The following is a 57,671-nucleotide window of genomic DNA, read 5'->3' as shown; positions in this document are numbered from 1 at the left end:
AGTATTATTTTCAGATTTTGCTGAAGTAATTTTCAGGCTATCAAGTTCTGTTCTTAAAGCATCTAATTCATTTTTATACTTTGAATCAGAACAACTTAATACAATTATTGCTAAGGCGAGTAAAGATATAATTCTGTTCATTTTCTAAGGTTTTATTTATAAGTTTTCTACAATTTGAATATTGTTTCCGCAAGTATCATTAAATACAGCAAATTTTACCGTTCCCATTTTAGTTGGGGTTATGCTAAATTTAACGTCGAGTTTTGTTAGTCTTTCATATTCGCTATCAACATTATCAACATCAAATTGTGTGTATGGAAATCCAGCTTCCATTAATGCGTCTTGAAAGACTTTACATGGCTCAAAATGATTAGGAGCTGGCTCTAATAATAATTCTGGACCATCTTGAGCCTCTTTTGAAACTAGGGTAAGCCATCTGTTACCACCTTCTAATGGAGCATCTTTTTTTATTATGAAACCTAATTTTTCGGTATAAAATTTTAAAGCTTTCTCTTGATCTCGAACCGGAATACTAATTAATGTTATTCTCATCTTTGAAATATTTATTCATCAGTTTCAAAGTTCAGAACTTTGAGTCTAATTTTCTTATCGAAAGTTGCTCTTTTTGAAATGCACTTGGAGATTTACCTGTTTTAGTTTTGAATAACGTACTGAAAGATCCTAATCTTTGAAAACCTATTGCAAAACAGGTTTCAGTTACCGACATTCCATTTATTAAATTTTCTTTAGATTTTTCAATTCTTTTATCCATTAAATATTGCCTTGGTGTGAGACCATAATATTTTTTGAATAGCCTTAATAAGTGATATTTAGAAACAAAATGGATTTGAGAAAGTAATTCTAAATTTAAATCTTTATAAAAATTATTATTTATAAAATTTCGTGTTGCAATTACAGTTTTTATCTGCATATCATTTTTAAAGCAGATATTTTTTATTCGGTTTATTTCAGTTTGGTAGAATGTCATTTCTTTCGATTTTACATTACTATCTGGTAATTAAGCAAATATAAAAATCTATTTCAATAAACTTTGTATGTTATTAAGCTAAGGTAGCCTAAAACTAAATTTATGCTAAGTTGTATTTTATTTTTTAGCCAATTTTCTCATAACCACCCACTGCTTCAGCATATCTCGAGCATCTTGTGCTGGATAACCTAAAACCGTTGCGCCTGCTTTAACATCACCAACAACACCAGAACCTGCACCAACAGTTGCGCCAGAATGTATGGTAGTGTGGTCTTTTATAGAGGCACTACCGCCAATAATAACACCATCTCCAAGAGTTACAGAACCTGCTAGTCCGCTATGACCAGCCATAATACATGAGCGCCCCATTATACTATTATGTGCAATTTGTACGAGGTTATCTATTTTGCAACCATCACCAACTATGGTGGCACTAAATTTCGCTCTATCTACACACGAATTAGCACCAATTTCAACATAATGTCCAATAATAACATTTCCAATTTGAGGTATTTTAACAAGACCTCTTCCATCATCACTTGGTCTGTATCCAAAACCATCTGCACCAATACTTACGTTAGTATGAAATATACAATTGCTACCAATAATACAACGCTCGCGAACAACAGTTCCAGACCAAATTACAGTATTGCTACCAATTGTAGTTTCATCAAACACACATACATTAGGGTATAGAATAACACCATCAGCTAAATCTACATCTTTACCAACATAACAATTGGCACCAATTTTACAATTGTTTCCAATTTTTGCAGTGTTATGAATTACCGCAGTTGGGTGAATATCAGTAGCAAGCTCGGGTGCTGGCGGATTAAAAAGCTCTAATATTTTTGCCATGGCTAAATCTGCATTTTTCACTTTAATTAATGCGCGATTATCTCCTGGTTCTATGGTTAAATTGTCATTTACAATGGCAGCACAAGCTTTAGAATCTGGCCAAAGTTTAACATATTTTAAAGCTCCTATAAAGGTTATATGGTGGCTTTTTGCATTTTGTAATTGTTCTGGGCCTTCTATTTTTTGAGTTGTATTCCCTATTAATTCGCCTTTTAAAATATCGTTAATTTCATTAATAGTGTAAGATTTCATTTAGTTTTTCTTGGTGGTTAGTAGTTTTGTAAAGCTAATGGAAAAAAATATAAAAATTTACTTTTCCTCTTCTATTCTGTTTTCATCAAAAGCAGAAGGAAGCAATTTAGGAATAAATTTTACAACAAGAGGCAATAGTAAAGCACCACCAGGTAACATAAAAATAGCTAAACTTGGAATAGATTTAAAAATATCTAATAGTTGTTCTTGTACTTTTTTTTGCTCGTCAGAACTTAAATCTCTAACGGTAGATTGACTTAACAATAGCATGAGTTCTTTACTATCTTTCAATTCTTGGTACAAACGTTTACTATTTCTAGATATTAATTTTGTAACCATTTTACTTGAGTTATTGTAAAAACTTTGAACTATATTTTTAGAGCTCAATAGGGCAATATTATCTTTATTTACGGTGTAAAATTTGTTAACAGATTCTATAGATTTGGTTACTATTTCTTTTTTAAGTTTTAAATCTGAACCTAATTTTAATAAGAATAATTTTTCATTGGTATCAATAACTCTGTCGCTCCAACTCGCCATACATGCCAAATCAACTATATAGTATTTTTTTAATGGTGTATTAATAAAATTAGTAGCCTCTTTGTAATCAACATGTATATTATCTTGAAATCGTAATGACGACTCAAAAAGCTTTATTAAACTATCATCATATTGATTTTTTATTTCTTTAGAATTTAAAACATCTAATGAAATAGAAGCTATAGATGCCTCCAAGTTTTTTATGTATTCTATTGAAATAGTTTTTCTTTTTAAATACTCTTTATAAGCCAACACATCTATATACAAAAGGGCGTTGATAATAAAATAATTAAAGTTTTTAGTTAAAAAGTTACTGTCTATTTGTATGCGTTTATGTATTATTTTTTCGAGTTGCTCGTTTGATTTTTTTCCTCCTAATAATTCTTGAAAAAAAGATATTTTTAGTTCGTTAATATCTGTGTAAAAACCAATAACGCTATCAACAAAAGAAATTTCAGTTTTAGAATTATGATAGGCATGTAAGAATGCGAGACATAAATTTGTTTTGCTAAGTTCTTCCTCAGTTAAATCTTTCTTGTCGATAATATTTGCAACAACTTGTAAGTTTGTTCCATAAATAAAACCACAACTTCTTAGCGAATTATAAAAAGACGCTTCATTATAACTGAATAGCTTATCGCTTTCGCTTACTTCTTTTAGTAATTTTTTTATCCAACCAGATGCTGACGGATTCATTATTATCAGTAATTATAATTCATTGTAAAGATAAATTTTATATCCAATAATGTCCGTGTTTTTTGTGTTAACAAAAGCTATAGTATTAAAATATAAGTTTTTATTTTTTAAAAAGTGTTTACTATTAAAAGCTCTGTGCTGACTAGTGTCAGATTTTTTAATAACAACAAAAAGCCTATAATATTTAGCATAACTGTTGTAATTGACCTTAGTTGTAACAAGTTCTGTTTTTGGTTTCTTGAAGCATTCTATTGGTGCTCTAACGTAGCTTGAAAACGATATTAAGGTAATTAGTAGAAGAAAACTACTTAAAGAAGTTTTTATGCTGTTTAAATTAAACATTTTACTAAGACACTAAATAATAACCACTATATTTTAATAGCTTTATGAATCTCTTTCTTACCATCAACTTCAATTTGGAAAATATAAAGACCAGTTGATAGATATTTTAAATTGATATCTAGTTGTCCTTCAGTTAAACTTTTAGTTTCTTCGGTAAGCATAACTCCTGAAGAATTAAATAATCTATAAGTAACCGTTTCGGCTCTAGAAGTAATAGATTTTAAATTAATAATGTCTTTAAAAGGATTTGGGTGAATTAACCATTTATTTGGTTCTTTATTTTGGTTACCCTCCGATAGACTAGTACAATTTGTTGCAATTGAATATTGATCTTTTATAATTTCTCCAACTTTTAAATTTGCAAAACTATCGTTTAAAGTATGGTTGAAAAATGTAGCATCAATTATAGTGTTATCGGCACCCAGAAAATCTTGCAGAAGTGTTGCAAAAGTCTGTCTGTAGTCATATTGTACGGTTTGTATTTGGTAATTATTGTTACTGGTAGCTTCAGCTAAATCTGGATTTGTTCCAGACAAACCACCAGCCACAGGTTTACCAAAAAGAAACATAGGTGCAATTTCACCATGGTCTGTTCCCAAATTACCATTTTCTTTAGCTTTTCTACCAAATTCAGAGAATGTTAAACCAACCACATTTTCATCCAAATTCTGACTTTTTAAATCACTCATAAAAGCCTCAATAGCGCCAGATAATTCGGTAAGTAAACTAAAGTGTTTTCCTTGTGCATTTCCAGTGGTTTGTATCTGCGCGTTATGCGTATCGAAACCAGAAATACGAACCATGTATACTTTTGAGCCTAAATCTCCACTAATTAGTTTTGCAACTGTTTTTAATTGATTTGACAAATCAGTATCTGGATAAGTAGCGTCATTTTGTCCAGCAATAAACGCTGTTGAAATTGCATTTGCATATGTGTTCGATAAAGCATCAGTATTATTTATAAATTCTAATTGGTTACCATAATCGGAATTCGGAATATTTGTTGGCGGTGCGCCCCCTAATCCATTTAAAACAGAATAGAAACCAGCAGGATCTTGCCCCGTTATGTTTAATGATAAACCATGCGCTTCTTCAGCATGAAAGCCTAATGATGTCTTATTTGATCCAATTTCTACGGCTAGCGGAAAAGTTTCTAATAACAAATCAGCATAATATAATTCCATAAAACGACCAATCCAACCAGTATCTGCACCGTTTAAAAGGCTGTTACCATCGTTTCCTGTTAAATATAAATCTGTGGATTTAAAATGACTTTTATTCTGTGAAGGATATCCAACAGATTGCATAATTCTTAAAATACCTTCATCATACAACGATTTAAAACCTGTAAGTGCAGGGTTTAAACCAACTTGCTGATTATCGGGTAAAGAACCATCGAGAGTAATATATTTACTTAATCCACTTTCTGGAACTTTTATAGTAGGCCTTAAATTGCTGTAAGCATCGTATTGGTTTAGCGGAATAATGGTGTTTAAGCCATCATTTGCTCCTGCTAAATTTATAAGTACTAATTTTCTATTTGAGATATCTGGACAATTAGCAAAAGGCATAAAAGACTTTAATGCTGCCTGTAACTCAAGAGGTGTTAAAGCTATTGCTGAAGCTGCAGATGATAGTTTTATAAAATGTCTTCTTTTCATTTTTACTAGCTTTACATTAATTGAAATTCTGCAGCGTTTACCATAGCAATTACTAATGCGTTTAAACGTGTTTTTACAGTTGTATCGTCACCGTTATTTATAAATTGATTCCAAGTACCAGTCCAGTAGTAATCTGGGAAACCTTCATCAACTAAAAAGCTTTTAAAATAATTTATTCTATCGGTATCAATACTTTCAGGGTATAATAAATCGGCAATTTCTGTAATTAATAAATTAGGATCGGAAGCATTGTTAATATTATTTTTAACAAAGTTGACAGCATCAAGTTGCGTATAAATATTTCCACTTGTTATGGTGTTTTTACCTTCAATTAGGCTCTCGATAAGTTTGTAACGCCCAATAAGTGTATTTGATGAAAACCAGTTTCTATCAAATCCTGGTTCCTGGTAGTAAGCTGGATAACCAGCTACAGAATCAGGATTGTATAGTTCCATTCCAGCAGCCTTGAAATATATATTGTGAATAAATCTTAGAAAGAAATTAACGTAATATCTGTAAGCATCAGTTGTTGGATCTGGATAATCTAATTCGAACATCGAGCAGACTTCTGAAAATAGTTGTAAAGGACTTTTTATAATACTACCAATAATATTATCTGTAGCATCACTATCATCAGCATCATAAAAATGCTCGCTTGAAAGTAAAGTGGTTACAACAGGTAGTATTTCGTAATTATTATCAATTAATATTTGAGCAAGGGGCGTAATAATATCGGTTTCTACTTCTTCATCCCATTCACTTTTTACAAAATAACGATACAATTTTCTGCAATATGCTTTGGCAGTTTCTGGTTGAGCAAAAACCATTTCAACAAAATCATCTAGCTCTTCAAATATTTCTGGAGCTGTATTTTTGCCTGTAATAATTAGGTCTCCAAAAGCACTACTAAAAGTTTTATTGTTAGGGTCATGCTGATTTACATTTATATAACCCATTGGTATATTTGTATCAGGGTCTATATCGCTTCTATCAGCACGTTTTTTAAAACCAGAAAATACTTTTGCTGCCTGTTGTATATCTATTTCTGTATAATTTGTATAATTGTCATTTCCTATTTGTTCACCTTTTAAAATGGTAAAAAGCTCCAAATATTCACGGGCATAATTTTCGTTTGGGTTGTTCTTGTTGTTTTGAGTATTATCGAGGTAATCGAGCATACCATTATCTAGCGTAATTTTTTTAGCTAAAGTTTTTAAATTACCTAAAGCGTAAAAATCTAGTAAGTTTATATGATCGAAAAAATAGGTAGCTCCGCCAACACCAGAATCTTTACCAACAGTAAAACTTGTGTGCAAAAAGAATGATAGTTTGTGCTTCAAAGTAACCTGTTGCATGGCATTATGCCACCACCAAGCTGTAACATGTACACGTTTTCTGCCTTGACCAGAAAAAGAATTTGGAAGCTCTGATGAGGAGGTCCAAAATCCATCTGGAGCAGAAGTTGGTAATGGATCGTATGGTTCTGTTAAACTATTAGCCGACGCAGCTGTTAAGCTATTAACAGCATCAGTTGCAGACATACCCACAAAAGTATTTAATTGACTTTTTGTAAAATTAAAAGTAGCTCGCCTTAACAGATGTTTTGCTAGTCGTAAGTCTAAATTTGAACCAAGCGGATTAAGTGATGCCATTTTTTAATTTTTAAGAAAAATATAAATTTTTTCTTTAGATTTTTATTAATACATTTTTTTTCGTTGAAAATCAGCTGATTATGTGTGTTAAGCAGTATTTCATCTAAAACTGTAATCTAAAGCTTACGTTTGGAGTTATGCCGAGTGATTCATTTGAAATTGGTGTTACTTCATTATTCTCATCCAATACGTAATAAGTATTTATTATATTTTTTTTATTCAAAACATTCCAAATTGAGGCTCCAACAGAGGCTTTAACACCTTCAGTAATATCGAAAGCATAGGTTGCAGAACAATCAGTGCGCAAGTAATCTTCTAAATTAGAGCTGTTTGGGTTGGCGTAAGTAATAATATTATCTTGATTACTTTCGTTTTCATCCGGTTCGGTATTTGGTATTCCAGAATGCCAATTTAAACCCAATGCCAATTTAATATTTTTGTAAGTATAAGTGCCTGCAAAACTTACAGCGTGCCTTATATCTGCATTGTTAGGGAATGGATTTCCGTTATTTAATTCATCAAAAGTATAGTCATTTTTACTGTAAGAATAGGATATCCAAGTGCTAACAATATCGCTAAATTGTTTGTTTAATATAACATCAATACCTTTTATTTTATAGCTTCCTATGGCGTTTGTAAATTGATATTGATTTTGAAAACCTTGACTTCTAGAGGAGATACCATCAGCTTTTTTAATATAACCTTCAGCACTTATTAAAAATCCATTTTTATTGAAATGAAGTCCAGCAGATACTTGCTTACTTTTAATAACAGGAACTGGATAAATGCTTTTGTTATTTATTATTTCAACTTCATTTTTATTGTTTGATAAAACCCATCTTCTATTTTCAATTCCTAAAAAATCGTTTTGTAAATCGATTATTTGAGATGTGGTCTGACTTTTAAATTCGCCTAAAACTTCAAACCTAAAGTTGTTTAAAAATCGCTGACTAAAGCTTAATCTAGGTTCAGCAAAAAGCATATTAAATTTTGGAATATGATTTAAGCGACCTCCAAAAACTAATTTTGTTTTTGCATCATTTGACAAAAATCCAGTTTCAGCATAAATAGCATGTGTTCTTAGAACTTCACGAATGAAACTTCTGAAATTTGGATTATTTACGTCTTCAAGGTTACTAATACCCACTTCAGTAAATTGATAACCACCGTTAATTTTGAATTGATGATTTGGTGTGTAAGTCATATCCAACTTTGCAGACCCATCATAAACTTCGTTTTCTTGAATTAATCGCTGATTATTTAGAATATCAAAATTCGTAGCATCTAAGTCATAATTTGTAACATAAACTTGAGCGGTTGTGGAAAAATATTGATCCCAATCTCTGGTGTAAGTTAAGCCAATAGCAGAATTTCGTTGAGTAAGTTGGCTGTTTAAAGCCTCGCTTCTATCATTATTTGTTAATCTTTCATCATAATTTAAGTCGTTAAATACATTAAAAAAATGTACACGTATCTTATCTTTTTTTGAAATATCGTATAGGAATTTTAAAGTTACATCGTAAAAATAAAATGATTCATTTTGAGAGATGGAGCTCTCGCTATTCTGTGATTTTTCAAAATCAGAATCTTGAAAGATTCGTTTAGAATATTGCTCAAAAGTTGTTGTGTTTATTAAATCTGTTATAGACCTTCTTGCAGAAAGTTGTAATTCTGCTTTATTTGATAATGGGATTTTGGCAAAACCATCAGCATTAATTAAGTTGAAGCCTATACCGGCATTAAATTCGTTATCGATGTCGTCTGGCAACTGCATATCGATAATACTGGAAATGCCATCACCATATTTAGCGCGGGTTCCATTTTTGTATATATTTACACGTTTTGTTGTGTATGGGTTAAAAGCAGAAATTAAACCGAAAAAATGTCCAGATTGATACATTTTAATACCATCCCAAAGTAATAAGTTTTGGTCGTGTGTTCCACCACGTACATTAATGTTAGAAACGGTTTCATCTGTACTTAAAACTCCGGGTAGCGCTTGTATAGTTTGTAATACATCTGGTTCTATTAAACCAGGTAAAATGCCAAAGGCTTCTGGCTTTATGTTTATGGAACCATCGTTTAATTTTGTAATACCAGAAGTTAAAAAATTACTAACTATAATTTCATCAAGGCGTTGGGTGTAGAATAAGCTTTTTCTTTTTTTAGCTTTTTTTATGGTAATAAATCTATTATTAATTATTTCAAAATCTAAGTTGGTTTCAAGTTTTAAAAACTCCAAAGCTTCCTCAAGAGATAAATCGTTTTTTAAGGGGTTTGCTTTTAAATCTTTTATTGTTTTGTCTGCATACGAAAAGCTAACATTGTATCTATCTTCTAAAGATTTTAAAATAGTGATAAGCGATTGTTTTTCTTCTTGAATAGTTTGTGCTCTTAACTTAGCAAAACTCAAAAAAAACAATAAAATAAAAATTGAAAAACAAACGTTTTTACTCACCTCTTAATATAATAGTATTGTTGGTTTTACTATAGGTTAAATTTAAGGGTAATGTAATGGATTTTAAAGCAACTTCTAAATTATCGTGGGTAAAACTACCTGTAAAAAGTTGAGTTGAATCTATATTAACTAGTGTAAAATCTACACCGTATTGTCTTTCAAACTCAGTAATAATTGCTTTGTATGGTAAGCTTTTAAAAGTACTTTCGTTATTTAACCACGAAGGTGTCGAGCGGTTTTCTTTTTCTTTAGCAATTGTTTTCCCATCTATAATTAAAAAGCTGTCTCCAGGTTTTAATTTTGTTTCAATAGAATTATGGGTAACCCCAACTAAACCTTCGTAGCAAATAACCTCAAAATAATTGTTCCGATGTTTTACATTAAATTGAGTACCATAAACCGTAACGGTTCCTGATTTTGTGATAACATTAAATGAAGAGCCTTTGGCAACTTTGAAGAATGCTTCTCCTTCTAGCTCAACATCGCGTTCTTTTTTCCAATGGTTTTTATTAAAAGCTAATAGCGATTGCGCATTAAGGGAAACACTCGACGCATCTGGTAGCTGTATATTTGTTTTTTGAGCAACATCTGTTGTAATTGTGGTATCTAATGTGGTTGTATAATAATATAAACTGAAACAAATAGCAAGTATAGCAGCAACACGCATTAGAGGTTTTATCCAATGTGTTTTTGATGGCGCTTTTTCACTTTTAATTTTAGATAATACCTTTTCTAATTCATTAGTGGTAGCGTATTCATCTGCTTTAAAAGCTTGTAAGTGAGTATCTAACTTTACTAAATCATCATGGTCTTCAAGCGCTTTAAAGGCTTGTAGTTCCTCGTTGTTTAGGTTGTTATCTAACCATTTCGATATGAGTTCTTCTCGTTTCATAATACTTATTCAACTATATAACAGTTATGTTTTATTTTTTCCTACCCTTGGGGTGATTTTTTTTTGATTTTGTAAATCAAAGCCCTTTTATATTATCCAATTCATTATTTTCGATTGAGTTTCGTAATTTTCAATAATTCTTTTTACGCCAGCTTTTTTTAGTTTGTTATTTTTTTTAAAATCCACACCAATAAATTCAATATCTAGCTCCTCAGTTGCTTTTAAATCCCAAATACCATCACCAAAATAAAAAATGGTTTCAAATTGATTAATATTATTTTTTGTTAGAGCTTCATCTATAACACGCTCAATGATTTTAGCACGGTTAAAATGATAGTTAGATGATTTAAAAATAAACTCATCCAAATCAAGACCAACATAATTACATTTTAGTTCAGCTGTTTCTTTCCATCCTCCAGTAGCAAAACCAATTTGAAAATCTGGTATTTTGGAAATGTAGTTTATAAATGATAAAGAATCTTTAATTTCAGTAAATTCCTCTTTTCTATTATTTAAAAGTTCAAAAAAATGGTTTTTTATAAGTTCTATTTCTTTTGTTGAAGGCAAACGATTATAATACTTCTGAAAAATTTCAATTGTTAAACCAATATCTGTAATATTTTTAAAATTCGTCCAATCAACGTTAGTTAAATCGATTTGATGAAGATTATAAAATGTTTCAATAAAACAATCATCATCCGTATTTACGGAATCTATTATTGTTCCATCTATGTCAAATATTATAAGTTTCATATAATATTGGTGCTATAACTCCTTAATATCTTCCCTCAACTTCTTCAACGCCCCATAAATACGCTTTTCAACTGCTTTGGTTGATATGTCTAAAATTTCAGCAATTTCTTTAAAACGTTTCCCCTCCACGCGGTTCATCATAAAAGCGATGCGTTGGGCTTCGGTTAAATTTGCTAGCGCTTTTTGTAGTTTATCATTATACTCACTTTCCTGCATTAAAAATTCAGGACTTTCGTTTGTGTAGTGTTTTGGTTTTGTTTGTTGGTGTTTCAAAACTACTTTTTGGTGTGCTACCTCATTAAGCATTAAATTATTGGCTGTGGTAAATAGAAAACTCTTGGCTTTTTCTGGTGATACTTTTGTGCAGTTTTGCCACAATTTAACAAAAGCCTCTTGTACTTTATCTTTAGGGTTTAGTAAATCTCCAAATTTATAATATAGAAAATCATGTAAATTTTTAGAGTGTTTATTAAATATGGAAGAAAATATACGCTCTTCGCAAATATTTTTATGGAGTTGTTTTGTCATGTTTTATTGGTAGTTGGAGCTACTAAAGTAAAAAAAAATGCAACATAGGGTAGGGATTTTTAAAGTTATCCTGTTTTATAACCAAAATGCTATGTTTAACCCAAAATCAAATATCATGAAATCAATTTTTAAAACACTATTACTAATTCCTTTTTTTGCCCTTTTAATGTTTACGTCTTGTCAGGACGAAGTAATTGAAATTACTGAACCAAACGAAACGGAAACACTTGTTGCCGAATCTACCTTAACTAACTTAATTAGCGCCACATCTATCATGGATGGATCTGCTGATAATATTATAGATAACGCTAGTTGTTTATCTGTACAATTACCAATTACCGTTATAGTTAAAGGTTTAGAAATTACTGTAGATTCTAGAGAAGATTTTAAAGTAATTGAAGCTATCTTTAAAGAGTTTGATGACGATGATGATAGACTAGATATTGTATTTCCTATTACAATTATTTTAGCAAACCATGATGAAGTTGTTATTGAAAACCGTGACGCTTTAGAAGAGTTAATTGAAGAATGTAGAGGCGAAAACGAAGAAGATGACGATATTGAATGTATCGATTTTCAGTACCCAATTTCATTCTCAGTTTATAACAGAGATTTTCAAGTTATTAATGTTGTGACTATTGAAAGTGATAGAGAGTTATACAAATTTATTAAGCGTGTAACAGGTGCTGAAAAATTATTAGCTAGTCTTAACTTTCCTGTAACTATGGAGTTAGCAGATGGAACAGAAATAGTTGTAAATAACAACATAGAGTTACAACGTGTTATTGAAGAAGCAAAAGATGTATGTGATGAAGATGATGATAACGATTATGGAGATGACGATTTTACAAAAGAACGATTAGACGAATACTTAAAAAATTGCCCTTGGGTGGTTTACGAATTCAAAAGATTTAATCAAGATAATACAGAACAGTACAAAGAATATGCATTAAACTTTAAAGAAGATAATGTTGTTGTAATGCGAGCTAGAGGTGGCGATTTACTAACAGGAACTTGGAGTACTCGTGTAACCGATAGAGGTGCACTGCTAAAACTAGAGTTTGATAATATAGTAGACTTTACTTTAGAGTGGGTAGTTTACGATATTGAAGACGGTAAAATTAAACTTTTTGAAGTTGATGGTAACAGAATCATCATGAAGAGAAACTGTGATGTAGTAATCGATATTACAAAAGAGCGTATTGCAAACTACTTACAAGAATGTTTATGGAGAATAACACGCTTAAATATAGAAGGTGTTGATAATGAAAAAGAATATATAGGAACACCATTTAAATTCTTATCAGATAATGTTGTAAAGCTTAGAGTTAATGGTGAAGATCTTCAAGGAACTTATGAAATAGGAGTTAGAAATGCTGGTTTCATTTTACAAATCACTTTAGATGGAAGACCTGATTTAAAACTAGAATGGTTAATAAATTTCTTAGAGCCAGGTTTAATTAAGTTAGTTAATGCTAACAATCAGATGATTTTGACAAGATTTTGTCCAGATGGAGATGAAGATATAGACTACATAGGAGACGTTCTAACAAATGGCGAGTGGGAAGTAGCTTTATACGAAGACCAAGATGCCAATGAAACTGAAAATTATGATGGATATGTAGTAGGTTTTAACGAAAACGGAATGTTGTTTGCCGAAGGTAATGGTAATGATTTTAGAGGATCTTGGTTAGCTTACAGAAACGAAGGACTATTCTTAGGTCTTAATTTTAGAACACAAGACGAGCCATTTAGCGAATTAAAACACAGATGGAAAATCGTTGAAATTACCCCAAATAGAATTGAGTTAAAAGACTTAAATTCTAATGGAGAGATAGAAAGAATATTAGTCCTTGAAAAAAGAGTTTAATATGTTTTTGGTCAAAAAAAGAGAAGCTTATTTATTCGGTTGGTTAGGTTAATTATTAAGTAAGTTTCTTTTATAAAAGCTGTCAATTTAAATTGACAGCTTTTTTTTATTCACTTTGTGTAAACACACTTCTATAATACACATCAAATGTTTAACTTTGCATTTCTTAAAATTCAAAGAAAATTATGTTTAATAATTTAAGCGATAAATTAGATAAAGCCTTACATGTTCTTAAAGGACACGGTAGTATTACTGAGGTAAATGTAGCAGAAACCTTAAAGGAGGTAAGACGTGCTTTATTAGATGCCGATGTTAATTTTAAAATAGCAAAAAGTTTTACAACCAAAGTTAAAGAAAAAGCACTTGGGCAAAATGTATTAACTACATTACAACCAGGGCAATTAATGGTTAAAATCGTAAAAGATGAGTTAACCGAACTTATGGGTGGTGATGCTGAAGGATTAAACCTTTCTGGTGCGCCAAGTATTATTTTGATGTCTGGTTTGCAAGGTTCTGGTAAAACCACGTTTTCTGGAAAACTTGCTAATTACTTAAAAAACAAAAAAACAAAAAAACCTCTATTAGTAGCTTGTGATGTTTATCGTCCGGCGGCAATAGACCAATTACATGTTGTTGGTGAGCAAATAAATGTTGAGGTTTTTAGTGATAAAGGGAATAATGACCCCGTTGCTATCGCCCAAGCAGGTATAGCGCATGCAAAGCAAAATGGGCATAATGTAGTTATTATTGATACGGCAGGTCGTTTGGCTGTTGATGAGGTTATGATGACCGAGATATCTAACATTTACAAAGCCATTCAACCACAAGAAACTTTGTTTGTTGTAGATTCTATGACAGGGCAAGATGCTGTTAATACAGCAAAAGCGTTTAATGACGTTTTAAATTTTGACGGTGTTATTCTTACCAAATTAGATGGTGATACAAGAGGTGGAGCTGCAATTTCAATTAAATCTGTTGTCAACAAACCTATAAAGTTTATAGGTACTGGCGAGAAAATGGAAGCTATAGATGTTTTCTATCCTTCTCGTATGGCAGATCGTATTTTGGGAATGGGAGATGTTGTTTCTCTTGTGGAGCGAGCTCAAGAGCAGTTTGATGAAGTTGAAGCCAGAAAACTTCAAAAGAAAATAGCCAAAAATCAATTTGGATTCGACGATTTCTTGAAGCAGATTCAACAAATCAAGAAAATGGGTAACATGAAAGACCTTGTTGGTATGATACCAGGAGCTGGAAAAATGATGAAAGATGTTGATATTGATGATGATGCTTTTAAAGGTATTGAAGCTATTATTCATTCCATGACGCCTAAAGAACGAACTAACCCAGGAATAATTAATGCAAGCAGAAAAAAGCGAGTAGCTAAAGGGTCTGGTACTTCAGTTCAGCAAGTTAATCAGCTTTTAAAACAATTCAACCAAATGAGCAAAATGATGAAGATGATGCAAGGTGGAGGCGGTAAAAAGATGATGCAAATGATGAAGAACATGCGATAGATTTCATATTAAGTTTAAAAATTATACTAAACAAAATGATCATTTTAGACGGAAAAAAAGTAAGTAACGATATAAAAAATGAAATCGCTGCTGAGGTTCAAAAAATGAAAGCCAAAGGAGAAAAAGTACCTCATCTTGCTGCTATTATAGTAGGGAATGATGGTGCAAGTTTAACCTATGTAGGCAGTAAAGTAAAAGCTTGCGAACGTGTAGGTTTTAAATCTACTTTAGTTAAAATGTCAAACACGACTAGTGATGTTGAGTTACTAGATAAAATTCAAGAATTGAATGAAAATCCGGAGATTGATGGGTTTATCGTTCAGTTACCATTACCTCCACAAATTAATGAACAAAAGGTTTTATTAGCTGTAGATCCAAATAAAGATGTAGATGGGTTTCATCCTACAAACTTTGGTAAAATGGCTTTAGACATGAGCACATTTATTCCTGCAACACCTTTTGGTATTTTAGAATTATTAGATCGTTATGGAGTAGAAACCAAAGGAAAACATACTGTTGTAATTGGTCGTTCGCATATCGTTGGTCGCCCAATGAGTATTTTAATGGGGCGTAAAGGTTTTCCAGGAAATTCAACAGTAACGTTAACGCATAGTCATACCAAAAATATTACTCAAATTACTTCGCAAGCAGATATTATTATTTCAGCATTGGGTGTTCCAGATTTTCTTAAAGCTGAGATGGTTAAGGATGATGCTGTTATAATAGATGTAGGTATTACTAGAGTTCCAGACGAAACTAAACCTAGAGGCTATAAAATTGTTGGTGATGTAGATTTTGCAAACGTATGTAAAAAGGCAAGTTATATTACCCCAGTACCTGGTGGCGTTGGACCTATGACTATTGCAATGCTACTAAAAAACACACTGCTGGCTAGAGAAAGGCATATGCTTTAATAGGGTATTTAAGAATTAATTAAATTGCATTATGAATTTTATAATTTATAATGCAATTTTTGTTTTAGAAAATGTTGTAATAGGTAGTTTTGAACATGTGTTACCAATTCTTTTATCAGCTTTATTCGGTTTTATTGTTATCAAATATTCTTCAGAAAAATTAAATAAGGCAAAACAAGATATTGTTTTTAAAGCCTTAGGTCTTTTAGTTAGCTTAACCATCATAATTTTCCATTGTTATAAAATTAGCTTAGGCCATTATAGCGTAAAAACAGATTTACCTTTGTATTTGTGCAGTTTAATTGCCTTATTAATTCCAATATTTACACACTACCGTAAATATTGGATATATGAAATTCTAGTATTCTGGGTTATTGCAGGAACTTCACAAGGGGTCATTACTCCTGATATTCCAGAAGGCTTTCCAAGTTTCGATTATTTTAGATATTGGGTTGTGCATTTGGGGTTGCTAATAATTATTTTTTATGCCACTTTTGTTTTTAAAATGAAACCCAAATTAAAAAGTGTTTTTAAGTCTTTTTTCGCTCTACAGGGCTATGTTGTTATTATGGTTTTTATAAATTATATTTTAAATTCAAATTATTTTTATTTAAATAAAAAACCTGAGGTAACAACTCTACTAGACTATTTTGGAGATTGGCCAATATATATTATTGTTACACAAATAATAGTAATTCCCTTTTTTCTCTTAATTTATTTTCCTTTCTATCTAACAGATAAATGGAGTTTAGAGTAAATTTTAATATTTTAAAAATAAGAGAAGCAGTGTTTCTATAAAATTTAATATCTTCTTAAAAATATTTTATTATGAAATTATTAAAGCTACTAACAATGTTACTCTCAGTATTTGTGTTGAGTTGTAATTCTGAATCTAAGAATAATAATATAGCAATTAACGTGTCGTTTCCAGATTCAATCTCAAATGAAAATATAGATGGAAGATTACTATTAATTTTAGCCGACAATAATAAAACAGAACCTCGATTTCAAGTTTCTGAGGGGCTTAATGCGCAATCAATTTTCGGAATAAATGTTGAGGGCTTAAATGCTAATACTAACGCTACTTTTACAGAAGATGTATTTGGGTTTCCATATAGTAGTCTATCAGAATTAAAACCCGGGGACTATTACGTTCAAGCCGTTTTACATGTTTATGAAACGTTCAATTTGGCAACAGGGCATAAGGTGAAACTTCCAATGGATAATGGAGAAGGACAACATTGGAATACATCTCCAGGTAATTTATACAGTACACCTTTTAAAGTTACTATTGGTAATGAAGGAGTTGAAAATTTTGATATTGTATTAGATAACATAATTCCAGAAATCCAACCTGTGGCAGATACAAAATGGATAAAACATATTAAGATGAAATCAAAATTACTCTCAGATTTTTGGGGAAGAGATATGTATTTAGGAGCGCATATATTATTACCTAAAGGATTTGATGAGCATCCTGAAGCTAAATACCCGTTAATGGTTTTTCAAGGGCATTTTCCGTCAGATTTTGGTGGTTTTAGAACAACACCACCAGACCCAAATTTAAAGTCTGAATACTCAGATAGATTTGGTATTGATGGTTATAACATTATTCAACAACAAGAAGCTTATGATTTTTATAAGCGTTGGAACGAACCAGATTTCCCTCGTTTTTTAATTATAGAAATACAGCACCCAACACCATATTATGATGATTCTTATGCCGTAAACTCATCTAGTCAAGGACCTTATGGCGATGCAATTACTTATGAATTAATTCCTCACATAGAAAAACTTTTTAGAGGGCAAGGAGAAGGTTGGTCTCGATTTTTATATGGTGGTTCAACAGGAGGTTGGGAAGCTCTAGCTGTTCAAGTAAAATATCCTGATGAATATAATGGTTGCTTTTCTGCCTGCCCTGATCCTATCGATTTTAGAGCATATTGCTTGAATAATATCTATGAAGATGAGAATGCTTATTATGCAAAAAGTAATCATAAAAATATTGAAATACCCATGCACAGAGATTATTTAGGTAATGTAAGTTCAACAGTAAGAGAGTCTAATCATTTAGAGTTAGTTTTAGGTGATAAATCTAGATCTGGTGGGCAATTTGATATTTGGGAAGCTACTTATTCGCCTCAGGGTAAAGAGGGATATCCAGAAAGGTTATGGGATAAGCGTTCTGGAGATATTAACCATGAAGTAGCTGAATTTTGGAAAGAGAATTATGATTTAAGATATATAATGGAACGCGATTGGGATAAACTTGGTGATAAACTTAAAGGTAAAATTCATATTTATTGCGGAGATATGGATAATTACTATTTGAATAATGCAGTTTACTTAATGGAAGATTTTTTAGAAAGTACGACAGACCCCTATTATGATGGAGAAGTAGATTATGGAGATCGAGCAGAGCATTGTTGGAATGGCGATCAAGAAAACCCTAATTATATTTCGAGATTACGTTATAATAGTATGTATGTGCCTAAAATAATGAAACGTATTTTAGAATCTGCCCCAAAAAATGCTGATTTAACAAGTTGGAGATATAAATAATTATTTGGCAAATAATTGATTTATGTCTTTAAATGCCTTGAATTCTAGAGCGTTACCTGATGGGTCATAAAAAAACATAGTGGCTTGCTCGCCAACTAAACCTTCAAAGCGAATATATGGTTCAATTACAAATTGTATATTTTTTGTTTTTAGTTTTTCTGATAAAGACTGAAAAGTATCCCATTCTAGAACAACACCAAAATGTGGAACAGGCACATCTTTTCCATCAACAGGATTGGTATGCGAGTTACTCGAGGCTTCTTTAGCTTTGTAATGAATAACTAATTGATGTCCAAAGAAGTTAAAATCTACCCAATGGTTACTACTTCGTCCTTCTTCACAGCCTAAAGTGTCTCTGTAAAAAACTCTACATTCATCTAAATTATGAACAGGAACGGCTAGATGGAAAGGTTGAATGCTAGACATATTGTTTAATTTTATTGGTTTCTTTTGTTAATAGAAGGTTTATACTCTTTAGTAGATTTACTAATTAATTCGTTTAAATCGATAAATTCTTCTTTTGTAAGTTCTCTATATTGCCCAACAGGCATATCTAAATTAATATTCATAATTCTAACTCGTTTTAAGGTTTGTACCTCGTAATTTAAATATTCAGACATTCGTCTAATTTGTCTGTTTAAACCTTGAGTTAAAATTATTTTGAAAGTATATGTGCCAAGTTTTTCAACTTTACACTTTTTGGTTCGCTTACCTAAATCTTCTAAATAAATACCGCCTGCCATACGCTCAATAAACGTTTGGGAGATAGGTTTATCAACCGTTACAATGTATTCTTTTTCATGGTTGTTACTGGCTCGAAGTATTTTGTTTACGATATCTCCATCATCAGTTAAAAGAATTAAGCCCTCACTTGGTTTATCTAACCGGCCTATTGGAAAAATACGTTTCGGGTAATTAATAAAGTCAATAATATTGTCTTTTTCTACTGTAGTGTCTGTGGTGCAAACTATGCCTACCGGTTTATTAAAGGCAAGATAAACAAATGACTCTTTGGTGTTTTTAATTATTTCTCCGTCAACCGCAACCACATCAGTAGGCGTAATTTTTGTTCCCATTTCTGGTACAACACCGTTAATGGTTACTCTTCCAGCATCAATGAGTTTGTCGGCTTCTCTTCTGGAGCAATGCCCCACTTCACTTAAATACTTGTTTATACGTTTTAGAACAACTTCTGCCATACTTCAAAAATACAATAAACTTACTCATTTAAAAATTGTAAAATGTGATTATAAACCTTTTCAGATTTCATTCCGTGTCCAAAACCAACTGTTTTAACAAGTTTTGAGTTTTTGTAATGTTTTACAATATCTAAAGCATCTCGGTAAGGAATAATTCTATCTTTTTTATCATGAATAATTAAACCTTTTGCTTCAATATTTTGCGAGAAGTTTGCAACGGTAAAATAATCGGGTAAATGCCCAAAGTTTTTTAGGTAGTATTGGTCCATAGCCTCAACAACTTTATTATTAAAACCCATCATTTTTTTATAATTATTAACCAGAGCTATAAAGTTTGATGGTGCACCAACAGATATAAGATTTTTTACCTTCGGAAGGTTGTAATTGTTAAGAGCGACTGCTAATGATGTTCCTCCAACAGAGTGCCCAATTACGGTTTCGGGGTTGAAGTTTTTAATTACTTGATGCAAGCATTTAGAATATAAAATTGCATTAAATATTTTACTAGCAGAGTTGCCGTGTGCTGGAGCATCTATAGCTATAATGGAATAGTCTTGTTGTTTTAAAATTTCTATTAAATCCTTCCATCTGTAAGAGTTGCTTTCCCAGCCATGAGCAAGTAATATACTGGGTTTGTTTCCTTTCCAATGATAGGTTTGAATAGCAATATCTTCATAAAAAATAGTTTTGCTAATTGCCGTTTCTAAATATTCTTTTTCTTCAGAGTTTATTTTTCCTTTTCTAGGTGTCGAAAAGATTTTAATTGCAATATTTGAGGCAGCAGAAATTGAAAATAGACTTATAAAATTGACAACGGAGCCAATAATTGTAGGAATGTATTTGCTCATTTAATCTTCGCGGTTTACTAAATCCAAAGAAAAGGCTGGCTTACAAATGGCAATATATTCACAAACTTCTGTAAACGGATTTGAGTATTGAACTCTTGTATTTCTTTCAATTTTAATAGATTGACCAGCTTCTAAAACAATCTGTTCGCCCTCTATAATAAATTGTTTTTTTCCTTTTATTATAAATGTAAATTCATCAAATTCAGGAGTTTGAAAAGGTTCGCTCCAACCAGCAGGTGCTTTCATATGAGCAATACTAATCTCTGAGTTTCCATCTGTAGCATTACCAAAATGCTCTTTGATTATTTTTCCGTCAGTGGTGGGAACAATAAATGGATTATTTTGGATAGTATATTTTTTTTGAGACATATTTTATTTTTAGAGTAGGGTTTAGTGCTGGTCTTTGAGTGGTTTTTTCTTAATCATACCACCTTTTAAATCTTTTACAACACCCATAATAACAAAAGCATTTCTGTCAATTTTATCAATCTCTGTTTGTAGTTTGGCAAGTTCTAAACGGGTAACTACAGTATAAATGATGTCCTTATCATAACTTTCTCCAGTTGATCCATAACCACCTCGGCCAGCGTAAATAGTACACCCTCTTCTGAGTTTTTTAGTAAGTGTAAATCTTAATTCTTCATGTTTGTTTGAGATGATCGTTACCCCAACATATTCTTCAACGCCATCTACAACAAAATCTACTGTTTTGGCTGCCGATAAATAAGTTAACATTGCATATAGTGCAGTTTCAATGGATAAAACATAAGCTCCTGCTACAAAAATTATTATGTTTATTAAAAATAAAACGTCTCCAATGGTAAGCGAGAACTTTCTACTTAAAAAAATAGCAAGAACTTCTGTACCATCAATAACACTGCCGCCTCGCATAGATAAACCAATTCCAGATCCTAAGAAAAAGCCTCCAAAAACAGCTATTAAAAGTTTGTCTTCAGTTATTATGGGGTAATTAATAAAATGAACAACAAGGGCTAAAAAGATTATAGCAATAGCGCTTTTAATAGCGAATTTTTTACCTATGGTTTTGGACGCTAGATAAATAAATGGAAGGTTAACAATAATTAATAATGTTCCTATTTTTAGAGAAGTAATATTTTCTAGCAGTAGCGAAATACCTGTAGCGCCACCATCAATAAAGTTATTGGGGAGTAAAAATCCTTTTAAACCAAAACCTGCTGAGAATACGCCAAAAATGATAAAAATATATTCTTTTACAGCATGAGATACTTCTACCTCAAGCTTTCTTACTAGAGGGATTATCTGTTTTTTAGTTGGTTTTTCGACTTGCTTTTTTTCAAGCTTTTTACGAGCAACATCAACTAATATTTTAGATAAGAATGGATTCATTTAATTATTCCAGTTTATAAAAAAGTATTTCACTTTGGCGGTATTTGGTATATGAGTAGACTCAAATTTTAAATCCATATCAAATCTTAAATTTGCAGGTAGCTCTTTCTTGTCAATCGTGAAGCTTGCATTTATCTCGTCAACAGCGACAACGACAGAATTAATTAGATTACTAATTCTTGTTATTTTGTAGTTGTCTTGAATGTCTTTAAACGTACTAACAGCATTAATGTTTTTAGATGTTTTATACCGTTCATCAAAAATATGTATACTGCTTATTGTTGATGTAGAATCTAAAGCTTGTTTAGGAGAAAGTGTTAGAAGTTTTTTTCCTCCTTTTTCAAAAATATCAATATTATTAATATTACCAGTGAACTCATCTCCACTAATAAATTTAACTATAGAATCGTTTATGTAAATTTTTTTTAAGTCTTTAACTTGAGTGGAGTCTGTTAGTAAACCAATATGTTGTTTCCCAATTTCAAAGGGGTTTTGTTCTTCGTTGCAACTTAAGAATAGTAATGTTAAGGCAATTAAGCCTAATATTGAATAGCGCATAAATTGATTTGTTGTTATTTAAATGTGTGTTATTTGGCTTCTTACTTTTTCATCACTTTTGTTAAAATACCAAATACACTTCTTATAAAAGTGGCACTGGTTAACACTTTAACAATAGGATTCATTCTAGTGCTTTTTCTTCGCGTACTAGTTGTTCTTTTTTTAGATTCAGCTTTTTTAAGTGCTTCTTTTTCTTTTCTAGCCTTCTCTTTTGCTTCTTCAGCTTCAGCTTGTTTTATTTTTTTGTTAAGCATTTCATAAGCACTTTCTCTGTCAATGGTTTCATTATATTTTTTTACCATTTTAGATTTTGAAAGCAAGGTGCTTAGTTCAACTTCAGTTAAAATATCCATTCTACTCATTGGTGCGCGCATCATGGTAGCCGCAAGTGGAGTAGGGCGACCTTTTTCATCTAGAGCAGAGACTAAGGCCTCACCAATTCCTAAAGAGGTTAAAACTTCAGTTGTATCATAATATTCTGAATCAGGATAATTTTGAGCAGTTAACTTTATTGCTTTTCTGTCTTTTGCTGTAAAAGCTCTTAATGCGTGTTGAATTTTCAAACCAAGTTGTCCCAAAACTGCTTCGGGAACATCTGTAGGATTTTGGGTTACAAAATATAGGCCAACACCTTTACTTCGTATTAATTTTACAATACTTTCAATTTGATTTAAAAGTGCTTTTGAAGCTTCATTAAAAATTAAATGAGCTTCATCTATAAACATTATAAGTTCTGGTCTATCGCTGTCGCCTTGTTCAGGAAATGTAGAGTAAATTTCAGCTAATAAACTAAGCATAAATGTTGAAAATAACTTTGGTCTATCTTGAATATCTGTTAGTCTCAAAATATTTATGTAACCTCGCCCGTCATCATCAACACGTAATAAATCATCAACGTCAAAAGAGGTTTCACCAAAAAATAATTCAGCGCCTTGTTGTTCAAGCTCTATAACTTTTCGTAAAATAGCACCAGTTGAAGCTGTTGAAATTCTACCATATGCTTCTGTGAATTCTGCCTTACCTTCTTGAGTTGCGTATTGTAATATTTTTTTAAAATCTTTTAAATCTAAAACAGGCATTTTATTATCATCGCAGTATTGAAAAATAACGGCAACAACACCCGATTGTGTTTCAGATAAATCTAGAATTCTTGAAAGTAAAACTGGCCCAAATTCACTAACTGTGGCTCTTAATCTTACTCCATCTTGTTCAGATAGTGTTAGTATTTCAACAGGAAATGGCTTTGCTTCAAATGGCAAGCCTATTTTTTCATGGCGTTCATCAATTTTAGGATGACCGGGACTTGGTTGTGCTAAACCACTTAAGTCGCCTTTAATATCCATAAGTAAAACAGGAATGCCTTTATCACTTAAGTTTTCTGCAAGAACTTGTAAAGATTTAGTTTTTCCTGTTCCCGTGGCACCTGCAATTAAACCATGTCGATTCATAGTTTTTAAAGGAATTTTTACGTGTGCTCCTGTAACGGTTTCTCCATTTAACATGGCAGCGCCAAGTGTTACAGAATCTCCTTTAAATGTATTACTTTCTGTTATAATCTTAGAAAAGTCGTCAGTTCTACTCATTACCAAAGTTTTGATAAAAATAGTGTAATTTTAATCAACTAGAAAATTGATTATTATGATGAAAAAAGCTTTAACTTTAATATTAACAATACCACTATTTTTTATGTCTTGTACAGAGCAAAAAGGTAATATTGTTTTTCATAAATCTCATGAACCAAATAGACAAAACATTCCATTTAGTGATGCCGTTGAAACCAATGATTTATTATTTTTAGCAGGACAAATAGGGAAAAATCATAAATTAGGAGTCTTAGTTGAAGGCGGTATTAAAGCTGAAACTAAGCAAGCTATTGAAAATATTCAAGCTGTTTTACAGCATCATCAATTAGAACTGGATAATGTTGTAAAGTGCACAGTTATACTAAGTGATATAAATGATTTTAAGGCTTTTAATGAAGTTTACACAAAATATTTTACCAAAAAACCAGTTAGAACTACTTTTGCTGCTGCAAATTTAGCAGCAAACGCTAGAATTGAAATTGATGTTATAGCTTGTAAATAAGATTCTAAAACGTCTTGTTTAGAAAAAATACTAGTTACTTAATCTTTTCAATATAGATATTAGAAGTACCAACACTTCTAAATACAGCAGGTGCAGAATTACCTCCTCTAATAGTTTGTACACTAATGGATTGTCCTGCAGTAATATTAAAAACTTCGGTGAGGTGAAGAGATGCTTCTAAATGACCACTATTGTGTCTAACATAGCCCGTATTACCAATAGCCCCAGTAGGTGTACCATCTATAGCTATTTGGGCTTCAACAGAAACTCTTTGGTCAGTATTTCCTCCAATGGTTGGAACTCTATATGCTATGTTTAATGTAATTCTATATCGACCTGCTGTATTAATGGTTAATGTATTACCGGTTAAATTATATAAAGTGGTGTCGTCATTCCAGTTTAAGTTTCCAAAAATAGGAACATTTGCATAAGTCCCATTGTTGTTAATATTTGTGGTAGTATCAGTATTGCTGTATTTTACTGATGAAGTATGCGTAATTTTACTCCAATCAGGAGTAGCCATTGTTCCATTATTAAATTGAAATTTACCAATATCAGTGTTATAAACCATTAATCCATTTGCAGGATCAACTATGGCATTTATTTGGGCTGTGGTTAATCTTGGTATTAGCAAGCCTTTGTCATCAGATTCTATATGCAGAATAGAGGAAGCATCAGGGTTTGTAGTGCCTACACCAACTTGTGCAAATCCATTGTAAAAACACATGCACACTAGTAAAAGAGTGTAGATTTTCTTTTTCATTTAGAGATATTGAGAGACTATAGCGCTATTAATTTTAGCAAATTTAACAAAAATACGATGAAATGCAAATAAATAACGATGAAATACGTATTTGAGTTAATTTTAATTAGGTTGTAAACAAGTTTAAAAAAATAAAAAGTGAATGCATATCTTTGCAGGCTTATGAAACAAGAAACACAATTATTAGTTGAAAAAGGTGAAATGTTACCTCTAATGGAAGAGTTTTACACTATTCAAGGTGAAGGCTATCATAAAGGGACTGCAGCATATTTTATTCGTATTGGTGGATGTGATGTTGGTTGCCACTGGTGTGATGTAAAAGAAAGTTGGAATGCTTATTTGCACCCGCCAACTGAAACTAAAAAAATTGTTGAAAACGCAAAAAAGTATAGTGATACTATAGTCGTTACCGGAGGTGAGCCACTCACATGGGATATGACGGTTTTAACAACGCAACTTAAGGCAGAAGGAATGCAAGTTCATATTGAAACTTCTGGAGCTTACAAATTAACTGGAGTTTGGGATTGGATTTGCTTGTCACCAAAAAAAATGAAGCTACCAACTAAAGAGGTTTATGAAAAAGCTGATGAATTAAAAGTAATTGTTTACAATAAAGATGATTTCCGTTTTGCAGAAGAGCAGGCTGAAAAAGTAAATAAAGATTGTATTTTGTATTTACAACCTGAGTGGAGCAAACGTGAAAAAGTGGTTCCTGAAATTGTTGACTATGTTATGAAACATCCTAAATGGAAGGTTTCGTTGCAAACTCATAAGTATTTAAATATACCATAAAAAAAGAGCCTTAATTTAAGGCTCTTTTTTTATGGTAAAATATCTAGTTTATTTTGTGAAAGGCACAGCTATTCTGGTTGTTCCCCATCCAAGATGCATATGAACGCCATTATCTACACCTTCAAAAGCAATTGAAAACGCTTCTAAAGAATCTCCTGATGTTACAGGTACAGACAATCTAGCTACATCATTTTCTTTTTTATAAAAGTATGAACCCCATACATTTAAATCTGTGCTAATAATAGCAGTCCACTCGGTTTCACCAGGAATTAAATAAAAGGTATAAGTTCCTGCTTTAACAGTAGTTTTTCCTAATTTCATATCTGTATAAAGGGTTAACTCAGCAGCCTCATTTGCGCCAGTTCTCCAAACTTTTCCGTTAGGTGCTAAATCACTTAACTTTCTGTCTTTTAACTGAGGTCTGCTATAAACAACTTTAATAAGTTTATTTGATTCTTTATAGCTTGTTGGAAAAGCAGCAGCATCCATAGGGCTTTTGTCCATTTTTGCAAATTTCTGAGCATCTACATTAGTAGATAATAGCATAATAAATGCAAAAGCGATTGTTGAAATTAATGTTGAATTCTTCATAATGTGTTTTAGTTTTTAATTGTTTAAAGTTACACCTAAACTTTCTTAAAGTTTTTATAAAAGTCGTCACTTAATGTTAAAGTTTACATTTAGTCTACGAATTCTTAATTGCTAACTTCTGCTGTTAAGTAGTTGTGTAAATTTGTATTTAATTTATTCAGCACTTTAGGAACGTCTATAACATAAGATTTTGTCTTTTTAATTACTTTCCCTTTTTTAAAGAAAATAGCTCCATTTTTAAGATCAAAGTCTTTCCAACCCATATCATATTTACTATTAGCTTTAAATTGAATTTTTATGGGTTCAAACTTGAACTGCTCGTTGTTAAAACTAATTTTGATAGTGTATCTCATGTGAAAAACACGTTTATCAGCATTTATAACATTCTCTTCTAAACTTGTTAAGAAAATAAAATGATTTTCAGATTTGGAACTAATAACGACGTTAGGATTTTTATACGTTTTGTAAACCCATCCAAGGGTTTTATTGTATAGTTTGTTTTGAGAAAGCCCGTCAATCTTAGATATTGCATACTCTGGATATAACCCGTCTTCAGTAAAAACAAATATATCTTGACTATATGACAGAGTTGTGTGTACTAAGGCTATTAAAAAAAATAGTTGTCTCATTGTGATAGCATTATAATTTTATCCCAAATATTACTATTAACAGAAATGCCATTTTTTAAGTTTTCGGCTTTTTTAATTTGACTTCTTTCACCAGGGTAATATGTCCTGTCTTCTGCATATATAGGCTCAACATTATGGGTGTAATCAATAATTTCATTTAACAGTTTTTCTTGTAATGCTTTATCATTAAAAATTTCAGGATAAATACATAAATATACTTGAGATATGCCAGTTTCAATTTTATTCTTACTTATTCTATATGTGGAATTTCCTGCAGATAATAAAGTGGCTAACATGTCTAAAATTATAGAAAGTGCTGAGCCTTTCCAAAAACCTATGGGCAGACCGCGCTCTTTTAAAGAAATTTGTTCAGGATCTTTTGATAGCTCATCATTATCATCCCAACCACCAAAAAACGGTAACTTTTCTCCTTTTAATTTATAGTCGTTTATTTTTCCAAATGAAAACTGCGATATTGCCATATCTAAAACAATATGCCCTTTTTTTCGAGGTATAGATACAACAAAAGGGTTATTGCCTATACGACTATCTTTTCCTCCCCAAGGTGGCATATTTGGTTGCGTATTGGTAAATAGTATCGAAATACAACCAGCATCGGCTGCTTGGTGTCCATAGGAACCTCCTCTCATCCAGTGATTGGTATTACGTAAGGCTACCAAGCCCATACCATTTTTTTTTGCAAGCTCAACGGCTCTATTTGTACATGTTACTGCGTTAATAACTCCTGATCCAAAATTACCATCCCAACGTTCAATACTTCCAAAAGTTTCTATTTTTTTTGCTTTAGCATTTATGTTTATTATCCCTTTTTCAAGGTATTCTATAAAAAGAGGTATACGGTTAACACCATGAGAATTTACTCCAAATAAGGTGCTTTCTGTATGTGTTTTAGCAATTAATTTTGCGTTATCTTCGGTAAATCTATATTTCAAAAGCAGTTTTTCTAACTGGTTTTGCATTTCCTTTTCTGAAACCTGTATCGTTTTTTCTCTCACTTCAGTTCTAATTTATAGGATATTAAAAATTTCTAAAAAATAGCTTCAATAATTATCTGATATGTTTTAGCTACAATATATAACCAAAAAATAAAAGCTCCAGATTTCTCTAAAGCTTTTATTTATGTTTAAATAGAATGATGAATTTATTTCCGAATGACTTTAACATTCATCTCCTCAACTTTTTTATTAGAAAGAGGTGAAGGTGCTCCAAATAATAAATCTTCGCTAGTTCCTGTTTTTGGAAATGCCATAACTTCTCTAATAGAGGCTTTTTTCTCTAAAATCATCATCAATCTATCTACACCCCAAGCAATGCCACCGTGCGGTGGGGCTCCATAATGAAAGGCTTTATACATTGTACCCACGCTTTTCATCATCTCCTCTTTATTGTAGCCCATGTTTTTGTATGTGGCTTCTAAAATTTCAGGTTTATGAGCACGCACAGAACCACCACCAATTTCATAACCATTCAAGATTAAATCGTACTGTTGCGCGATAATACTACCAATGTCATCTTCACTACCATTAATATGCTTATCTAAATCATAAATAGCTGGCATAGAGAAGGGGTTATGTGTAAAAGTCCAACGGCCTTCGTCTGTTTTTTCAAACATTGGAAAATCAATAACCCAAGCAGGCCTTAATTCCTTCGGATTTATTAAACGGAGCATTTTACCCAATTCTTGACGAACCGCGTCTAATGCTTTATTAGCTGTTTCGTAATTTGCAGCAGAGAAAAATACAATATCGCCAACTTGGGCTTTTGTTGCTTCAATAATTCCAGCTGCAATATCTTTACCTAAAAACTTAATAATTGGCGATTGCAAATCGTTTTCATTAACAATAATATAGGCTAAACCGCCAAGACCATGACTTTGCGCTAGTGCTGTTAGTTTTTCAATCTGTCCTTTTGATAAACGTTTGCTACCTTGCTCTTCAGCAGATACTTTAATACATTTTACAATCCCACCTTCATCAATAGGTTTACTAAATACTTGGAAGGTGGTATCTTTTACAATAGTGGTAATGTCTTGCAGTTTTAAACCGAAACGTAAATCGGGTCTGTCACAACCATAATCGTCCATAGCTTGTTTATAAGTTAGGACTTCAAACGGACGTAATATCCATTTTTTGCCGTAGATTTTTTCAACAATACTATTAAACATGTTTGTATTCAAATCAATGATTTGTTGCATGCTTGCATAGGCCATTTCAATATCTAACTGTGTAAATTCTGGTTGACGATCGCCTCGAGAATCTTCATCTCTAAAACAACGAGCCAGTTGGAAATACTTTTCATAACCACTTACCATCAACATCTGTTTAAATTGTTGTGGTGCTTGTGGTAAAGTATAGAACGACCCGGCTTGCTTACGAGTTGGGACAATAAACTCACGAGCGCCTTCATCAGTTCCTGCGCTTAAAATTGGTGTTTCAATTTCAAGGAAATCTTGTTCGTCTAAAATGTCGCGCATTAGTTTAATAACCTTATGTCGGTTAACAATCACACGGCGAACATCATCATTCCTATGGTCTAAATATTTATATTGAAAACGCACATTTTCATTAGTTTTTGTAGCGCGCTTAATTTCAAAAGGTAATGTTTTAGAAAGGTTTAAAATCTCTAACTCATTGGCCTCTAATTCAATCTTACCAGTTCTTAAAGCTGCGTTGTAATCATCTTCTTTACGCTCGGTGATAGTTCCAGAAACGCTAATAACAGTTTCAGGCTTAAGTTTTACTAACTCATCTAAATTCGCAAACGATTCTCTGCTTAAGCGCACTTGAAATATTTGTGTGCTAGAATCGCGTAAATCGATAAAAATTAATTCACCATGGTCACGCACACTAGATACCCAGCCAGAAAGCGTTACTTTTTCTTTTATACTTTCATCAGAAATATCAGAAATAACATGCGTTCTGTAATCATCTTTTATGATGATTGGAATTTTTGGTAAAACTTCCTCATCCTTAGCTTCTTGTTTTTGGTTTTTGGTTTTTGGCGCATCAGTTTCTACTTCAAGCCTCGTGCTTCCAATCTCTCCAGCAAACGCATTAAGAATGCCTTGACGAATCACTTTTCCAGAAGCCCCTTTTCCAATAATGCCAATAACTTTACCAACAAGAATTCCTGCTTTTCCTTGGTTTCCAGAACGAATGTCATTAGCAATAGCTTCATTGTCTGAAATCACTTTTGCAATAGCTTCATCAATTTGAGATTTTGTAATCGTATTCTCTTCAAAATATCGGTTATAGTTAAAATTTCTATCTTTTAAATAAGCGGTTATTGCATTTTGAACCAAAACCGATGTAATTTTTTCATCTTTAAATAATTGAAAAATTTCAATTAAATGGTCTATGCTATGAATATCTGAATAATCATCAGCTGCTATATTATTTACTAATGTTTTAGCAACAAATGATGGGTCTTTAATTACGTTGTTAATAGCAATAAACGTTTCTGAGCGTAATGAATCTGCTGTGAAAAATTTAGCGTCTTGAGGTAAAACACCACCTTTAATAAGGATGGATTCTACTGCAAAAGGAAGCGTACTTAAATCAACATCAATAGATTCAACCACATCTTTAATGCTTACAAAAGGTAAATCTGGCTCAGAAATAAAGCGGTAATCTGCTTCAAATTCCTTTTTACGCATGGTTTTGGTTTGCTTCAATTCTGCATCCCATAATACCGTAGTTTGGTCTGGTCTAAATTCTTTGTGTTCTATAAAATAATTCAGTTGTTTTTCAACTTCTTCTTTTAAAGCTTCAACCATAAACTTAAAAGAATTCAAGTTTTTTATCTCGGTACGTGGGTTTAAATTGTAATCACGTTTTTTACGAAGCGATACAGAAACATCCGATTTAAATTCACCTTTTTCAAGATTAGCTTCAGATATTCCTAAATTCTGTACAATGCGCTGAATATATTGCGCGTAAGTTGATGCGTCTTCAATATGACGAATGCAAGGTTCGGTAACAATTTCTATTAAAGGAACACCAGCTTTATTAAAATCTACCAATGAGATTTTTTTCTCATGCATTAACTTGGCGGCATCTTCTTCTATGTGAACTTGTGTTAAGTTTACAGTAAACTGCGATCCATCATTACGAAAACAAGATACTTGTCCGTCAGGAATCACAGGGTTATGAAACTGTGTAATCTGAATATTTTTTGGGTTATCTGGATATTCATAATGTTTTCTATCCCAAGAGATTACCTCGTTTTCAAAAGTAGATTTTACTGCTTTACCAAAATAGATAGCCTTATTAATTGCTTCTTTATTTATAGCAGGTAAAACACCCATTTGCCCGGTACAAACTGAACAAATATTTTGGTTTGGAGTTTCTATTTCTTGATTCGCACATGAACAAAATAATTTTGTTTTAGTGTTTAATCGAACATGAGTTTCAAGACCGATTACTAACTCTAATTCGTGCTTTTTTAATTGCTCGTTTAATTGTTCAAGTTCCATTATATCGTATCTTTTAAGAAGTTTGCAAACTTCAAAACAAGTTCGTCGTTATTTTTAGCAGCCGTAATTTGTAAACCAGTTACTGTACCTTGAGGTACTGTTAATGTTGGTAATTGCCCTAAACTAAACCCGACAGTGTAAGCATCAGATAAATACATGGTATGAGGGTCTTTTAAACTATCACCAATTTTAGGTGGTGCACTAGGCGTAACTGGAGAAATAATGATATCGACTTCGTTAAAATCTTTCTCAAAATTCTCAGAGATGCTGTCTCTTAAGGCTAGCCCTTTTAAATAAATTTCATCCGAAAACCCTTGCGACAAAACTTGGTTTCCACCAACAATTCTGCGTTTTGTTTCTTCTGAAAAATTCTCTGAACGTGTTATAGCATATGTTTCTTTTAAATTTTCAGATTCAATACGATTACCATAGTTTGTGCCATCTAATCTTGATAAGTTAGAAGCTGTTTCTGCCATAGCTAAGGTATAGTATGTAGATACTAAGGTTTCAGATTCAAAGAAATCTAAAGCCTTTACTTCAATGCCTTTGGCTTTTATTTTATCAATAACCGCCAGGAAATCCGATTTTATATTTGCGTCAATAGCATCACTTTCAATAAAGTTTTTAAAGTAGCCTATTGTTTTTATATTTTCAGAATTTGAAATAGCTTCTTGAGATATTTCTGCTGAAGAGTAAGTGGTTTGGTCTTTTATGTCTTTTCCACTCATAACGTTTAAAACAATGCGAATATCTTCAATTGATTTTGCAATAGGACCAACGCAATCTGTTGATGATGCATAAGCCATTAATCCGTAACGAGAAATACGTCCGTAAGTCGGTTTTAAACCATATACATTGTTGTAGCCAGCCGGCTGACGAACAGAGCCTCCGGTATCGCCACCAATTGAAAAGACTGTATAATCTTTTGCAACATTAACCGCAGAACCGCCGCTAGAACCACCTCCAACTAAATCGGGGTTTATAGCATTTTTAACAGCGCCAAAAATGGTGTTTTCTGAGGATGACCCATGGCCAAAACTATCGCAATTTTCTTTTACTAATGGAATAGCGCCAGCATCCAATAACTTTTGAATAGCGGTTGCTGTGTAGGCAGATTTGTAATTTTTAAGTAAATCTGAGCTGGCTGTTGTGTACGTGCCTTGAACCATATACACATCCTTAATTCCAAATGGAATACCTTCTAGTAAACCAATAGTATCTCCGTTGGCAATTTTTGAATCTATTTTAGCAGCTAAATCTAGCGCCAAAGTATCAAGCAAACTATTTACAGTGTTGTTTGTATTTTGCTTTAAAGCTTCTAATTTTTCTTGAACTAAGGCAGTACAAGTTATATCTTTATTCATCAATTGCTGATGAATTTTCTGTATCTGAGAGCTCATATTTATTCTTCTATAACTTTAGAAACCACCAAATAGCCATTTTTTTCTTTTGGAAAGTTTTCAATAATAATTTGCTTTTCTATTGCAGAACTACCGATTACCACATCAGCTCTCAAATCATTTAACGAGACTGCATTATTATGATTATTATTAAAAGAATTATTTGTTGTATTTGCATTTTTAATTACCTCAAATAATTTGTTTACAGCCTCTGAAGGCTGTGCGCCTTTAATACTCGACAATACGTCTACTGTCATAATTTTACTCATGTCTCAATTTTTAGATTAAAAAAAGCCTTCCGAATCCGGAAGGCTTTATATATATTTAAACAATAACCTTCCGAACCCTAGAAATTAGGATTATTGAAATTATTATTGTTGTTATTGTTTCGCATTATTATTTTCTAAGTTCAAATATATATAGAATAAATTGACTAGACACTATTTTTACTGATATCCTAAATTATATTATCATATTATTAAAAAAAATAAAACTATTTTAAAATATGTTTAGTCTAATTAATAGAAATTTGATATTGCAATACTGCCATACCTTTATAATCTTTTTGATTTAGGGTTATAGCATCAAAAATAGGACGATGTTGATAGCCTAAACTTATTTTGTTACTATGAGATCCATTGATTAGAAAGTTTACTGTAAAATCATAAACTATCATTTGATCTTCAAGCGCATCCCAATTGGAGTATTGAACAGAGATGTTAGGTTGAATTACAGTATTGTAACTTAAAACATTGGTAGATTTAAAAGCGTAACCAAATTGCCCATACCAAGTAGCACCAGTACCAATCATTGGAAACGCAACACCTGTACCGTTTAAGTCTGTACCTCCACCAGATGTAGGGTTGTTCGCTCCCACATTTCTAATATAATTTTCACCAAAATCATAATCATAAAAGCCTAGGTAAGCAGTAATGGCATCTCCATTAATAAGAGGAAGGTTTAAAAACGAATCTGCTGCAAAATGCGACATATCGTAAAATGTGGTAGATGGTAACCGTGCATCACCATTACTCATGGCATTATTTTGATGTTGGAATCCAACTCCTATATTAAACACTTTTTTATTCTGCTCGTAAGTACCAACTTGGTACGCAGATTTATTAGATTCGTGCTCAAAAAACTGATATTTTACATATCCTGAAGTTTTTACTCTTGGTTTATTATTGGCGAAATTAACTTCACCATCAGGTATATTGGTAACAAAAAATGGTCTGTTAAAAGCCAATCTGTAGTCAAACTTACCAGTTTGTCCTTTAATCCATGCACCAAATAGTCGTCCTATATCGTCATTTTTTTCAACCGAGTTTAATGTAAATAAAGGGGAGTCAAGACCCATTAAGGTTTTATTAGAACGTATATTCCAACGGCTTAATCCTTGCCAACCAGATTTACCTATACCAATTTCAAAATGTTTGTTAAAAGTATATTCGGCGTACAAATCTAATACTTGAAGCGATATTTCTTTAGTCTTAAAATTATAATTATTTCCACCAAAAATAGAGTATAAAAATATTTTTGGAGTAACTTGAGAGTAGACAGGAATGCGCAATCTTCGAATAGATATGTCAAAAAACTCCGATGTAAGTTCTTGTTGTATTAAGGAGCCTTCATTCAAATCAGAATAACGCATCCAAATTTGGGCTCGTATATCCCATTTTATTATTGGTTTTTTTTCTTCAGTCTGACTTACTAAAAATATAGGTAATAATAGCACCGTGATAAGCAATCCTGTTTTTAATACTCTTTTTTTTAATAACATTGATGATTAATTATAAGTTACTTACAAAAGTATAATGAACTTCATTGTTAAAAAGTGACATACATCATGTTTAGACATATTTTTTTTACTTGTATGCGCTATATCGTTTGAGTTTTACAGGCTATTTATAAGAGTAATTAAATTTAAAAATAACGGCTTAAATGCGTTTAGTGTTTTTTAAGTTTTTAAAATGAATAAAAAATAACGAAAATCAAATTTAAGATACTTTTTAGACGATTTAAGACACTTTTAAGTAATTAACAAATGTTGATAATTATATTGTTCAATCGTTAAAATGCTTTCAAAAGGTGTGAGGATTTCGTATATTTGTTTGTATTCAGAAGGATGCTTTAAGCATCTTTTTTTGTGATAGAAAACTAAATTCAATTTAAGATAAAATATAGAACATGAGCGAAGCAAAAGAAGAATTTAATAAGCATAATTATTCAGCAGATAGTATTCAGGCACTAGAAGGTATGGAGCACGTGCGTATGCGTCCATCGATGTATATTGGTGATGTTGGTGTGCGTGGATTGCACCATTTGGTGTATGAAGTTGTAGATAACTCTATTGATGAGGCTTTAGCTGGGCATTGTAATAATATTACGGTGATTATTAATGAGGATAACTCGATTACTACAGAAGATGATGGACGTGGTATTCCTGTTGATATTCATAAAAAAGAAGGCGTTTCTGCACTTGAGGTTGTTATGACCAAAATTGGAGCTGGTGGTAAGTTTGATAAGGATTCCTATAAAGTTTCTGGTGGTTTGCACGGTGTTGGTGTAAGTTGTGTAAATGCATTGTCCGCCCATCTAAAAGCTACAGTTTACAGAAATGGTAGTATTTACGAGCAAGAATACGAGCGAGGTAAAACATTATATCCTGTAAAGACTGTAGGAGAAACCGATAAACGAGGAACTACAGTAACCTTTAGACCAGACCCAACTATTTTCACACAAACCTTAGAGTATAGTTATGATACTTTAGCTAGTAGGTTACGTGAATTGGCCTATTTGAATAAAGGTATTACCGTTCATCTTGTTGATAGAAGAAATAAAAAGGAAGATGGTGAATTTGAAGGAGAAACATTTCATTCTGATGAAGGTTTAAAGGAGTTTATTAAGTATTTAGATGCTACACGTGAACCTTTAATGAAAGATGTTATCGCTTTTGAAGGCGAGAAGAATGGCGTGCCTGTTGAGGTTGCTATGATTTATAACACATCTTATGCAGAGAATTTACATTCTTATGTGAATAATATTAACACGCATGAAGGAGGAACTCATTTATCTGGTTTCCGCCGTGGATTAACGCATACATTAAAGAAGTTTGCTGATAATTCTGGAATGTTAGATAAATTAAAATTTGACATTGCTGGTGATGATTTCCGTGAAGGATTAACGGCAATTATTTCCGTAAAAGTTCAAGAACCACAATTTGAGGGGCAAACCAAAACTAAGTTAGGTAACCGTGAAGTTTCTGCTTCAGTAAGTCAAGCTGTTTCTGAGATGCTTACTGATTATTTAGAGGAACACCCTGATGATGCTAAAACTATTGTACAAAAAGTAATTCTTGCAGCTCAAGCGCGTCATGCAGCTCAAAAGGCTCGTGAAATGGTTCAACGTAAAACGGTAATGAGTATTGGTGGTTTGCCAGGAAAATTATCTGATTGTTCTGAGCAAGACCCTGCAAAATGTGAAGTATTCCTTGTAGAGGGAGATTCGGCAGGTGGAACAGCAAAACAAGGTAGAGATAGAGCGTTTCAAGCTATTTTACCATTGCGCGGAAAAATTTTAAATGTTGAAAAAGCCATGACTCACAAGGTTTTTGAAAATGAAGAGATTAAAAATATTTTTACAGCACTTGGTGTAACTATTGGTACGGAAGAAGATAGTAAGGCTTTAAATCTTTCAAAATTGAGATATCATAAAGTAGTAATTATGTGTGATGCCGATATAGATGGTAGTCACATTGCCACTTTAATTTTAACGTTCTTCTTTAGATATATGAAGGAGTTGATTGAAAACGGACATATATATATTGCAACACCACCATTATACTTGGTAAAACGTGGTGCTAAAAAGCAGTATGCGTGGTCTGATGCAGAACGAGATGCGATTGTATCTGAGTTTGGTGATGGATCTAAAATTCAACGTTACAAAGGTTTAGGTGAAATGAATGCAGAACAACTTTGGGATACAACTATGAATCCAGAGTTTAGAACTATGCGTTTAGTTCAAATAGATAACGGAACAGAAGCTGATAGAATATTTTCTATGTTAATGGGTGATGAAGTTCCACCACGTAGAGATTTTATTGAAAGGAATGCTATTTATGCTAATATTGATGCTTAAATAGAATAATAACTTAATATAAAATAACCTTGGCATTATTATGTCAGGGTTATTTTTTTTGCATAATATATCGTTTAAAAGCACATTTTATCGATAAAAAGTTCTTTCGTATGATTTTTTTTATATTTTTGTAAAACCAAATCTATAAAAATGAAAAAGTTTATATTACCAATCTTGTTATGTGTAGCAACAATTTCTTCAAAAGCTCAAAATGATTTAGATGCTTTACTTGCTGCAGGTGTAGAAGACGCTCAACGTTTTGCTAACGATTATTTAATGCCAGGAACAAATGGTTTAATGCACAGTATGAATGCCAATTGGTTTAATACAGCAGATGCTAAGCCACTTGGAGGTTTTGAAATTTCAATAATAGCAAATGCGTCACTTATAAGCGATGAAAACAAAACGTTTTCGTTAAACACAAATGACTATAATAATATTCAGTTTGCACAAGGCGCTAGCACGCAAATGGTTGCCACAGCTTTAGGCGAGAATGATCCAGAAGTAATTGTAGAGTTAACTTACGATGATCCAATTTTTGGAAATCAAACACAACAAATTTCATTACCGACAGGAATTGGCTCAGAAAGTGCAAACATGTTGCCAACAGCATTTATACAAGGTGCTTTAGGTTTAAGTAAAGGTATTGAAGTTAAAGCACGTTTTGTTCCTAAAATTGATACGGATGATGTAGATTTTAGTATGTATGGTGCAGGTTTACAAATGGAATTTACTAAATGGTTACCAGCAGATAAATTGTTGCCAGTTGCAATTTCTGGTTTAGTAGCTTACACACATTTAAGCGGAGAATATGATTTAACAGATTCCTCTGGAATACAAGGTGAAAATCAAAGATTAGAAAATGATACCAATACCTGGTTATTTCAACTTATAGCATCAACCAAAATGCCTGTTATTAATTTTTATGGTGGTTTAGGCTATATCAAAGGTAAATCAGAATCAGACATGTTAGGTACTTACAGAATATCTAATGGAATCATAACTACAGAGGACATTGTAGACCCTTTTTTTGTATCTAGTGATGTTTCTGCAGTAAGAGGTACAATAGGCACAAAACTTAAACTTGGATTTTTTAGACTAAATGCAGAATATCATTTATCAGATTTCAATGCATTTTCAGTTGGTATAAATTTTGGTTTTAGGTAATAGCAAAGTAAAAATTACAGAAAAATATTTTTATAATAAATAGTTTAGTTTTAGTTAGTTTTTTTTGAATAATTAGTTGTTTTAAAAGTGCAAGATTTAATCTTGCACTTTTTTCATTTACAGCATATAAATTTGTAGTTTTGCATGACTTTAATCATATTCTTTTAGTAATTAAACTAAGAGATTTGTATCGTTAAATTTAAAGATTATTTCATTTCTAAAACTATAAAAAATTAACTTATGAAAGTAACAGTTGTAGGAGCAGGAGCGGTAGGCGCAAGTTGTGCAGAATATATTGCTATTAAAGATTTTGCTTCGGAAGTCGTTTTATTAGATATTAAAGAGGGATATGCTGAAGGAAAAGCCATGGATTTGATGCAATGTGCATCTTTAAATGGTTTCGACACTAAAATTACAGGTATCACAAACGATTATAGCAAAACAGCAAATAGCGATATTTGTGTTATTACATCTGGTATTCCTCGTAAACCTGGAATGACCCGTGAAGAATTAATTGGGATTAACGCAGGTATAGTAAAAGCAGTGTCATCAAGCTTATTAGAGCATTCTCCAAACATGATTCTTATAGTTGTAAGTAACCCAATGGATACCATGACATACTTAGCTCATAAATCTCTTGATATTCCAAGAAATCGAATCATAGGAATGGGTGGTGCTTTAGATTCTGCACGTTTCAAGTACAGATTAGCAGAAGCTTTAGGTGCGCCAATTAGCGATGTAGATGGTATGGTAATAGGTGGACATAGCGATACTGGAATGGTTCCGTTAACAAGTCATGCAACAAGAAATAGTGTAAAAGTATCTGAATTTATTTCAGAAGAACGTTTAGAGCAAGTTGCTGCTGATACTAAGGTTGGAGGAGCAACACTTACTAAATTATTAGGTACTTCTGCATGGTATGCTCCAGGAGCTGCGGTAAGTGGTTTAGTTCAGGCTATTGCTTGCGATCAAAAGAAAATGTTCCCATGTTCTACTTTGTTAGAAGGCGAGTACGGTTTAAATGATATTTGTATTGGCGTGCCAGTAATATTAGGAAAAAATGGTATTGAAAACATAGTAGATATTGAACTTAGTGATGCTGAAAAAGCTCATATGCAAGCTAGCGCAGAAGGTGTTAGAAAAACAAACGGATTATTAGACGTTTAATACTCTAAAACATATATTTATATAAAGACTGTAGAAATACAGTCTTTATTTTTTTATATTTGGCGCATGAAAATTAAATGGTACATAAGTGCTTTAATTATAATAGTAACCTTTTTTGGGCTATCTCAACAACCTATTTCTAATCCAAATCAAGAAATTGTTTTAAAGTTTGAAAATGTTGAGTTAACAAAAGAAGATACCCAAGTTACGATTGCAATTTTAAAAGAAGAATTGCAAAATGTTGGTGTAAATAATTTTAAGGTTACCGAGAATGATAAAGGTACACTTAAAATAAAGTATTACAGTGATGCCAATGTTGCCGTGATAAAACGTATTCTATCAAAGAGAATAAGATCTAAATTAGGTGCTTCTGATGAAGACAAGGAGGAAGAATCTGAATACCCTTTTAATCAAGATTCAGAAAGTTATAATCTTGATATTTATGAATTACAAAATGGAAACGAATCTGAATCAGGTTTAAACGGCACCTTTGTTTTAGAATTTAAAGTTAAATCAGATCGATTTTCAAAACCTACAAATAATACTTCTCAAAAAAGTACCGATTATTTGTTAATCGATGCTAATGTAAAAACAAGTCTAAAAACTTTTAACACTATTGCTTTGGTAATACATGATGGCTTGTATCATGTTCCTGAAGTTAGAGCAGGCCCTGTTTGCTAAGGATAATTATAAGTTAGTTATCTTACTTTCCAGAATATAAATAAGATTAAATTATCTGTCTTATTGTAGCTTTAGTTTAACAAGTTAAAGCTTATAAAATTTCAATTAAAAATAAAAATTGTCAAACTTAACGACAAACTCTATATTTGCTCGTTTTAAAAATTTGACATAAAATAAATTATAAAATGCAAAACAAAGGATTAGTAAAATTATTTGCGATTTTGTTTGGTTTGGTAAGTATTTACCAATTATCGTTCACATTCAAAGCGAATCAAATAGAAAGAAATGCAGAAGAAATAGCGATAAATAAAATTCCAGAAACAGAGGAAGGTTATCGTGCTTTAAGGAGTATTGAAGAATCAAATTACCTGGAGTCTATTGCCACAGATACTGTATTTAATATCGGTATTGCAAAATTCACTTATAATGATGTGAAGGCTAAAGCCATGAATCTTGGTTTAGACCTTAAAGGTGGTATTAATGTTATTCTTCAGGTATCAGTAAAAGATATCTTAAAAGGATTAGCCAACAATACCAAAGATCCGGTATTTAATAAAGCTTTAGATGACGCTACTGAGCTTCAGAAAAATAGCCAGAATACTTATTTAGAAGATTTCTTTATAGCCTTCGATGCTATTAAAGGCGATACGAAATTAGCTTCACCAGATATATTTTACACCAAAGAATTAGATGGTGAAATTAATGGTACAATGAGTGATGATGAGGTAAAAAGTATCATAGAAACTAAAATAGATGAGTCTATTGTTTCAGCATTTGAGGTATTACGTAAACGTATTGATGAGTTTGGGGTAACATCTCCAAATATTCAACGTTTGGGAACTTCTGGACGTATTTTGGTTGAATTACCTGGTGTAAAAGATGTAGAAAGAGCTACAGGTTTATTACAGAGTACAGCACAGTTAGAATTTTGGGACGCTTATAAAGGTGAGCAATTCTTTCCATTTTTAGCTCAAGCTAATGAAACTTTAAAAGATATAGTTTCACCTAAAACAGAAACTGAGGAACAAGAACCACAAGATTCTGAAGATGCAGATGCAACAGATTCAACTATTGATGACCTTTTGGGTGATGCTACCACAGATTCTACAGCAGTAGAAACTGTTAATCCAATTTTCGATTTAATTAGAGGACAAGGTTTTCAAGGTGGTCCAGTAATTGCGAGATTTGAAAGTAAAGACAAAGAAACTATTCTTGATTATCTAAACAAACCACAAGTAAGAGCATTACTTCCTGCAGAACAACGCTATGTTAAGTTTGTTTTTGGTAAGCCAGAGAAAGATAGCGAGATAGTTGATTTATATGCACTTATTGGAAATAGAGATAATGTACCACAACTAAGTGGTGCTGTAGTTACAGATGCTAGAAACCAATTTGGACCTACTGGAAAATCAGAAGTATCAATGCAAATGAATGCAAAAGGTGCCAAGATATGGGAGGAAATGACCGGTAAAGCTTATAACCAACAAAGTCAAATAGCAATTGTTTTAGATGATGTTGTGTATTCTGCGCCAGGTGTAACAACAGGGCCAATTGCTGGAGGTAGTTCTTCAATTTCTGGAGATTTTACTTTAAACGAAGCAATCGATTTAGCAAACGTGCTAAGAGCAGGTAAATTACCTGCGTCTGCAGATATTATTCAAAGTGAAGTTGTTGGTCCGTCTTTAGGACAAGAAGCAATTGATAGTGGTACAACATCATTCTTAATTGCATTAGCATTGGTATTAGTATGGATGATTTTTTACTACGGAAAAGCTGGTGGTTTTGCTGATATTGCAATGATATTAAACATACTTTTAATCTTTGGTATCTTATCAGGATTAGGAGCTGTATTAACACTTCCAGGTATTGCAGGTATTGTATTAACAATTGGTATGTCGGTTGATGCGAACGTTCTTATTTTTGAGCGTATTCGTGAGGAGCTTACTAAGGGTAAAGGCCAAAAAGAAGCTATTCAGGATGGGTTTAGCAATGCCTTATCATCAATTTTAGATGCAAATATTACAACAGGTTTAACCGCCTTAATTTTATTTATTTTCGGAACAGGCCCAATTAAAGGATTTGCAACTACCTTATTAATTGGTATTGGTACATCTTTATTTACTGCAATTTTCATCACTAGATTACTAGTTGACTGGTATGCAAATAAAGGTGGTAAATTAGATTTCTCAACTGCAATTACTAAAAACCTTTTCAGAAATATTAGTATCGAATTCTTAAAGAAAAGAAAGGTAGCTTATATTATTTCTGGAGCTTTTATACTATTAAGCTTAGGGTCGTTATTTACAAATAAATTAGATCAAGGAGTAGATTTTGTTGGTGGTAGAACTTACCAAGTGCGTTTTGCTCAGGATATTAGTGCTTCCGAAATTACCGATTTATTATCTCAGCCTGAAGTATTTGGTAGTGCTGATGCTAAAACTTTTGGTGATGCAAATCAGTTAAAGATTACCACTAAATATAAAGTAAATGAAACTGGAGCAGAGGTAGATGAAGAAATAAGAACATCGCTTTATACGGCTTTACAACCTCATTTAGAGGGGATGTCTTATGATGAATTCATAAGTGATAGTGATACTAAAACTATCGGTTTAATGAAATACTATAAAGTGAGTCCAACCATTGCAGATGATATTAAACAAGCGTCTTTCTGGGCTATTTTAGGGTCTTTAATTGTAGTATTCTTATATATCTTAATACGTTTTAAAAGATGGCAATTTTCATTGGGTGCTGTTGCAGCAGTATTTCATGATGTGTTAATTGTATTAGGAATCTTCTCATTAACATACAAGTTTATGCCATTTAATATGGAGATAGACCAAGCGTTTATTGCAGCGATTCTTACTGTAATTGGTTACTCTTTAAATGATACCGTGGTTGTATTTGATAGAATTCGTGAATTCTTTAACGAACACGCAAGTTGGGACTTTAATAAAGTTGTTGATGTATCATTAAGTAGTACATTAAGTAGAACATTAAATACCTCTTTAACAACATTAGTAGTGTTACTAGCAATCTTTATTTTTGGTGGAGATTCTATTAGAGGCTTTATGTTTGCCTTAATTGTTGGTGTTATTGTAGGTACGTATTCATCATTATTTATTGCAACACCTATTATGTACGATTCTGTGAAGAAATTAGAAGATAAGAAAAAAGACTAACTCAAATTTTTCTTTATTTAAAGCCTATTAGCTAATGTTAATAGGCTTTTTTATATTTATAAATCTTCAAACTATGAAAATGGATTATTATTTAGGTCATAGAAGCCAAATTCGTTAGTTCCCCAATTGGTTTTCAATTTTAGTTTGTCTTTTTTTACAGTGTCTCTCTCAACAAATTCATTAAAAATTGGCTCTATATTTTTAACAAAAAGTTTAATTACTGAACCTCCGAGTAAAGGGTCTTCATCTATATCAGCATGCTATTGTAAATGGATACAAAATTCATCACGCTTAATAACTGCATACATAGTATCTTTTTGAATAAGTTTAAACCCCATTTGCTTTTCATACCATTCAACATCTCTATTAATATCTTGACTTGGCATTACGGGAGATATTTCTAGAAACTTAGTTTTCATTACGATATAATTTTTTAGAGAGAAATGATGTAACTTATGCTGTCCTTAACAGAAATGTCCCAAGAATCAACCAAACCTGTATTAATCTCTAAAACATATTTAGCTGGTGCATTTGAAGGAAGTGAAGATTCATCAAACGGTTTAGCATTCTTTTGAAAACTCACTATTTTTTTATTAGAATTTATAAAGATTAAATCTAAAGGAATTCGTGTATTTTTCATGTAAAAAGAGCGTGGTTGATCATCATCAAAAACAAATAGCATACCTTGTTTGGTTTGCATAGTGTTTCTGTACATTAAACCAGTTTGTATATCAAAATCTGTGTCAGCTATTTCAATATCTATAACAACTTGTGTAGAATCCGATTTAAAAATGGTGAGTTCACCTTCTTTTTTAAAAGAAACTTCAGTTTGCTTTATTACTTTTTTATCTTCTTTACATGAAGCAAGAATCACAATTGTGAAAAGTAAAATCAGAATTCGATTAATACTTTTAAAACCCATTTATTTTCTTGCAGATTTAGGTTTGTAAACAAACATAAAATATAGGCCTATTATAATGAATGGGATACTTAACCATTGCCCAGTATTTAATCCATACCAGTTTATATATTCATCACCTTGAGGTTCTTTAACACGTTCTACAAAGAAACGAATCGTCCAAAGCAACACTAAAAATAACCCGAAAAGAAAACCTGTTTGGTCTTTTTTAGAAGTTTTCGAATAGAAATACCACAAAATTAAAAAGACAAATATATATGAGAATGATTCGTATAACTGTGCAGGATGACGATAAGGAACTGCCTCTAATAATTCAGCAAACTGTGGGTTTTCTGTTACGGCAGCATAAGCTTTTTTGGCGTCCTTTATTCCTGTAAGCTGAGTTATTTGACTTTTATAATATTCGTCTTGGATGAAGCGAACACCTAAGTTAGAGTTGGTCACTTTTCCTATAATTTCTGAATTGATAAAATTTCCAATTCTAATAAAAACAGCTCCTGAAGCTACTGAAATTACAACGCGATCTAGAATCCAGAGTAACGATTTATAATTGTATTTTTTTCGATATAAATACATACCAATAATAATACCTATAGCAGCCCCGTGACTTGCTAGTCCTTGAAAACCTGTGAATTCAAAACCTCCTTTAAATTTAAAAGGCAAGAAAATACTAAAGAAATCATCACTTATTAATTCTGATTGATAAAACAAAACATGGCCCAACCTAGCACCTAGCATAGTTGCTAAAACGGTGTATATGAAAAGTGGGTCTAAATAATCTAAAGATATTTTCTCTTTTGTGAAAATACGTTTCATTATATACCAACCTAAAATAAACGCTATTACCCACATCAGGCTGTAAAAATGTAGTTTGAAATTTCCAGCAATATCTATTCCTGTTACAGGATTCCAATCAAATTTTAATAGTTGCATAGGGTTTATTTTTATGGTAAATAGAATAGCAAAATATTAATAGTTCTTTTAAAATTATTTAACGAGTTCTACAATTTCTACTTCAAAAACTATATTAGATTTCCCTGGAATACCTCGATTTCCAGCCTCTCCGTATGCTAAGTGATATGGGATGAACAACGTTGCTTTATCTCCAACACTTAGTTGTTGTAAACCTTCTTTAAAGCCCGCAATCATTTGTGCATCAGGACCAATATCACAGGTTATGGGTTGGTAACCATCTTTTTCTTTCCTTCTTTCATTTACAACATCTAAAGCTTCCGCTGTTTCAAGTTTACTTGTTTCTAATAGTTTTCCGTTTTCAAAATATACAGCATAATGTGTTATAACTTGAGCGTCATTTGGTAATTTTTCTCCTGTGCCTTTTTTAGTAATTAAATACTGTAAACCAGAAGGAAGAGTAGTGGCTTTTTCTTTTTGTTCCAAAAATCTTGCCTTAGTTCTTTTTAAAATGGCCTCAGCTTTTGCTGCCTTTTCTTTCTCTAAGCGTTCAGCTTCAGCAAAATGGTTTATAAATATATTGGCAGCATCAAACTTTTTGGCTTCTTTGCCTTTTCTAATAATATTTAATTCTTCAATTACAACGTCTAGAGCGGGCTTGCTACCATTAACGGTTTTAACATTAGAAATAGAATCTTGTATATCAATACCAAGAACTAATTCACCAAAAACACTATGTTTATTATCTAAATGTGGTGTTGGTTTTTCTGTTATAAAAAATTGACTTCCATTTGTTTTAGGTCCGGAATTTGCCATAGAGAGCACACCAGGTTTGTCATGTTTTAAATCTGCATGAAATTCGTCCATAAACTTATATCCGGGGCTTCCAGAACCTGTTCCAGTGGGGTCACCTCCTTGTATCATAAAATCATTAATTACACGATGAAAAATAATACCGTTGTAAAATTTTTTCCCTTTATAGGCACTGTCAACCATGGTATTAGTGCCCTCTGCTAACGATACGAAGTTCGCCACAGTTACTGGAGTTTTTTTGTAACTTAATTTAGCAACCATTATACCTTTATTGGTAACAAATTCGGCATAAATCCCATCTTCAAGATCTGGATATTGGGCTTTACACGAAGTGAAATTAATAACTAGAATTAAGGTGAAAATTTTAAATGCTGTTTTAAATAGGCTCATTTTAATTATTCTGATTTTGGGTTATTGAGTTTACAGTTACTTTACAAATTAAAGGTGTGTTTCTGCCAATTTTATCTTCATCACCATAGTAGCCATAGGCTTTTTGTGAGGGAAATATAAAAGTTACAGTTTCATCGGGTTTCATTAGTTTTAAGCCTTCCCTTAAGCCAGTAAAAAGCTCTTGCTTATCCATAGCGTAGGTTTGCGTTTTAATAGTTTCCTCAGAATATATTAAGCTGCCATTTAAAGCTTTAACATTGTAGTTATAGTTTATAATATCTCCAAATTTTGGAGTTTGTAAAGAATCAATTTCAGTTTTAGTGTTGTAATAATACCAAAAACCACTTTCAGAGGCGATGTAATCGTTCTCTTGAGCTTCCATAATTTTATTTATATCTGCTTGTTCTTTGGCGTTAAGCTTTTTGTTTCTTTCTACCGAAGCATCTATAAAAGAACCTGATTGAGATGATACAGGTTTTCTAGCTTCAGGTGTTTTACAACTAAAAACGGCTATTAGAATTAGTGCAAAAATTAAAAATTTATTCATTATTTAGGGCTTTACTATAGCTAGGCAATATACTAATAAATTTTTCAATTGTGGCTTGAAGAGGTAGGAGACTTCTACCTCCTGCTGCGTTTGTATGACCACCGCCATTAAAGTGAGCTCGTGATATTTCGTTTACCGAAAAGTCACCCTTTGAGCGCAAAGATATTTTTATAATACCCTCTTGTTTATCTTCAATAAATATGGCAGCTAAAACAATGCCTTCTAATGAGAGGCCATAATTTACAACACCTTCGGTATCACCTTTCTTGTAATCGTATTTTTGTAACTCTTTTTGAGAAAGTGATATGTAAGCTGTTTTAGATTCTGGAATAATTCGGAGGTTATTAAGTGCACAGCCTAATAATTGTAATCTATTAAAGCTGTTCGAATCGTAAACATGGGCATGAATAGAGGTATTATCAGCTCCTTTTTCAATAAGTTGCGCCACAATTTCATGTGTTTTGCTTGTTGTAGATCTAAACCTAAATGAACCTGTATCTGTCATAATTCCAACATATAAACAAGTAGCTATGTTGGTGTCAATTGAAGATGTGTCTCCTAACATATCAATAAAATGATAGATCATTTCGCAGGTTGAACTCATACTTACATCACTAAAAGTATAGGTTGCATAATCATCTGGAGCTTGATGGTGGTCAATCATTATTTTAAGCGCATTGCTTTCAGATAATACAGTTTCCATATTTCCGGTTCTATGAAATGCATTAAAATCTAGAGTGAAAATGATATCAGCTTTTTCTATCAAAGCATTACATTCATTAGTTTGCGTGTCATGTTTTAATATGGTGTTTTCTCCAGGAACCCATTTTAAAAAATTAGGGTAATCGTTTGGAGTTATAACTTGCGCATCATGGCCTCCTTTTAAAAGATAATGGTATAAACCTAAAGTAGAACCAATAGCATCGCCATCAGGATTTTTATGTGGAACAATTACAATCTTTTTTTTAGTGGCAAGAAGGTGCTTAATGTCAGTGATATCTTGTTTCGTCATAGGTAGCGAATATACAATTTTTTAAAATTGGTTTAGCTTGTTTTTAAATAGAAATAGATTACTTTTGCACGAAATAAAATTAAAAAAATGGCAACAAATAGAACATTTACAATGCTAAAGCCAGATGCTGTTGAGAAAGGACACATTGGTGCAATATTAGAAAAAATTTCAGCTTCAGGTTTCAGAATTGTAGCTATGAAATTAACTCAAATGACAACAGCAGATGCGAAAGCATTTTATGCAATACATAGTGAGCGTCCATTTTATGGCGAGTTAGTGGAATATATGACACGCGGACCAATAGTAGCGGCTATTTTAGAAAAAGAAAATGCGGTTGAAGATTTTAGAACTTTAATTGGAGCAACAAATCCTGCTGACGCAGCTGAAGGTACTATTAGAAAAATGTTTGCAGATTCAATTAGTGAAAATGCAGTACATGGAAGTGATAGTGATGATAACGCAGCTATTGAAGGTGCTTTTCATTTTTCTGGAAGAGAGCAGTTTTAAGGAAAAATTGTTTACATAAAATAAAAAAACCGCAACATAGTTGCGGTTTTTTGTTTCAATAATGTTAACTAGTATATATATTAAACTACTTTTACATTTACTGCGTTTAAACCTTTTCTTCCTTCTTGTAAATCGAATTCTACTAAATCGCCTTCGCTAATTTCATCGATTAAACCAGAAATGTGAACAAAATGTTCTTTTTCTGAACCTTCTTCAATAATAAATCCGAATCCTTTTGAATCATTGAAGAATTTTACTGTTCCTTTACTCATTGTTTTTTAAATATTAAATTAATTACTAATTGCTATACAAACTTAATGCCAAATATTAATAAGCTACTTAACAGTAAGTTATATGACCAAAAGGTAATAAATAAAAAAAAGTCTGCCAAAATAAATTAGCAGACTTTTAAGTTGTAATTGTTAAAGTATATATCTTAGATTACTTTTACGTTTACGGCGTTTAATCCTTTTCTACCTTCTTGTAGATCGAATTCTACTGCGTCACCTTCACGAATTTCATCGATAAGTCCTGAAATGTGTACGAAATGTTCTTTGTTGTTGTCATCTTCAACGATGAATCCAAATCCTTTAGAATCGTTGAAAAATTTTACGGTACCTTTACTCATTGTATTTGTATTAAAATAATAATTAAGCGCCAAAGGTAACTTAAATAATAATAAGTTGTTGGTTTTAATTAATTTTTTTATAATTAATTGATAAAGCTAATTATCTTAAAATCAGTTTTTTAATAATTTCTTTTCCTAGTTCTTCGTTAAGCATATCAATTATCTTTTGTTTGCCGTAGCTTAATTCTTCTCTTAAAACACTAGAACTTAGCTGAACATAAAGGGTATTTCGATCTAAACTTACCGAAGTCGTATAGTTATTAACGCCGTTTCCCATAAGTTTTACCCAAGCATCTGCTACATTAACTTTGTTTAATCCTTTTTCAAGTTTGTTGGTTTCCACAAATTCTTTTAAGGCATCAGATATACTTATATGTTCGTTGTTACGTTTTGGCATAGAAAGGTAAAATTATACTTTTTAAATTGAAATTTATTTTTTTAAGTTTCGTTTAACGGACTTGGGTATGAAGCATGGCGTGCAAAAAGACACTAACTTTTCGGATAAACACAGAGCCGAATTTTAATTTTCTCTTTTTAAAAGCCAAATATTTAATTTTGCGGACTTTGCAAACAAACACAAACCTCGAAGTTAAGCACTTGTTAACTGTTTTTTATACACCGTTTTAGGTGTAGTTTTTTATTTCAGTTGAGGGCAACAATCGAGAATCTTCCAATCCAGCAGTTCTATGTCCAGCATTTTTTAAATAATCTTCGTTTTGTGCAAATTCCATAAATTTCACAACAGATTCGTGCTCAACTATCAAAATTGCATCCCATTTTTCAGATTCAGGTCCTATTAAAAAATCGTTGCTTTTTCCGTAATAGATTATTCGACTACCTGCTTTTTTTAATTCAGGCAAAGTGTTTTTTATATAAAGTTTATAAGCTTCTACTCCGCTAATTATTTCGTCAGGTTGTATTTGTTCTAAATTTTTATAGTCGGCTTTTTCTCGAAATTTCAATAAGTTTAGCATAACTATTTTTCCTTTGTCATGAAAGTCCTGATAAAATTTCTTTCCAGATTCAGGATTTGCACCTATATATTTCTGCATATTGTTTCCGTTTTAAAGTATATAAATCCGTTTTAGTGGTTTATATACATCGGTAAACGAAGGTAGCTGAAAATTTTTGCAAAGTCAAGTAATAAAAGAAATCGATATTACAAATTTACTACTAAGTAATGCTAGCTAAATTTCAAAAAAATAGCTATAAATTGTAAATTTTAGTTAAGTAACATTGATTGAAAAATAGTTGTAAATTTTCGTTGAAATAGCATCAAAGTTTAAAAACCTCATAGCTCTGGTGTACCTGTTTTACTGCATTTTCTGTGCGTTCTGCATGTGTGTCGCTAATAAAAAGTTGTCCGAAGTTCTCATCATCTACTAATTTAATAATTTGAGATACACGTTGTTCATCTAACTTATCAAAAATATCATCTAAAAGCAAAATAGGGTTTACACCACTTTGCGCTTTTATGAAATCGAATTGCGCCAATTTTAATGCTATTAAAAATGATTTTTGTTGTCCCTGACTTCCAAATTTTTTAATAGGGTAACCTGTAATATTAAAATTTAAATCGTCCTTATGAATACCAACACTTGTGTATTGGAGCGCCTTATCTTTATTTACAGCTTTTTTTAGAAGTGTATTTAAATCATCATCAAATAAATGGCTATTGTAAATTAAATCTACATTTTCATGACCATTACTAATAGCTTCGTAACGCGATTTAAAAATAGGTACAAATGCTTTTAAAAAGTCGTTTCGTTTTTTAAAAATATTGGAGCCATAATCATTTAGCTGTTCATTGTAAACCTCTAAAGTATCATTGTTAAAAGTGTGGTTTAAAGCAAAATATTTTAGTAAAGCATTACGCTGCGCTAGTATTTTGTTGTAATTAATTAACTGATTTAAGTAGCTTTTGTCGCTTTGCGAGATAACACTATCAATAAATTTTCTTCTGGTATCGCTACCCTCAATTATTAGGTTTCTGTCTGCGGGAGATATTATTACCAAGGGTAAAAAGCCTATGTGTTCGCTAAATTTTTCATAAGCTTTTCCATTGCGTTTTATTACTTTTTTTTGCCCTCGTTTTAAGCTAATGGCTACTTTTTCGTTTTTTTCTTCTTTATTATAATTTCCATTAATTACAAAAAAATCTTCATCATGTTTAATGTTTTGTGTAGCAACAGGATTAAAATAACTTTTGCCAAAAGATAGGTGGTAAATAGCATCTAAAACGTTTGTTTTTCCAATACCATTATTACCAACAATACAGTTTATTTTATCATTGAAAATGAACGATTTACTATCGAAATTCTTATAATTGAGTAATGAAAGTGATTTTAAAATCATACAAAAAGCAACTTAAAGGGCGTTTAGAGGCTAAACTCTTAAAAAGAAGTGCAAATTATTGAAAAATATCAAATAAATACCCTTTTAATTATGAAGAAAAATTATATTTTTGCGCCACATTAATTAGAACCTATATAATGGCAACATACAAGAAAAAATACAAACCAAAAACTAAAGTAGAAAAAGAGCAGAATATTGAGGACGGATCTACAACAGCGGAAGTTTTTAATACATTAGACGAAACGGCTTCAAAAACCGAGGCATTTGTTGAGAAAAATCAAAAATACATTTTCGTAATCATTGGAGTTGTGGCATTAGTTGTTTTAGGAACTTTAGGATATAAAGAGTTTATACTTAAGCCAAAGCAAACGGCGGCAATGAATGATATGTTTCAAGCCCAAAAATATTTTAACGATGCTGTTTCGGGTGCAAATACTGCAAAAGACTCATTGTACAATTTAGCTTTAACTGGAGGAGAAGGTAAATTTGGAATGTTAGATATTATTGAAGAGTATAGCGGAACACCATCTTCAAATTTAGCCAATTACTATGCAGGTACTGCATATTTAAGGTTGAAAGATTATAAAAATGCCGTAGAGCATTTAAATAATTTTAAAAGTGATGATGAGATTTTAGCCCCATTAGCTAAAGGTAATATTGGTGATGCTTTTGTTCAGTTAAACCAATCTGAAGATGCTTTAGATTATTACGAACAAGCTGCTAACATGCGCGACAACGAATATACTACGCCAATGTATTTATATAAGGCCGGTGCTATTGCTTTAGATTTAGGGCAAGCCGATAAAGCCTTGAAGTATTTTGAGAGAATAAAGGAAGAATATCCAAATTCTACAGAAGCTTCTACAGTAGATGTTTTTATAGGTAAAGCACAAGTTTTAGCAAATAAATAAAATGGCTACGGTAAATAAAAATTTATCAGACTACGATAAAACAACAATCCCAAACGCGAGTAAATTTCGGTTTGGGATTGTTGTTTCTGAGTGGAATGATACTATAACTGAAGGTCTTTACCAAGGCGCATATGATGCCCTAATTGAAAATGGTGTATTACCAAATAATATAGTACGTTGGAATGTACCAGGAAGTTACGAGCTTATTTATGGAAGTAAAAAAATGCAAGAGCAAATGGTAAACGTTGTTATTGCAATTGGTAGTGTAATACAAGGAGAAACAAAACATTTTGATTTTGTTTGCGAAGCCGTTTCTCAAGGCATAAAAGATTTAAATGTTATGCGTGAAACACCTGTTATATTTTGTGTGCTCACAGATAATACTATGCAACAAGCTATAGAGCGTTCTGGAGGAAAACATGGTAACAAAGGAACCGAGGCTGCCATAGCTGCTATAAAAATGGCTGAGTTACGTAAAAACGCTTAGTTTACTTTATATTGCTTTTTACAAACTTAAAGTAAAGCAAACTTCTTTTTTTGTTAACAATTTTTAGCATTCCTATTCTTAGTATCTGCCTATTTTTAAGTATTTTTGAGAGATAAGCATTAGTATACTTTGTTTAAGCAACGTAAAAATAAAACCTTTAATTACCAGTCTAGATTTTCTAAAGAAAATGGTCTCGAGTCTGATTTAGAAGCAACAAAACAAAGAGATTTTATTTCTAAATGGAAACGAAGTAATAAACCAAAAACTAGAAGTGCCATGTCTATGCGTACATTAATCTTTATTTTGGTATTATTATTGATTTGTATGTATGTATTAGAAAAAAGATACATGTAACTTAAAAGCTTAGAAATTATGGGAATATTAAAACTTCGTAAAAATAAAAAATTTAGTTATACCCCTCGTTATTACGATGATAAAGGGCATGGTAATCCATATGAAATTAAGCATAAATTTGATGAATTTAGAACCACTGTTGGAAGCAACCCAGGGCTAAAAGGAAAAATTACTAATGCCTTAGATGAATTAAAGAATAACAAAGACAAAGCAGCAAACCGACGTATACTTATTATTGCAGCTATGCTTATTTTAGTGTTTCTTTTTATCATCGATTTCGATTTATCTATATTCTTTTCTTAATAGTAAATGGCAGACATTATACAGCTTTTACCTGATCATGTTGCAAATCAAATTGCTGCTGGAGAAGTTGTACAACGCCCAGCTTCCGTAGTTAAAGAGCTTCTTGAAAATGCTATTGATGCTGAAGCAGACTCTATAAAACTTATTATAAAAGATGCTGGTAAAACGCTCGTTCAAGTTATTGACAACGGAAAAGGCATGAGTAATACCGATGCACGTTTAAGTTTTGAACGCCATGCAACATCTAAAATTAGAAGCGCAGACGATTTATTTCAATTACATACCAAAGGTTTTCGAGGTGAAGCTTTAGCAAGTATAGCTGCTATTGCACATGTTGAGCTTAAAACCAAACAAGAGGCTAATGATGTTGGCAACGCCATAGTAATAGAAGGCAGTAATGTGGCTTCTCAAAATGTTGTAGTAACACCAAAAGGAACTTCAATATCTGTAAAAAATCTATTTTTTAATATTCCTGCAAGACGTAATTTTTTAAAGTCTGATACTGTTGAATTAAGGCATGTAATTGATGAATTTCATAGAGTAGCGCTCGCTCATCCCAATATTAGTTTTGCTTTTTATAATAATGGAAGCGAAACATTTAATTTGCCAGTTAGTAATTTTAGACAGCGCATTGTAAATATTTTTGGAACTAAAACCAATGAAAAATTAGTGCCTGTTGAAGAAGATACAGAAGTCCTTAAAATTTCTGGGTTTGTTGGAAAACCAGAATTTGCAAAAAAAACCAGAGGTGAACAGTATTTTTTTGTGAATGATAGATTTATAAAAAGCGCTTATTTAAATCATGCTATAGCTTCAGCTTTTGAGGGTTTATTAAAAAATGGTACACATGCCAGTTATTTTTTAAACTTAGCAGTCGACCCACAAACTATAGATATAAATATTCATCCAACAAAAACAGAAATAAAGTTTGATGACGAGCATACACTTTATGCATTGTTACGTTCGGCAGTAAAACACAGTTTGGGGCAATTTAATATAGCACCAGTTTTAGATTTTGAACGCGATCCGAGTTTAGACACTCCATACAGTTATAATAAGAATAGCTCTAATACGCCAAATATAGAAGTAGATAAAAGCTTTAATCCATTTAAGGACGAGTCTAAAATAAAAGGAGGAGGAACTTCATTTAAAAAAGAATCTGTTTCAAATTGGGAGAGTTTGTATGTTGGTTTAGAGTCAAAAGGAACAAAAAATCAACATGATTTTAGTGAAGTTCATTTTGAGAGTGAAGCTAAAACAATTTCTATGTTCTCTAATGATAAGGAAGCAGAACATACACATACCACATATCAACTTCACAATAAATATATTGTTAGTACCATTAAATCTGGTATGTTGGTAATCGACCAGCATCGTGCACACCAACGGATTTTATATGAAGATTTCTTGAAAAACATGACGACTAAAGAGGGCATTAGTCAACAGTTATTGTTTCCATTAGAGCTTCATTTTTCAACTCAAGAAATTACTGTTATTAATCAGTTAAAAGATGATTTAGAACATACAGGTTTTGTGTTTTCAAACGTTAAAGAGTCAAGTGTAGAAATTACAGGAGTACCTGTAGGAGTTCCAGAAAGTGAAGTGTCTATTATTTTAGAACAGTTAATTAGCGATGTAGAAAACGAAGTGCCAGATAGTAATTTTAGTGCAACCGATTTGTTGGCAAAATCTATGGCAAAAAGTTTAGCTATTAAAACAGGCCAATCGTTACAAAAAGAAGAACAAGAACATATGGTAAACAAATTGTTTGCTTGTAAAGCACCAAATGTTTCACCTACTAATAGAACAACATTTATAACCATGAGTGTTGATGAATTAGACAAAAAATTTATATAGTATATGATGCGAATTTCAGAAACCGTTAAGCATCTGCTAATCATTAATGTGATTATGTTTATTGGTACCTTAGCGGTAGGAGAAGGGATTTTATTTTATGATTGGTTTGCAATGCATTTTCCTAAAAATGAAGCATTTCAACCATGGCAAATTATAACGCACATGTTTATGCATGGAGGCGTAACACATATATTATTCAATATGTTTGCGTTATGGATGTTTGGAACACCTGTAGAACAAGTTTTGGGATCTAAACGTTTCTTGTTTATTTATATTTCAGCAGGTTTAGGCGCAGTGGCACTTCAAGTAGGTTATTATTACTTTAAGTATTTACCAATGGAAGCTGAAGCATTAAGTTTGGGCTTTTCTAATGAACAAATTATTGAAGTTTTTAAAGACGGGAAAGTTTTTAGAGCCATTGGTCAAGAATTTAATGAAATATATTATGCTTCAATGGTTGGAGCCTCTGGTTGTATTATGGGCATACTTGCTGCTTTTGGTATGATGAATCCTGAAGCAAAATTAATGATGATATTTCTGCCAATTCCTATTAAAGCAAAGTACTTTATTCCTGGAATAATTATTTTGGATTTAATTTCTGGAATTACGGGGCAATCATTTTTTAGTCCTAGCAATACTGCATACATGGCACACGTAGGTGGCGCATTAACAGGTTTTTTTATAATGTGGTATTGGAAAAAAACGCAGTTTAATAGAAACCGTTGGAATTAATGACATCGCTCTCCCAAGACATAAAAGATAAATTGTCTAATCTAAATGTATTAGAAAAAATTATAGCAGTAAATGTTGTTGTTTTTATTGTTGGATTAGTTTTAAAAGAAAGTTTGAGTTGGTTTGAATTACCAAGCAATTTTTCTGATGCCATATTAAAACCTTGGTCAATTATAACGTATTCATTTATACATTACGACTTTTTACATTTATTCTTTAACATGTTATGGTTGTATTTTATAGGTGGTTTGTTTTTAAATTTATTTAATCCAAAAATGGCACTAAATATATATTTTTTAGGAGCCATTTCTGGAGGTTTGTTATTTATAGTTTGTTATTCCTTGTTTCCTGAAGTTTTTGGTGTAAAATCTTATTTAGTAGGTGCATCTGCCGCTGTAAGAGCATTGTTAATATTTCTTTGCGCTTATATGCCAAATAAAGCGTTACGGTTTTTTACGTTTAATTTAAAATTGTGGTATGTTGGAGCAGCTATAGTTGTTTTAGATGTTATTGGTGTATTTGCAGGTATAAATAATCCAAGAACAGGAAATGCTGGCGGAAATTTAGCTCACTTAGGTGGTGCTTTATTGGGTTACTACTATGCAAAACAACTATTAAAAGGTAAAGATATAGGTAAAGGTTTTGAACGTTTTATGGATTTGATGGTTAATACATTTAAACTATCAAAAAAAACACCTTTAAAAACAGTTCATAAAAATAAAAGTAAAGTTGGTGGTTATACTAAAGCAGATTTTAGTGAGTTTAATAACCAAAAGAAAGTTGATGTTATTTTAGATAAAATTAGTAAAAGCGGTTACGATAGTTTAACTGCTGAAGAAAAAGAATTTCTTTTTAGAGCAGGAAAATAACAACATGAAAAAGTTGAGTTTTATAAACAAAATTATATATACTATTAACATTATAGTCGCTGTTTTGTTGTTGCTTTCTTTTGCTTTACCATTTTTGCCTCCCAAAACGTTTTCTGTACTTTCGGTTCTTAATTTAGGGGTGTCATTCCTTATTTTAGTCAATGTTTTATTCTTTTTATATTGGTTAGTTAAGTTGAAAAAACAGTTCTTTTTGTCTTTAATAATATTGCTAATTGGCTATTTTTCATTTGGGTCTCTATATAAATTCTCGGCTTCAAAAAAAATTGACAGTCCTAGTAATTTTAAAGTGATGAACTATAATGTGCGTCTTTTTAATTTGTACGATTGGATTCCTGAAAAAGGAATAGAGAACAACATAGTTGATTTTATTAAAACTGAAGCTCCAGATATTTTAAGTATCCAAGAATATCATCCACATGAAAATATAGATCTGTCTTTTTTTAAGTATAAATTTGAAAAGCTTTCTGGTAAGAAAGTAAAATACGGACAAGCTATTTTTTCACAATTTCCAATAG

General features: G+C 31.8%; 56 protein-coding genes and 2 pseudogenes (2 of these 58 only partly in view). 20 read left to right on the top strand and 38 right to left on the bottom strand.

Going from position 1 to position 57,671, the window contains the following annotated elements; translation table 11 throughout:
* The 11 genes from ABD939_RS01780 to ABD939_RS01730 all read right to left on the bottom strand — a co-directional run.
* Positions 1–141: the start of a VOC family protein gene (locus tag ABD939_RS01780; RefSeq protein WP_345163891.1), read on the bottom strand. 396 nt of this gene lie to the left of the window's left edge; only the first 141 of its 537 coding nucleotides appear in the window; its start codon is at positions 139–141; its stop codon lies off the left edge, out of view.
* 15 nt (positions 142–156) lie between these two features.
* The gene (locus tag ABD939_RS01775) at positions 157–552 is read right to left on the bottom strand and encodes a VOC family protein (protein ID WP_345163888.1); all 396 of its coding nucleotides are present in this window, start codon (positions 550–552) and stop codon (positions 157–159) included.
* A 31-nt stretch (positions 553–583) separates the two neighbouring features.
* Complete coding sequence (locus tag ABD939_RS01770) at positions 584–988, bottom strand: helix-turn-helix domain-containing protein (protein ID WP_345163886.1); 405 nt, start codon at positions 986–988, stop codon at positions 584–586.
* Between the two features lie 117 nt (positions 989–1,105).
* A complete protein-coding gene (gene lpxD, locus ABD939_RS01765) occupies positions 1,106–2,098 on the bottom strand; it encodes a UDP-3-O-(3-hydroxymyristoyl)glucosamine N-acyltransferase (RefSeq protein WP_345163884.1) in 993 nt (330 codons plus the stop codon).
* Between the two features lie 57 nt (positions 2,099–2,155).
* Entirely contained in the window at positions 2,156–3,334 is a 1,179-nt protein-coding gene (locus ABD939_RS01760; protein WP_345163879.1) for an LETM1-related biofilm-associated protein, read from the bottom strand.
* Between the two features lie 368 nt (positions 3,335–3,702).
* Entirely contained in the window at positions 3,703–5,337 is a 1,635-nt protein-coding gene (locus ABD939_RS01755) for a DUF1501 domain-containing protein (protein ID WP_345163876.1), read from the bottom strand.
* An 11-nt stretch (positions 5,338–5,348) separates the two neighbouring features.
* Positions 5,349–6,989 (bottom strand): DUF1800 domain-containing protein, encoded by a 1,641-nt coding sequence (locus tag ABD939_RS01750; RefSeq protein WP_345163873.1) that lies wholly within the window; start codon positions 6,987–6,989, stop codon positions 5,349–5,351.
* Between the two features lie 103 nt (positions 6,990–7,092).
* Complete coding sequence (locus ABD939_RS01745) at positions 7,093–9,402, bottom strand: FecR domain-containing protein (RefSeq protein ID WP_345163869.1); 2,310 nt, start codon at positions 9,400–9,402, stop codon at positions 7,093–7,095.
* A gap of 37 nt (positions 9,403–9,439) precedes the next feature.
* Positions 9,440–10,339 carry a FecR family protein gene (locus ABD939_RS01740; protein WP_345163866.1) on the bottom strand — a complete coding sequence of 300 codons (900 nt, stop codon included), beginning with the start codon at positions 10,337–10,339 and terminating at the stop codon, positions 9,440–9,442.
* 87 nt (positions 10,340–10,426) lie between these two features.
* Positions 10,427–11,092, bottom strand: a complete 666-nt coding sequence (locus tag ABD939_RS01735; RefSeq protein WP_345163861.1) for an HAD family hydrolase — start codon at positions 11,090–11,092, stop codon at positions 10,427–10,429.
* Positions 11,093–11,104: 12 nt separating this feature from the next.
* On the bottom strand, positions 11,105–11,620 hold the full coding sequence (locus ABD939_RS01730; protein WP_345163858.1) for an RNA polymerase sigma factor: 516 nt from the start codon (positions 11,618–11,620) through the stop codon (positions 11,105–11,107).
* 115 nt (positions 11,621–11,735) lie between these two features.
* On the opposite strand from ABD939_RS01730, the gene ABD939_RS01725 reads away from it, so the two are divergent.
* The 5 genes from ABD939_RS01725 (at position 11,736) to ABD939_RS01705 (ending at position 18,480) form a co-directional block, all read left to right on the top strand.
* Positions 11,736–13,490, top strand: a complete 1,755-nt coding sequence (locus ABD939_RS01725; RefSeq protein ID WP_345163855.1) for a hypothetical protein — start codon at positions 11,736–11,738, stop codon at positions 13,488–13,490.
* A gap of 185 nt (positions 13,491–13,675) precedes the next feature.
* Complete coding sequence (ffh, locus tag ABD939_RS01720) at positions 13,676–15,004, top strand: signal recognition particle protein (protein WP_345163852.1); 1,329 nt, start codon at positions 13,676–13,678, stop codon at positions 15,002–15,004.
* Between the two features lie 35 nt (positions 15,005–15,039).
* Positions 15,040–15,918 carry a bifunctional 5,10-methylenetetrahydrofolate dehydrogenase/5,10-methenyltetrahydrofolate cyclohydrolase gene (locus ABD939_RS01715; RefSeq protein WP_345163847.1) on the top strand — a complete coding sequence of 293 codons (879 nt, stop codon included), beginning with the start codon at positions 15,040–15,042 and terminating at the stop codon, positions 15,916–15,918.
* Positions 15,919–15,949: 31 nt separating this feature from the next.
* On the top strand, positions 15,950–16,675 hold the full coding sequence (locus ABD939_RS01710; protein WP_345163844.1) for a YwaF family protein: 726 nt from the start codon (positions 15,950–15,952) through the stop codon (positions 16,673–16,675).
* 71 nt (positions 16,676–16,746) lie between these two features.
* Positions 16,747–18,480 (top strand): alpha/beta hydrolase-fold protein, encoded by a 1,734-nt coding sequence (locus ABD939_RS01705; protein ID WP_345163842.1) that lies wholly within the window; start codon positions 16,747–16,749, stop codon positions 18,478–18,480.
* On the opposite strand, the gene ABD939_RS01700 is transcribed toward ABD939_RS01705, so the two are convergent.
* From ABD939_RS01700 to ABD939_RS01670, 7 genes are read right to left on the bottom strand one after another with little or no spacing between them, the layout of a single operon-like run.
* Positions 18,481–18,906 carry a VOC family protein gene (locus tag ABD939_RS01700; RefSeq protein ID WP_345163840.1) on the bottom strand — a complete coding sequence of 142 codons (426 nt, stop codon included), beginning with the start codon at positions 18,904–18,906 and terminating at the stop codon, positions 18,481–18,483.
* 11 nt (positions 18,907–18,917) lie between these two features.
* The gene (gene rluF, locus ABD939_RS01695) at positions 18,918–19,679 is read right to left on the bottom strand and encodes a 23S rRNA pseudouridine(2604) synthase RluF (RefSeq protein WP_345163838.1); all 762 of its coding nucleotides are present in this window, start codon (positions 19,677–19,679) and stop codon (positions 18,918–18,920) included.
* Between the two features lie 20 nt (positions 19,680–19,699).
* Positions 19,700–20,527: an alpha/beta fold hydrolase gene (locus ABD939_RS01690; protein WP_345163834.1), complete on the bottom strand. Its 828-nt coding sequence runs from the start codon at positions 20,525–20,527 to the stop codon at positions 19,700–19,702.
* Positions 20,528–20,896 (bottom strand): cupin domain-containing protein, encoded by a 369-nt coding sequence (locus ABD939_RS01685; protein ID WP_345163829.1) that lies wholly within the window; start codon positions 20,894–20,896, stop codon positions 20,528–20,530. It abuts the gene before it with no gap.
* A gap of 21 nt (positions 20,897–20,917) precedes the next feature.
* Positions 20,918–21,895, bottom strand: coding sequence for a YitT family protein (locus tag ABD939_RS01680; RefSeq protein WP_345163825.1), 978 nt, complete (start codon positions 21,893–21,895; stop codon positions 20,918–20,920).
* On the bottom strand, positions 21,896–22,453 hold the full coding sequence (locus ABD939_RS01675) for a hypothetical protein (protein WP_345163822.1): 558 nt from the start codon (positions 22,451–22,453) through the stop codon (positions 21,896–21,898). It abuts the gene before it with no gap.
* Positions 22,454–22,494: 41 nt separating this feature from the next.
* On the bottom strand, positions 22,495–24,036 hold the full coding sequence (locus tag ABD939_RS01670; protein WP_345163819.1) for a helicase HerA-like domain-containing protein: 1,542 nt from the start codon (positions 24,034–24,036) through the stop codon (positions 22,495–22,497).
* Positions 24,037–24,094: 58 nt separating this feature from the next.
* Between ABD939_RS01670 and ABD939_RS01665 the strand changes: the two genes are divergently transcribed.
* Complete coding sequence (locus ABD939_RS01665; RefSeq protein ID WP_425550273.1) at positions 24,095–24,538, top strand: Rid family detoxifying hydrolase; 444 nt, start codon at positions 24,095–24,097, stop codon at positions 24,536–24,538.
* A 34-nt stretch (positions 24,539–24,572) separates the two neighbouring features.
* On the opposite strand, the gene ABD939_RS01660 is transcribed toward ABD939_RS01665, so the two are convergent.
* A complete protein-coding gene (locus tag ABD939_RS01660) occupies positions 24,573–25,301 on the bottom strand; it encodes a hypothetical protein (RefSeq protein WP_345163812.1) in 729 nt (242 codons plus the stop codon).
* Positions 25,302–25,463: 162 nt separating this feature from the next.
* Between ABD939_RS01660 and ABD939_RS01655 the strand changes: the two genes are divergently transcribed.
* On the top strand, positions 25,464–26,093 hold the full coding sequence (locus tag ABD939_RS01655) for a 7-carboxy-7-deazaguanine synthase QueE (protein WP_345163809.1): 630 nt from the start codon (positions 25,464–25,466) through the stop codon (positions 26,091–26,093).
* A gap of 48 nt (positions 26,094–26,141) precedes the next feature.
* Here ABD939_RS01655 and ABD939_RS01650 read toward each other — a convergent pair whose 3' ends face one another.
* The 8 genes and pseudogenes from ABD939_RS01650 to ABD939_RS01620 form a co-directional block, all read right to left on the bottom strand.
* Positions 26,142–26,684 carry a DUF2911 domain-containing protein gene (locus tag ABD939_RS01650; RefSeq protein WP_345163806.1) on the bottom strand — a complete coding sequence of 181 codons (543 nt, stop codon included), beginning with the start codon at positions 26,682–26,684 and terminating at the stop codon, positions 26,142–26,144.
* Between the two features lie 104 nt (positions 26,685–26,788).
* A complete protein-coding gene (locus ABD939_RS01645) occupies positions 26,789–27,313 on the bottom strand; it encodes a DUF4468 domain-containing protein (RefSeq protein ID WP_345163803.1) in 525 nt (174 codons plus the stop codon).
* A complete protein-coding gene (gene yiaK, locus ABD939_RS01640; RefSeq protein ID WP_345163800.1) occupies positions 27,310–28,329 on the bottom strand; it encodes a 3-dehydro-L-gulonate 2-dehydrogenase in 1,020 nt (339 codons plus the stop codon). Before yiaK ends, ABD939_RS01645 begins: the two co-directional genes overlap by 4 nt.
* A gap of 146 nt (positions 28,330–28,475) precedes the next feature.
* Positions 28,476–30,299, bottom strand: a pseudogene (gene aspS / locus ABD939_RS15730) (aspartate--tRNA ligase); the annotation flags it as partial.
* A gap of 80 nt (positions 30,300–30,379) precedes the next feature.
* Positions 30,380–31,808, bottom strand: a pseudogene (gene gatB / locus ABD939_RS15725) (Asp-tRNA(Asn)/Glu-tRNA(Gln) amidotransferase subunit GatB); the annotation flags it as partial.
* The gene (locus ABD939_RS01630) at positions 31,808–33,208 is read right to left on the bottom strand and encodes an amidase family protein (RefSeq protein WP_345163794.1); all 1,401 of its coding nucleotides are present in this window, start codon (positions 33,206–33,208) and stop codon (positions 31,808–31,810) included. The pseudogene gatB and the gene ABD939_RS01630, both read right to left, overlap by 1 nt.
* Before the next feature lie 2 nt (positions 33,209–33,210).
* Entirely contained in the window at positions 33,211–33,477 is a 267-nt protein-coding gene (locus tag ABD939_RS01625) for a hypothetical protein (protein WP_345163791.1), read from the bottom strand.
* A gap of 245 nt (positions 33,478–33,722) precedes the next feature.
* Complete coding sequence (locus ABD939_RS01620; RefSeq protein ID WP_345163788.1) at positions 33,723–34,988, bottom strand: porin; 1,266 nt, start codon at positions 34,986–34,988, stop codon at positions 33,723–33,725.
* Between the two features lie 407 nt (positions 34,989–35,395).
* On the opposite strand from ABD939_RS01620, the gene gyrB reads away from it, so the two are divergent.
* The 5 genes from gyrB to secDF all read left to right on the top strand — a co-directional run bounded on the left by gyrB (position 35,396) and on the right by secDF (position 43,539).
* Positions 35,396–37,345, top strand: coding sequence for a DNA topoisomerase (ATP-hydrolyzing) subunit B (gene gyrB, locus ABD939_RS01615; protein WP_345163785.1), 1,950 nt, complete (start codon positions 35,396–35,398; stop codon positions 37,343–37,345).
* 150 nt (positions 37,346–37,495) lie between these two features.
* A complete protein-coding gene (locus tag ABD939_RS01610) occupies positions 37,496–38,512 on the top strand; it encodes a DUF6588 family protein (RefSeq protein ID WP_345163782.1) in 1,017 nt (338 codons plus the stop codon).
* Between the two features lie 240 nt (positions 38,513–38,752).
* Entirely contained in the window at positions 38,753–39,679 is a 927-nt protein-coding gene (gene mdh / locus ABD939_RS01605) for a malate dehydrogenase (RefSeq protein ID WP_345163778.1), read from the top strand.
* A gap of 66 nt (positions 39,680–39,745) precedes the next feature.
* A complete protein-coding gene (locus ABD939_RS01600) occupies positions 39,746–40,360 on the top strand; it encodes a hypothetical protein (RefSeq protein ID WP_345163775.1) in 615 nt (204 codons plus the stop codon).
* 185 nt (positions 40,361–40,545) lie between these two features.
* On the top strand, positions 40,546–43,539 hold the full coding sequence (gene secDF, locus ABD939_RS01595) for a protein translocase subunit SecDF (protein ID WP_345163772.1): 2,994 nt from the start codon (positions 40,546–40,548) through the stop codon (positions 43,537–43,539).
* 260 nt (positions 43,540–43,799) lie between these two features.
* On the opposite strand, the gene ABD939_RS01590 is transcribed toward secDF, so the two are convergent.
* Genes ABD939_RS01590 through ABD939_RS01565 form a run of 6 tightly spaced genes read right to left on the bottom strand, consistent with a single transcriptional unit; the run spans position 43,800 to position 48,132 of the window.
* Positions 43,800–43,958: a VOC family protein gene (locus ABD939_RS01590; protein WP_345163769.1), complete on the bottom strand. Its 159-nt coding sequence runs from the start codon at positions 43,956–43,958 to the stop codon at positions 43,800–43,802.
* A gap of 14 nt (positions 43,959–43,972) precedes the next feature.
* Entirely contained in the window at positions 43,973–44,461 is a 489-nt protein-coding gene (locus tag ABD939_RS01585; RefSeq protein ID WP_345163766.1) for a DUF192 domain-containing protein, read from the bottom strand.
* The gene (gene lgt, locus ABD939_RS01580) at positions 44,462–45,391 is read right to left on the bottom strand and encodes a prolipoprotein diacylglyceryl transferase (protein WP_345163762.1); all 930 of its coding nucleotides are present in this window, start codon (positions 45,389–45,391) and stop codon (positions 44,462–44,464) included. It abuts the gene before it with no gap.
* Positions 45,392–45,445: 54 nt separating this feature from the next.
* Positions 45,446–46,573, bottom strand: coding sequence for a peptidylprolyl isomerase (locus ABD939_RS01575; RefSeq protein WP_345163759.1), 1,128 nt, complete (start codon positions 46,571–46,573; stop codon positions 45,446–45,448).
* 1 nt (position 46,574) lies between these two features.
* Positions 46,575–47,120 carry a gliding motility-associated peptidyl-prolyl isomerase GldI gene (gene gldI / locus ABD939_RS01570; protein ID WP_345163755.1) on the bottom strand — a complete coding sequence of 182 codons (546 nt, stop codon included), beginning with the start codon at positions 47,118–47,120 and terminating at the stop codon, positions 46,575–46,577.
* Entirely contained in the window at positions 47,113–48,132 is a 1,020-nt protein-coding gene (locus ABD939_RS01565) for a DHH family phosphoesterase (protein WP_345163752.1), read from the bottom strand. Before ABD939_RS01565 ends, gldI begins: the two co-directional genes overlap by 8 nt.
* Before the next feature lie 87 nt (positions 48,133–48,219).
* Here ABD939_RS01565 and ABD939_RS01560 point away from each other — a divergent pair, with 87 nt between their 5' ends.
* Complete coding sequence (locus ABD939_RS01560) at positions 48,220–48,639, top strand: nucleoside-diphosphate kinase (protein ID WP_345163749.1); 420 nt, start codon at positions 48,220–48,222, stop codon at positions 48,637–48,639.
* Between the two features lie 80 nt (positions 48,640–48,719).
* Here ABD939_RS01560 and ABD939_RS01555 read toward each other — a convergent pair whose 3' ends face one another.
* The 5 genes from ABD939_RS01555 to recF all read right to left on the bottom strand — a co-directional run bounded on the left by ABD939_RS01555 (position 48,720) and on the right by recF (position 51,622).
* Positions 48,720–48,911 (bottom strand): cold-shock protein, encoded by a 192-nt coding sequence (locus tag ABD939_RS01555; protein ID WP_345163746.1) that lies wholly within the window; start codon positions 48,909–48,911, stop codon positions 48,720–48,722.
* Between the two features lie 164 nt (positions 48,912–49,075).
* Positions 49,076–49,267: a cold-shock protein gene (locus ABD939_RS01550; protein ID WP_042242688.1), complete on the bottom strand. Its 192-nt coding sequence runs from the start codon at positions 49,265–49,267 to the stop codon at positions 49,076–49,078.
* A 100-nt stretch (positions 49,268–49,367) separates the two neighbouring features.
* Positions 49,368–49,664 (bottom strand): DciA family protein, encoded by a 297-nt coding sequence (locus tag ABD939_RS01545; RefSeq protein ID WP_345163743.1) that lies wholly within the window; start codon positions 49,662–49,664, stop codon positions 49,368–49,370.
* A gap of 226 nt (positions 49,665–49,890) precedes the next feature.
* Positions 49,891–50,319, bottom strand: a complete 429-nt coding sequence (locus ABD939_RS01540) for a DUF1330 domain-containing protein (RefSeq protein ID WP_345163740.1) — start codon at positions 50,317–50,319, stop codon at positions 49,891–49,893.
* A 223-nt stretch (positions 50,320–50,542) separates the two neighbouring features.
* Complete coding sequence (recF, locus tag ABD939_RS01535) at positions 50,543–51,622, bottom strand: DNA replication/repair protein RecF (RefSeq protein WP_345163737.1); 1,080 nt, start codon at positions 51,620–51,622, stop codon at positions 50,543–50,545.
* A gap of 137 nt (positions 51,623–51,759) precedes the next feature.
* Here recF and ABD939_RS01530 point away from each other — a divergent pair, with 137 nt between their 5' ends.
* The 7 genes from ABD939_RS01530 to ABD939_RS01500 all read left to right on the top strand — a co-directional run.
* Entirely contained in the window at positions 51,760–52,533 is a 774-nt protein-coding gene (locus tag ABD939_RS01530; protein WP_345163734.1) for a tetratricopeptide repeat protein, read from the top strand.
* A gap of 1 nt (position 52,534) precedes the next feature.
* The gene (gene ribH, locus ABD939_RS01525; protein WP_345163731.1) at positions 52,535–53,020 is read left to right on the top strand and encodes a 6,7-dimethyl-8-ribityllumazine synthase; all 486 of its coding nucleotides are present in this window, start codon (positions 52,535–52,537) and stop codon (positions 53,018–53,020) included.
* Positions 53,021–53,392: 372 nt separating this feature from the next.
* A complete protein-coding gene (locus ABD939_RS01520) occupies positions 53,393–53,677 on the top strand; it encodes a riboflavin synthase subunit beta (protein WP_345163728.1) in 285 nt (94 codons plus the stop codon).
* Between the two features lie 6 nt (positions 53,678–53,683).
* Entirely contained in the window at positions 53,684–55,534 is a 1,851-nt protein-coding gene (gene mutL / locus ABD939_RS01515) for a DNA mismatch repair endonuclease MutL (RefSeq protein WP_345163725.1), read from the top strand.
* Positions 55,535–55,537: 3 nt separating this feature from the next.
* Positions 55,538–56,266, top strand: coding sequence for a rhomboid family intramembrane serine protease (locus tag ABD939_RS01510; RefSeq protein ID WP_345163722.1), 729 nt, complete (start codon positions 55,538–55,540; stop codon positions 56,264–56,266).
* Positions 56,266–57,135: a rhomboid family intramembrane serine protease gene (locus ABD939_RS01505; protein WP_345163718.1), complete on the top strand. Its 870-nt coding sequence runs from the start codon at positions 56,266–56,268 to the stop codon at positions 57,133–57,135. The genes ABD939_RS01510 and ABD939_RS01505 overlap by 1 nt, the downstream gene beginning before the upstream one ends.
* A gap of 211 nt (positions 57,136–57,346) precedes the next feature.
* Positions 57,347–57,671 carry the 5' end (the start) of an endonuclease/exonuclease/phosphatase family protein gene (locus ABD939_RS01500; protein WP_345163715.1) on the top strand. The gene runs 491 nt beyond the window's last position, so 325 of the gene's 816 nt are visible here — the first part of the coding sequence; its start codon is at positions 57,347–57,349; the stop codon falls past the right edge of the window.

This window comes from Algibacter aquimarinus (genome assembly GCF_039543265.1).
GTDB classification, from domain to species: domain Bacteria; phylum Bacteroidota; class Bacteroidia; order Flavobacteriales; family Flavobacteriaceae; genus Algibacter_B; species Algibacter_B aquimarinus.
Note: the sequence above shows the minus strand (reverse complement) of the source record. Positions and strands in the feature narration are given on the sequence as shown.

Excerpts from the sequence above, each read along its gene's own strand:
- ABD939_RS01775 (WP_345163888.1), bottom strand. The coding sequence starts at position 552 with ATGAGAATAACATTAATTAGTATTCCGGTTCGAGATCAAGAGAAAGCT.
- ABD939_RS01770 (WP_345163886.1), bottom strand. The coding sequence starts at position 988 with ATGACATTCTACCAAACTGAAATAAACCGAATAAAAAATATCTGCTTT.
- lpxD (WP_345163884.1), bottom strand. The coding sequence starts at position 2,098 with ATGAAATCTTACACTATTAATGAAATTAACGATATTTTAAAAGGCGAA.
- ABD939_RS01760 (WP_345163879.1), bottom strand. The coding sequence starts at position 3,334 with ATGAATCCGTCAGCATCTGGTTGGATAAAAAAATTACTAAAAGAAGTA.
- ABD939_RS01755 (WP_345163876.1), bottom strand. The coding sequence starts at position 5,337 with ATGAAAAGAAGACATTTTATAAAACTATCATCTGCAGCTTCAGCAATA.
- ABD939_RS01750 (WP_345163873.1), bottom strand. The coding sequence starts at position 6,989 with ATGGCATCACTTAATCCGCTTGGTTCAAATTTAGACTTACGACTAGCA.
- ABD939_RS01740 (WP_345163866.1), bottom strand. The coding sequence starts at position 10,339 with ATGAAACGAGAAGAACTCATATCGAAATGGTTAGATAACAACCTAAAC.
- ABD939_RS01735 (WP_345163861.1), bottom strand. The coding sequence starts at position 11,092 with ATGAAACTTATAATATTTGACATAGATGGAACAATAATAGATTCCGTA.
- ABD939_RS01730 (WP_345163858.1), bottom strand. The coding sequence starts at position 11,620 with ATGACAAAACAACTCCATAAAAATATTTGCGAAGAGCGTATATTTTCT.
- ABD939_RS01725 (WP_345163855.1), top strand. The coding sequence starts at position 11,736 with ATGAAATCAATTTTTAAAACACTATTACTAATTCCTTTTTTTGCCCTT.
- ffh (WP_345163852.1), top strand. The coding sequence starts at position 13,676 with ATGTTTAATAATTTAAGCGATAAATTAGATAAAGCCTTACATGTTCTT.
- ABD939_RS01715 (WP_345163847.1), top strand. The coding sequence starts at position 15,040 with ATGATCATTTTAGACGGAAAAAAAGTAAGTAACGATATAAAAAATGAA.
- ABD939_RS01710 (WP_345163844.1), top strand. The coding sequence starts at position 15,950 with ATGAATTTTATAATTTATAATGCAATTTTTGTTTTAGAAAATGTTGTA.
- ABD939_RS01705 (WP_345163842.1), top strand. The coding sequence starts at position 16,747 with ATGAAATTATTAAAGCTACTAACAATGTTACTCTCAGTATTTGTGTTG.
- ABD939_RS01700 (WP_345163840.1), bottom strand. The coding sequence starts at position 18,906 with ATGTCTAGCATTCAACCTTTCCATCTAGCCGTTCCTGTTCATAATTTA.
- rluF (WP_345163838.1), bottom strand. The coding sequence starts at position 19,679 with ATGGCAGAAGTTGTTCTAAAACGTATAAACAAGTATTTAAGTGAAGTG.
- ABD939_RS01690 (WP_345163834.1), bottom strand. The coding sequence starts at position 20,527 with ATGAGCAAATACATTCCTACAATTATTGGCTCCGTTGTCAATTTTATA.
- ABD939_RS01685 (WP_345163829.1), bottom strand. The coding sequence starts at position 20,896 with ATGTCTCAAAAAAAATATACTATCCAAAATAATCCATTTATTGTTCCC.
- ABD939_RS01680 (WP_345163825.1), bottom strand. The coding sequence starts at position 21,895 with ATGAATCCATTCTTATCTAAAATATTAGTTGATGTTGCTCGTAAAAAG.
- ABD939_RS01675 (WP_345163822.1), bottom strand. The coding sequence starts at position 22,453 with ATGCGCTATTCAATATTAGGCTTAATTGCCTTAACATTACTATTCTTA.
- ABD939_RS01670 (WP_345163819.1), bottom strand. The coding sequence starts at position 24,036 with ATGAGTAGAACTGACGACTTTTCTAAGATTATAACAGAAAGTAATACA.
- ABD939_RS01665 (WP_425550273.1), top strand. The coding sequence starts at position 24,095 with ATGAAAAAAGCTTTAACTTTAATATTAACAATACCACTATTTTTTATG.
- ABD939_RS01660 (WP_345163812.1), bottom strand. The coding sequence starts at position 25,301 with ATGAAAAAGAAAATCTACACTCTTTTACTAGTGTGCATGTGTTTTTAC.
- ABD939_RS01655 (WP_345163809.1), top strand. The coding sequence starts at position 25,464 with ATGAAACAAGAAACACAATTATTAGTTGAAAAAGGTGAAATGTTACCT.
- ABD939_RS01650 (WP_345163806.1), bottom strand. The coding sequence starts at position 26,684 with ATGAAGAATTCAACATTAATTTCAACAATCGCTTTTGCATTTATTATG.
- ABD939_RS01645 (WP_345163803.1), bottom strand. The coding sequence starts at position 27,313 with ATGAGACAACTATTTTTTTTAATAGCCTTAGTACACACAACTCTGTCA.
- ABD939_RS01630 (WP_345163794.1), bottom strand. The coding sequence starts at position 33,208 with ATGAGCTCTCAGATACAGAAAATTCATCAGCAATTGATGAATAAAGAT.
- ABD939_RS01625 (WP_345163791.1), bottom strand. The coding sequence starts at position 33,477 with ATGAGTAAAATTATGACAGTAGACGTATTGTCGAGTATTAAAGGCGCA.
- ABD939_RS01620 (WP_345163788.1), bottom strand. The coding sequence starts at position 34,988 with ATGTTATTAAAAAAAAGAGTATTAAAAACAGGATTGCTTATCACGGTG.
- gyrB (WP_345163785.1), top strand. The coding sequence starts at position 35,396 with ATGAGCGAAGCAAAAGAAGAATTTAATAAGCATAATTATTCAGCAGAT.
- ABD939_RS01610 (WP_345163782.1), top strand. The coding sequence starts at position 37,496 with ATGAAAAAGTTTATATTACCAATCTTGTTATGTGTAGCAACAATTTCT.
- mdh (WP_345163778.1), top strand. The coding sequence starts at position 38,753 with ATGAAAGTAACAGTTGTAGGAGCAGGAGCGGTAGGCGCAAGTTGTGCA.
- ABD939_RS01600 (WP_345163775.1), top strand. The coding sequence starts at position 39,746 with ATGAAAATTAAATGGTACATAAGTGCTTTAATTATAATAGTAACCTTT.
- secDF (WP_345163772.1), top strand. The coding sequence starts at position 40,546 with ATGCAAAACAAAGGATTAGTAAAATTATTTGCGATTTTGTTTGGTTTG.
- ABD939_RS01590 (WP_345163769.1), bottom strand. The coding sequence starts at position 43,958 with ATGAAAACTAAGTTTCTAGAAATATCTCCCGTAATGCCAAGTCAAGAT.
- ABD939_RS01585 (WP_345163766.1), bottom strand. The coding sequence starts at position 44,461 with ATGGGTTTTAAAAGTATTAATCGAATTCTGATTTTACTTTTCACAATT.
- lgt (WP_345163762.1), bottom strand. The coding sequence starts at position 45,391 with ATGCAACTATTAAAATTTGATTGGAATCCTGTAACAGGAATAGATATT.
- ABD939_RS01575 (WP_345163759.1), bottom strand. The coding sequence starts at position 46,573 with ATGAGCCTATTTAAAACAGCATTTAAAATTTTCACCTTAATTCTAGTT.
- gldI (WP_345163755.1), bottom strand. The coding sequence starts at position 47,120 with ATGAATAAATTTTTAATTTTTGCACTAATTCTAATAGCCGTTTTTAGT.
- ABD939_RS01565 (WP_345163752.1), bottom strand. The coding sequence starts at position 48,132 with ATGACGAAACAAGATATCACTGACATTAAGCACCTTCTTGCCACTAAA.
- ABD939_RS01560 (WP_345163749.1), top strand. The coding sequence starts at position 48,220 with ATGGCAACAAATAGAACATTTACAATGCTAAAGCCAGATGCTGTTGAG.
- ABD939_RS01555 (WP_345163746.1), bottom strand. The coding sequence starts at position 48,911 with ATGAGTAAAGGAACAGTAAAATTCTTCAATGATTCAAAAGGATTCGGA.
- ABD939_RS01550 (WP_042242688.1), bottom strand. The coding sequence starts at position 49,267 with ATGAGTAAAGGTACCGTAAAATTTTTCAACGATTCTAAAGGATTTGGA.
- ABD939_RS01545 (WP_345163743.1), bottom strand. The coding sequence starts at position 49,664 with ATGCCAAAACGTAACAACGAACATATAAGTATATCTGATGCCTTAAAA.
- ABD939_RS01540 (WP_345163740.1), bottom strand. The coding sequence starts at position 50,319 with ATGCAGAAATATATAGGTGCAAATCCTGAATCTGGAAAGAAATTTTAT.
- recF (WP_345163737.1), bottom strand. The coding sequence starts at position 51,622 with ATGATTTTAAAATCACTTTCATTACTCAATTATAAGAATTTCGATAGT.
- ABD939_RS01530 (WP_345163734.1), top strand. The coding sequence starts at position 51,760 with ATGGCAACATACAAGAAAAAATACAAACCAAAAACTAAAGTAGAAAAA.
- ribH (WP_345163731.1), top strand. The coding sequence starts at position 52,535 with ATGGCTACGGTAAATAAAAATTTATCAGACTACGATAAAACAACAATC.
- ABD939_RS01520 (WP_345163728.1), top strand. The coding sequence starts at position 53,393 with ATGGGAATATTAAAACTTCGTAAAAATAAAAAATTTAGTTATACCCCT.
- mutL (WP_345163725.1), top strand. The coding sequence starts at position 53,684 with ATGGCAGACATTATACAGCTTTTACCTGATCATGTTGCAAATCAAATT.
- ABD939_RS01510 (WP_345163722.1), top strand. The coding sequence starts at position 55,538 with ATGATGCGAATTTCAGAAACCGTTAAGCATCTGCTAATCATTAATGTG.
- ABD939_RS01505 (WP_345163718.1), top strand. The coding sequence starts at position 56,266 with ATGACATCGCTCTCCCAAGACATAAAAGATAAATTGTCTAATCTAAAT.